The following is a 44423-nucleotide window of genomic DNA, read 5'->3' as shown; positions in this document are numbered from 1 at the left end:
GGCTCATCGTGGTGAGCCGTCGCCGCGCTTCGTCGTGCTTCGTCGTCCTTCGTCGTGGCGCTCTATGCGGTGACTACTGGTACCGGCGGAACGACACGAGGACCGCTCGCTCCTCGGCGGTCTGGCCGCCCCAGACGCCGTAGCGGGTGGACCGTCGCTCCGTCAGGAGCGCGTACTCGAGGCAGTCGGACGACACGGGACACCGGCCGCAGACGCTCTTGGCCTCCCGCTCGCGGTCCATGCGAGGTTCGCCGCGCTCGCCCTCCGGGGAGAAGAAGAGCTCCGGGTCGCCCTTGCGGCATTCCGCTTCCATGATCCAGTCGCGCGAGCCCACACGTACCTGCGGCGCGGTGGGGGCAGCGGTGCGGAGGCGGGCCGATCGTCGTCGGGGCGCCGAGGTGAGGTTCTGCAAGATCGTGACTTTCCTTCACTGAGTGCGGTGATGGCGCTCCGCGTGACGCGGGCGCTGACGACGACGGCCTCGGGGGCACGTCGTCCGGCGGGCTGACCTACTCGACGGCCGGGTCTCCGCCCAGGAGCGCGACAGAGGGCGCCAGGGCGGGAAAGACCCAGAGGAAGAGCACGGCGACGGCGGCCAGGAGCAGCACCAGGGACAGCACGATGCGGAGAAAGACACTCCCCGGCAGGTGACGGAAGATCCATGCGTACATCAGTTGTCCCTGCTCTCGAGCACCTGTGCGGGCGTTCCGTCCGAGCGGTCCATCCATCCGACGAACGTGGCGTAGGTGATCCACCGGTGATCGTTGCCGTACTCGCCCAGCGTGAGCGAGTGGCAGGTGGTCAACGTGAGCATCCGCTCGGTCGGCTTCTGGCCGGGATGGTGCGGGACGGGCGCGATGACGTCGGTCTGGTCGGGGGTGACGATCTCGTGGTCGGTGACCTCGTACACGTACCAGGTCTTCGGGGTCTCGACGATGATCTGGTCGCCCTTGTCGAGGCGGTCGACGTATCGGAACGAGTTGCCGTGCGTGCGCCGGTGCCCGGCGAGCGCGAAGTTGCCGACCTCCCCGACCTGCTGCGACGTCTCGTAATGTCCGGCCAGGGCGCGGTCGAGAATGTTCAGCGACGTGCCCTCGGCGATCGGCATCTCGTTGTTCGTGAGGCCGTACCACGCCGGCACGATGAGCGTCCCCGTCGTCTCTCCGACGTCAGCAGGAGAGGGGACCGGGGGATCGTCCGTGCGCAGCTCGGCGGTGTGTGACACCTCGGGCGCGAGCCCGTCGCGGAAGTCCGACATGATCGTGCTCGCCTCGGCGTTGGCGGTGACCGAGGTCCACCAGAGCTGCCAGACGACGAAGAGGCCCAGGACGACGCCGATCGTGAGGAGCAGCTCTCCGAGGATGCCGACGCACGTGCTGCCTGTGCGGCGCACGGCGCTTCGTTCTGGGTTCACCCCGTGACGATATGGCCGCATTTTTGCTACCCCTGGCGCCGACGCCAGGTTTGAGTGAGTACTCATCGTGCCCGCGTCGATGCCGAGGTCCGGCACCGCATTCCCTCGCGGTCGTCCGATGAGTAGCAGGTGGATCGTCCCGGCCGGACCAGACAGTGGTGCCGCTGATTGAGCCGGATGTGGGACGGGATGCGTGATGGAGGACGAGAGGTCGGACGCCGAGCTGATGGAGCAGGTGCGACGAGGCGACGAGACGGCGAGCCGCGAGCTGTGGCGACGCCACTGGCACGCCGCGCTCGCGACGGCGGACAGGTATCGCGATGTGGTGGACCCTGAGGACGCGGCGCAGGAGGGCGTGATGAAGGTCTTCCTCGCGGTGCAGCGCGGAGCCGGCCCGACCGGCGCGTTCCGCCCTTATCTGCGACGCGTGGTGCGGAACGTGGCCGTGTCCGCGGCACGGCGACGCCACGCCTGGGCCGTCGGTGGCCTGATCGAGCTGGACCGCCTCGTCCGGGACCTGCATGAGAACCCGATGGACGACGTCGTGGCGCGGCTCGAGGTCGCGGACGCCCTGCGCCGGCTGCCGCGCCGGTGGCGCGACGCGCTGTGGGACGGCGTCGCGCTGGGCATCCCGCCGCGTGAGCTGGGCGTGTCGTACGGGATGTCGGCCAACGCGGTCTCGGCGCTGGTCAAGCGAGCCAAGGCCGGGATGCGCGAACAGCTGTCGTCGTGAGGCGTCAGGAGACCAGCGTGGCCGTGAGGATGCCGGCGCCGAAGCCGGCGGCGATGCACGCGGGGACGACGAGCCGGGGATCGCCCGCCGCGGGGCTCGTCAGCCAGGTCCACGTGTGCGACAGGAAGGACCGAGGCTTGGGGCGCGCCCGGTGGGAAGGGCGTCGTGCTTCGGTGCGGGCGGTGCGGATGGCGCGGCGGGAGGCCGTCACCGGCGGTGGGGGTTCAGGAGTCACATCTGGAGCACGTCACCGCCTCCTCAATTCTGACGCGCAGGCGGGTGTGGGCCGCGTCATGACGGGCCTGAGTAGCGAGTGGGCCGATCTGCGGGTGTTAGACCTTTCCGGCGGTGCAGTGAGTACCGCGACAGCTCCAGCCAGGCGGAAGGTCAGTCAGATGATGAGGAACGAGCACACGGGTTCGCGCGGCCGGGTCGGTCGGCGACTGGCGGCCCTGACGGTCGCCGTGGTCACGGCGGCGAGCCTGGCCGCGTGTTCGTCGGGCGACGACGGCGAAGCGAAGGCGTCGCCGACGACGACCCAGCAGCAGGCGCAGGACGGCCCGAACGCCAAGGTGGAGTCCCAGATTCGCGACGCGATCGACGTCACGCGCTCTGCCGAGGGCGTGGTGGGCAAGAAGAAGCTGAAGTCCCTCCAGGTGGCTCTGGCCAACACGACCGTCGCGCTCGAGAAGCTCAAGCAGGCTGAGGGTGACGACGTCGAGGAGGCGCAGGCCAACCTCGACAAGGCGGTGAAGGAGCTCAAGCAGGCTGAGGCGGCCGCCAAGAAGGCGATCGACAAGAAGTCGGAGAAGTAGGCCTCGGGGGACTAGCTCCCGGCGGCGACGGCCCGCGGTGGGCGGCGTGGTGCTTCCACCACGGCGTGCCCACCGCGGGCTTCATGTCTGGGCGGTGTCGGCCTCGACGGACGTGGACGCTTCTGTTGCGGCTCAGGCCGCGGCGAGCTCGAGCACGTCGGGCGACGCGACGTCTGTCGCGGACGGGGCGTTCTTCGCGATCGAGGTGTCCATCGCCTCGCCGAAGGACGGCGAGCGTGTCAGCAGCCGTCCGGTGTTCACCGGGACGGCCGCTCCGGACACCACCAGAGTCACGACTGAGGGGCGAGGCCACACGGCCTCGCCCCGTGGCCGTTGCTGACGACGTCGTTGCTGACGACAGACCGCATCAACGTCACTCCCTCAACGTCCCGTGCGGTTAGTGCCGGCACGGGCTACTCAAGTCGCGGCGCAGCACTCCTCAAGTGGGCCGCAGGCCGTCATGAGGGGCTCCTCTTGGGCGATGCGAGGCAGAGATTTGAGCTCTAGACGCGAGGCGACCGGCCCGCGCCCTCCCACTCACTAGAGCTCGGATACACGGATGACAACGAACACCTCGGTCGAACCAGACCCGGCCGCTCCCGGGGTCGGACCTCACACGGCCAGCACCGGCACCAGCGTCCCGCGCAAGTGGTACGTGAAGGTGATCGCCGTCGGCGCGATCCTCTTGACGGCGTGGCACATCTTCGCCTCGTTCCTGTGGATCAGCCCGCCGACACCGTTGCGCGAGCTGGTTCCCGGGAACCTCCTGTCGAGCTACATGATCCCCTGGTACGGGCAGAGCTGGAGCGTCTTCGCGCCGGAGCCGATCAACGGGGACTACCGGTTCAAGGTCCGGGCCGAGATCGAGCAGGGCGGCGACACGACCACGGTGACCGACTGGTTCACGGCCACCGACGTCGAGATGGGCGCCGCGCGCCACAACCTCTTCCCGCCGCGAGGCACGTCGCTCGGGACGCAGCAGGCCTCCAAGCTCAAGGGCGCGTGGGAGAAGCTCACCCCGGAGCAGAAGGAGATCGCCGCGCTGGGCTTCTACGAGGGCGACGCCTGGCTCGGCCGCATGCACGCGGCGATGAAGGAGAAGGGCAACGAGGCTGCCGCCACCGACTACATCGTCCAGGAGCGGTACTCCGACGCCTACGCGACCCAGGTGGCGCGGGCCGTCTGGGGCGACGACGTCGTGCGGGTCCAGTACCAGGTGAGCCGGCAGAACATCGTGCCGTTCGCGCAGCGCAACGATCCTGACGCGAAGCGTCCGGACCCCACCATCGTCGCCACCGGATGGCGCGGACTCATCGACATGCCCCACCAGTCGGACGAGGCGTTCGCCAACACGTTCCAGGCGTGGATGGACGGCACCGGTATCAAGGGAGCGGACAAGTGAGCGACGGCGTGATCAAGAGAGGCGTCGGCACCGGCGTCGACCTGGGCAAGAGGGCGTGCGACCGCGCTCGTTCTGTCGTGACGATGACCGTCGACGTCTTCGAGAAGTGGCTCTTCGTGCAGAAGCGTGCGAGCTACGGCCTCGCCGTCGCGCGCATCCTGCTCGGCGTCATGTTTGCGGGCGCCCTGCTGACCAACTTCGGCTCCCGCCACTTCGCGTTCGGCGAGGGCGTGGCGTGGAGCGGGCAGGTGGAGTTCCCGTCCAGCGACTTCGCGGTCATGTGGCCGTTCAGCATCTTCCACGACGCCGGCACGAACCCGACGCTCCTGACCTTCCTGTTCCTCCTGACGATCGCGCTGGCGGTCCTGTTCTCCCTGGGCTACCGGACGCGGCTGGTCATGATCCCGCTGTTCGTGCTCTGGGTGGGCTACGTCGAGTCCAACTCCTACCTGTCGGACCAGAGCGACAACCTGACGCGGATGGCGATGATCGCGATCTTCTTCGCGGCTCCCGCCGACCGGTGGTCGCTCGACAGCCTGCGCCGCAAGAAGTTCGCCGACATGACGGAGCGCAACGTGCTGCTGCGGTGGTGGCGGTTCCAGCGGGTCCTGCCGCAGTGGGCCACCAACATGTCGCACAACCTCGCGATCGCCGTGCTCGTCGCACAGATCTGCTTCATCTACGCCTCGGGCGGGTTCTTCAAGGACCAGGGCAAGCCGTGGTACGGCGGCTGGGCCGTGTACGACCCGATCCACGTGGAGCGGTTCGGCACCTGGCCCGAGCTCAGCCACCTGGTCACCGTCTGGGGCCCCGGGGTCGCGATCGCGACGATCACGACCGTGCTGGTGCAGGCGCTCTTCCCGGTGATGCTGCTGCGCCGGGGGACGCGGATCTTCGCCCTCGCCGTCATCTTCGCCTTCCACCTGGGCATCGCCGTGCTGATGGGCCTGCCGTGGTTCTCGCTGGCGATGATCGCCCTCGACGCCGTGCTGATCCGTGACGTGACCTGGCAGCGGGTGCCGCACGCCTTCCGACGCTCCTGGCGGGTGGCCGGGGGGCACTCACCGGAGCCCGACGCCGCCGAGGGTGTCGTGGAGGAGCCCGCCGGCGCGACCGGCGCCACGAGCACCGACACGGACGCGGACGGCGCGGCCGAGGGCGCCGAGCACCCCGACCGCGAGGTGGAGATCCCGGACTACGTGACGGTCCCGGCAGGCTCGACCGATCCTGCCAAGGCGGTCTGATGTCCGCGCAGAGCCCGGACGTGACCGTGGTCGGGAGCGGGCCGAACGGTCTGGCGGCCGCCTACGTGGCGGCGACGCACGGGCTGTCCGTCCGGGTCGTCGAGCAGTCCGACCGTCTCGGCGGCGGGCTGCGCAGCGAAGAGGTCGTCGAGCCCGGGTTCAGCAGCGACGTCTGCGCCGCCGTGCACCCGCTCGCGGTCGCGTCGCCGTTCTTCGCCGCCACGGGGCTGCTCGACGACGTCGAGCTCGTCACGCCGGAGATCTCCTACGCGCAGACGCTGCATCGTGGGCGGGCCGCCGTCGCCTATCACGACGTCGGGCGGACGGCGGACGCCCTCGGCCGGGACGGCGCCACGTGGCGGCGGATCTTCGACCCGCTCGTCGCGGACGTCGAGGCGCTGACCCGGTTCACGCTCGGGGCGCCGCTGGGCATGGGGCTGCCGGGAAGACCGCACGTGCAGTTCGGGCTCCGGGCCCTCGCCACCGCGCGGCTCACCGGCCCCACCGTGTTCCGCGGGATCGACGCGCCGGGCCTCCTCAGCGGCCTGCACGGACACACGATGGGTGACGCCGGCACGCTCGCCGGGTCGTTCGTCGGGCTCACCCTCGGCGTGCACGCGCACGCCGGCGGGTGGCCGATCCCGGTGGGTGGTTCGGGGGCGATCGCGGCGGCGATGATCGCCCGGCTGCAGGACCTCGGTGTCGAGCTGGTCACCGGGCACCGGGTCCGGTCGCTCGCGGAGACGGCGGGTTCGCGCGCCGTCCTGCTCGACGTCGCCCCGCAGGCCCTGCCCGCCCTCGCCGGGGGGCGGCTCAGCCCCCGCGCCGCCCGGCCGTATCAGCGGTTCCTCAGCGGGAGCGGGGCCGCGAAGCTCGACCTCACGCTCGACGGTCCTGTGCCGTGGACCGACGAGCGGCTGGCGGGAGCAGGAACTGTGCACCTCGGCGGGCGTGCCGCCGAGCTGGTGAGCGCGGAGCGCGCCGCGGCCCGGGGTCTGCCGTCGCGCTCACCCTTCATGCTCGTCGCGCAGCCGTCGACCTTCGACCCGACGAGGGCGCCCGAGGGCAAGCACGTCCTGTGGTGCTACGCGCACGTCCCGCGCGGCGACACGCGCGACATCTCGGAGCGGATGATCGACGCGATCGAGCTGCACGCCCCCGGCTTTCGCGACCTCGTCCGCGGCGGCGTCTTCCGGCCTGCTGCCCAGCTGGAGGACCACAACCCGAACATGATCGGGGGAGACATCGGGACCGGGGGCACCGGGCTGCGGCAGCTCTTCGCCCGCCCGCGGTTCAGCCCCGCCCCGTGGGTGACTCCGCTCCAGGGCACGTACCTGTGCTCCGCGGGGACCTCGCCCGGACCGGGGGTGCACGGCATGGCGGGCTGGCACGCCGCACGCCACGCCCTGCGCCGGGAGTTCGGCATCACGGTGGGCGAGCTGCACTGACAGCCGTCCTCGCCTGACGGCGGCCCGGAGGCCGCCCGTACCCCGCACGTCCTGCAACACGTCGCGCCCGACGCCCGACCGGAGATTCCGGTCGGGCGTCGGGCGTCTCCGGGCTCGTGAGACGGCGCTGTGCAGCACGCGTGAACCGCGTCACAGCGACATGTTGGCTTATGCGTCAGGTTCTGGAAAAACTGCTCCTGACCCGGGCGAACGTGTCGGCCGCCCCGGGCTGCCGCTCCTCGTCAGGCTCCCGCAAGACTCGTGCAGGATCTGCACGACGGCAGATCTGGGGCGTCACGACACCCAGGATGTGAGTAGCCGGATCGCGTGCCCCAGGCCGTTCGCCTGAGCGTGACCGCAAGGGTCCGGGCCGGCTACTCAAGACGTCAAACAGCCAGTGACAGGAGGCGAGGGTGAGCGTGAGCGATCTCCCCGGGGCTCGCACAATCGGCCACTCCGTCCGCGACGGTGGCCGCGCCGAGCAGGCGGCGCCCGCGAGGTGGCGTGCCCCGGACGGCCGACCGCTCCCGTTGTCGCGCAACGACGGGCAGGACGGGTCGCGACGGGCCTCCCACGCCCGCGGGGACCGTCGTCGCCGTCCCGCCGTCCCCACCTTCCGGACCCGCGCCGCGGAGGCGGCGCGGGAATGGCTGGGGATGGGACGCCACGTCCTCGTGGTCGGCGACGACGGCTCGGGCAAGTCGACCGTCTGCGCGGAGATCATCAGGGACGAGATCGCCGCCGGCGCCCACGTGGTGCACCTTCGCGGGATCCGGACCGACGTCCCCGGCACCCCCTACCTGCCCTTCCTGACGCACGAGCTGGCGCGGACCGGGTGGGCCCCCGGGCGCTGGATCCACCCAGAAGCCGTGCAGGTCTTCTCGGACGAGCTCCGCGGTCACCGGAACGTCATCGTCGTGGACGACCTGGACAGGTTCGACGCCGACTCGATCGCCGTGCTCGAGAACATGCTGCAGGACACCTCGGCCCGGCTCGTCGCGACCTCGTCGATCAGCTTCACCGCCGTGGGGCTCAGCGAGGGGCTGCCGGCCCACGGGCTCCTCGGGCAGTGTGCGCCCGCCGAGGTCGCCCTGACGCCGCTCGGGTACCAGGGGACGGCCGAGCTCCTGGAGGCGCGGCTCGGGTCGGGGGCGGCGCCGGAGCTCGTCTCCCGCGTCCTGACCTTCTCCGGCGGGATCCCTCGGGTCGCGGGCGCCGTCGTCGACGCCGCCCGGTGGGCGGGCGCCCTCCGGCAGGAGGGGGGCGCGTGGACGGAGGCCGCCGCGCTGGAGGACGTCCCTCTCGACGGCGTGGCCCATGCGCTGACCGGCCGCCTCTCCACCGCCGACTGCGAGGCGCTCGGGCTCCTCGCGTGGGCGGGGCCGGTGCGCCCGGAGGAGGCCTCGGCGCTCGTCCCCCCGCACGTGCTCGAAGGCCTCCGCGCGCGCCACCGGATCGTGTGGCACGAAGCAGACGGCGACGGCGTGGTGGGGGTCTTCCCGCCTGCCCTCGGCATCGCGGTCCGTCGCCGGCTGTCGCCGGTGCAGGAGCAGTCCATCGAGCAGCGGGTGAGCGCCGTGGTCGACGACTACCGCGTCCTGCAGGACGCGCTGGTCGGGGAGACCGGCGCCGCCCAGTCCGCGAACGACGGGCAGACCGAGGACGTGCCGCTGTCGTGGTCCGCGGACGTGGTCTGCCTGGTCGACGCGAACGTGCGGCGCCAGCGCGCTGCAGCCCGTGCGCGCTGGGAAGGCTCGCCGACGGTGGCGCACGCTCTCGACTACCTCGACCTGCTGTCGCACGACGTCGACGTCGACATCGCCGAGGAGGTGCTCGCGACCACCCGCGTCTCCCGTGACGAGGGCGAAGTTCTCCTGACCCGGTACCGGGTCGCGCAGCTGCAGTGGAAGGCGTGGGCGGGGGCGGACGAGAGCACGGTGCGGGCCTTCGTGGAGGACTGCGCGGCGGAGCTCGGCGACCATGCGCCCCTCCTCGCCCTGCACCTGCGATTCCTCGAGGCGACGCGGGCCGGTGAGGCCTTCACCGTGACCGCCGAGGACCAACCCCTCGCGTCCGGACCCAGCGACCTGGCCGCATCGTGGTACACGCTGGCGGCGGCCGTGACGAAGGCGGAGAGCGGGCTGCCGGAGGTTGCCCTCGAGCTGATCGCCCGCCGAGCGGACGGGGCGCACGCCTCGGTGCGCCCGTACCTCGACTCCGTCCGTCTCACGTCGCTGCTGCTGGCAGGCAAGGTCGAGGAGTCCGAGGACCGGGCCCGCGCCGGGCTCGCGACCGCGTGCCGTGAGCTCGACCCCGTCGGGATCCACGTGCACGCGCTCGGACTCGCGCAGGTCCTGTTCGTCAAGGGCGCCCACGCCGAGGCGTGGAGCCTGCTCGACCTGTCGATGCGGCTCGGCACGGCGGGCCCCACCCAGCTCACCCACGGCCGCGCGCTCGCGCTCGCCTCCGTGCTGCAGAGCAAGCTCGGTCATGTCGAGCTCGCACGGTCCTTGAACGAGCGGCTGGCGAGGCGACCGGACGTCTACCGCAGCCTCCTCGGCGACATGAAGGAATGGAGCACGGCGCACCTGCTCTATGCCGAAGGACATATCGAGGCGGGCGACGACCTGCTGTGGAACGCGGGGCAGCGGCACGCGGCGCACGGGCTCCGAGCGAGCGCGGGCCTGCTGTGGGCGACGCGTGCGCGGCTCCTGTCGGCCGAACAGCTCGAGGTCGTCGGCCGGCTCCAGACCGAGACCGCCATGCCGCTGTTCGGGTGGGTCTTCGCGCTGCACCGCTCCGCTCAGTCCGACGACGAGCGCCGGATCCGCGCGGCGGCGCGGGCGAGCGTCAGCTGGAGCCTCCCCAGCCTGACGGAGGAGGTGCTCCTCAAGCTGGACATGGTGCGAGCGGCACGGGGCGGCGACCCGCTCTCGATGAGCCAGCGCGACCGGCTCCTCGGCGCGCAGGGCGACGGTGCGGGCGGGGGTGTACGGCGAGCGTCGGGGCTCAGCGAGCGCGAGCTCGAGATCGTCCTCCTGGCCCGGGACGGCATGTCCAACCGCGAGATCGCCGACGGGCTGGTCCTCAGCGTGCGGACCGTGGAAAACCATCTGTACCGGGCGATGCGCAAGCTCAAGCTCAAGTCGCGGAGCGACCTGGCGTCGGCCCGGATCAGCAGCGGGTGGCGATGACCTCGCCGCTCAACGCGTGCTCGGCGTGCGCCGCCCCGCCCGGCGGTACGTGGCGGCGAAGTTCTGCCGCGGTTCCTCGATGAGCCCGCGGACCAGGGACCGGATCGTGTCGGGGTCGTGCTCGCGCGCTGCGGCGCGGATCGCGTCGCAGCGAGGCAGGGTCGCCTGCAGGTCCGCGAGGGTCTCCGGTCGGGAAATGTACCGCAGGAGGCGCGGCACGAGCCGGTCGAGCTGTGTCACCAGGACGGCGTTCCCCGAGGCGTGGCCGAACGCCAGGAAGAACCGGCAGATCGCTCGTCCCGCGGACGGGCTGTCCCCGGCTCCCACGGCCGCGGCTGCCGTGTCGTAGTGCCCGTCGATCTCGTCGAGCCACTGCGGGGTGGCCCGCTCGAGGGCCGGGCGGACAGCCTCCAGGCAGAGCACCCCGGCGGCGTACAGCGACTGGTTCAGGAACGCGCGATCGAGCTCCGTCACCTTGGTGAAGCGCCCGGGAGACATCTCGACGAGCCCGATCGAGCTCAGCCGGTTGAGGGCCTGCCGAACCGGGGTGCGGGAGACGTTCAGCCAGTGCATGAGCTCGTCGTCCTTCAGCACCTCACCCGGCTCCAGGGTGCCGTCGATGATCGCATCGACGATCGCGCGGTAGACCTCGTCGCGGAGCAGCACGCGACCTGTGGTCGGCTGGGTGCCGAGCGGCACGTCAGCTCACCCCCGCCAGGTCCGGTCCGTGGAGCTGCCGTTGCAGGTCGACGTGGGCCTGGAGCCGGTCGAAGTACGCACCGACCAGGTCAGCGGCGTCGTCGGCGCGGCCGTCCTCCGTCGCGGCGAGGAGCGCCCTGAGGTTCTCCTCGCCCATGTAGTAGCCGGCGTCCATGCCCCGGAGGTTGATCACGCGGCGGACGTGCGGGGACAGGTAGTCCCGGATGTCCATGACCACGGTGTTCGCGTAGGCATCGATGAACAGGTCGAACAGGTCCGTGCCGATGATGGGGGTCCGGTTCCGCGGGTCCGGGACGAGCAGCTCGTGGCCGAGCGCGACGATCCCGGCGCGCTCGCTGTCAGACAGCAGCGGCACGGCGTCGCGGACGACCTCGGTGCACAGCCCGCCCAGGGTGCTCAGCATGTCGACGAACATCCCCAGGTCGAGGTCGGTGACCCGCGTCTCCTTCTGGGGGATCATCTCGATGAACCCGTGCGCGGCGAGCCGGTCGATCGCCTCGCGGACCGGGGTGCGGGACGCGCCCGTCCAGCTCTCGATCTCCTGCTCGTGCAGCACCTCACCCGGAGCAAGGTCCCCGGCCACGATCGCTGCGAGCAGCTGATCGTGGACGACGTCGCGCAGCAACCGCCGAAGTGCTGGTCTCTGCGTGGTGGGAACGGGCATGTCACGATCCTAGCGACTGATATGTCAGATGTGTTGATTCCGAAGCCCGCAGATCCCCGCGCTCAGGACGGCTGGCTGCGCGGGGGCGCAGCGGGCGTCGCGAGGCGCTGACGTGCGGTGATGCAGGCAGGCGGCGTCGGGCGCGGGACGGCCGGTCGGCGCTCGTCCGACGGGCCACGCCCGGTCACGCAGGCGGGCGGGCCGTCTGGGCGGCCCGGTCGGCGTTCGCCTGGGCGGCGAACCGGTCGATCGCCTGGTGCGCCGCGGCGCCGTCGCCGTCGTGCGTCGCGAGCTCCAGGCGACGCGCGAGCTCGAGCAGGGTCTCGGGCCGGGAGCGGGCCGGCATGGCCCGCGCCAGGAAGATCAGGCGCGCGTTGAGCTCCGTGGACGCCCGCCGCAGCACCTCGTTCTGATGGCGTTCGGTGAAGAAGCTCATCAGCTCCTTGAGCGCCTCGATGTGGTCCTCGCCCCGTTCGACGTGGTCGCGGAGCCGGTGGATCGCCTCCATGAACTCTGCGCGCGTGGCGTCGTCGGCCTCGGGAAGGAGGGCGCTGACGGCCCGGGCGTGCAGCGCGAACGCGACCCGCCACGCGTACGCGAGCGCGGCCGGGTCCGCGGGCGCCACGCGCACCCGCCGGGGCCCGTCGACGTGCACGAAGCCGCGCTCCGCGAGGTGTTCGAGGGCGGTGCGGAGCGTCGTGCGGGTCACGCCGAGCCAGGCCATCAGGTCGTCCTCGTGCAGCACCTCGTCCGGGGCGAAGTGCCCCTTGAGCAGTGCGGTGACGATCTCGTCGAAGACGGCGTCGGCCAGTGGCCGGCGCCCGGTCCGCAACGTCCCGCGCGGTGCACGCATCGGTTACCGCGCCTCCTCTGCGGCTCGACGGAGCACCGGGACGGCGACGTCGTGCAGGAACGACTCCAGCGCGTCCTCCAGGCCGGCGACGTCCCGCCGGGCTGCGCTGTCGCGGCATCGCTCGACGGCGGCGGCGATCGCGGCCATGTCGACGTGGCGCCGGACGAGGCTCACCTGGTAGGCGAGCTCGATCTCGGCGCGACCGATGACGTCGTCGAGGATCGGGTTGGCGGCGTACTTCACGAGAGTCCCGAACGCGCGGTGGACGGACGTGGCCACGGCGTGGATGCGCGGGCGAGGCTCCTCGCAGGCGGCGATCGCCTGATCGTGCCGGTCGAGCACCGTCGCGAGGTCGTCCGCCCCGAGGTCCGCCAGGGTGAGGCGCGCGGCGAGCTGCCACATGCACACCGAGACCTCCAGCGCGTTGAGCGCGCGGCGGGGCCGCATCGGCGCCACCCGCACGTGGCGAGCGGGGGTGGTCTCGACCAGGCCGAGGTCGATCAACCGCTGCACGGCATGGCGGACCGGCGTACGGGTCGCGCCGAGCCAGCCCACCAGCTCAGCCTCGTGGAGGCGTTCCTCCGGCCGCAGCGTGCCGTCGAGGATGGCGCCCAGCAGCTGGTGGAAGACGGACTCCTTGACCAGCAGCCGGGTCGTGAGGTGGGGGTGGTCGGGGATCGGCATGGGTCTCTCTCGACGTCGGCGCGGGCCTTGTCGGGTGTCCTTCGAAGGGCTGGCGACGTCAGCTCGCGAAGGCTGTCGCGCCGTACGGCTGGCGGAACGGTTCGACGTACGGGTAGCCGCACACCTCGGCGGGGGAGCGCCCGTCGGCGAGCCCGCGGACGATGTGACAGATGCGCTCCGCCGCGTGCCCGTCCCCGTACGGCGACGGGGCCGCGCCCAGGCGTGCGTCGTCGATCCCGCTGGCGAAAAGGTCGTTGGCCACCAGCGCGAGGTCCTCGTGCGGCGGCACGAGACGCGCGAAGCCCGCGGCGATCGACTCCGGCCGGTCGGTGCTGCGGCGGACGACGAGCAGCGGTCGGCCGATCAGGGTGCACTCCTCCTGGATGCCGCCCGAGTCCGAGACGAGCAGCGTGGCGTGCGCCGCGAGCTGCAGGAACTCCTCGTGGCCGACGGGCGGCACGGCCGTGACCGCGTCGAGCAGGTGCAGCAGGCCGAACTGTTCCAGCGCCTCGCGGGTGCGGGGGTGCAGCACCAGGACGACGGGCGCGTCGATGCCGGCGAGGCCCTCCATGACGCGCCGGAGCGCGTGGGGGCTGTCGGTGTTCTCGGGGCGGTGGATCGTCGCCAGCGCGTAGCGGGCCAGAAGGTCGTCGTCGAGGCCGAGGTCGGCCGCGACCTGCTCCACCGTGCAGCTGGTGTGGTCGAGCGACCGATGGACCGCCTCGACCACGGTGTTGCCGGTGACCACGACTGACGTGGGGTTGACGCCCTCGCCGCGAAGCGTCGTCGCGTTGTGCTCGGTCGCCGCGCAGTGCACGTCGGCGAGGACGTCAGTGACACGACGGTTGAGCTCTTCCGGCATGTCGCGGTCGTACGAGCGCAGGCCGGCCTCGACATGGACGACCGGGATGCCGGCGCAGCTGGCGGCCTGCGCGCCCGACACCGCGGCGTCGGCGTCTCCCTGCACGACCACCACCGAGGGTCGCTGGTCCGCGAAGAGCCTCGTGAGCTCCGCGATCCCCGTGGCGATCCGTGCGCCGCGGTCCTCCGCAGCGCCCCCCGCGAGGACGTCGTCGGGCGCGCCGATCGCGAGCTGGTCGAGCAGCGTCCCCGTCAGTGCCCCGTCCTCCTGCTGTCCCGTGTGGATGACCCGGGCGCGATCACCGAGCCCGTGGATCACCGGGGCGAGCTTGACGATCTCCGGCCTCGTGCCCAGAACGACGGCCACGTCTCTCGCTGCCACGCATGCTCCCGCAAAATATCAGATGGTCTTGCCCCGAGATGGTAAGTCTGCCACAGGATGCCGGCCTCCCGGTGTCGGCGCCCGGCCGCGCCTCCGTCGGCGCGAGGTGTCCTGCTCCGGCCCGCCGGAGCGGCGGCCTGAGGGGATGGGCGCGGGGCCAGAGCAGGACACCGCCATCTTGTCGGCCTGTCGGCCGGTGAACGGGGTCCGTGCAAGTTCTGCACGCGGCCCCTCAGATCCGACTTGACCTGCCCATACTGCGGCTGCCGGCCAGGCAGGTCGGCAGACACGGGAGGGTGGTCATGCGGACGATGCGACGAGGGAGGTCGGCGGCGGTCGCGGTGCTGGCGACGACGTCGGTGGCGGTGAGCGGTCTGGTGGTGGCGCCGCAGACGGCGCTGGCCGCGCCGAGCTCTGCGGTGGCGAGCGTGCTCGCGGCCGAGGCGGGCTCGGAGTGGAGCAGCGCGGACGTCACGGTCCGGGTCGACGAGGACGGGGTCGCCCGGTTCTCGATGCCCGAAGAGCTCTACCGCTCCGAGCAGCGCGTGGTGCTCTACGTCGACGGGAAGTACCAGGGAGAGACGTACGACGGTCACCAGTACTACCTGGGCGCCTCGACGTCGAACGGCGTGACCACGCTGTCCCGTGGCGGCATGCAGCCCGGCCAGGTGGTCGAGGTCGGGCTGATCGCGGGCTCGCCGGGCTACAGCACGTCACACGACTCCGCGAACATCCTGGCGTCGACGGTCGCGTGGGGGCAGGTGACGAACCTGCGCGTGGTGAACGGGACCACGGTGGAGTTCACGATCCCGGAGGAGCTCTTCCGCGCCAGCAAGCGGGTGATGCTGCGGGTCGACGACGAGTACGCGGCGGAGTCGTACGCCGGCCGCACACCGTACGCGTCGTCCAGCGTGCACGACGGCCTCGTGACGGTGCGCCGGGGCATGCCCTCGGCGCCGGTCGACACGCTCGAGGTCGGCCTGGTGCCGGGGGGCCCGGGCAGCCGCTACGACCGGGCGGACGTCGTCGCGCTCGGGGTCCTGGCGCTGCCGGGTCGCGGCACCGACCTGACGGTCCAGGAGCAGTACTCGCAGGTCGACCTGGTCTCGCGCGGCAACGCCGAGGCCGACCGCCTGCGGGAGAACCGGGCGATGCGGCACAGCGTGCTGGAGCCCACGGGCCGGTTCGTGCGCGCCGGCGACGAGATCACCGTCACCCGGCCGGAAGGCGCGCCCGCGATGGAGGTGAAGATCGGTCAGTACGGGGGGCACCAGGGGGTCAACGACGGCAAGTCGCTGTCATTCTCCACGACGAGCCTCAAGGGCACGATGCAGACGGTCAAGGCGCCGATCGACGGCCTGGTCTTCCTCGTCAACCAGGGAGACACGACGGTTCGGGCCGGTGTGACGGGTGGGGTCGCCGTGCCGGTCTACACCCTGGGCCAGTCGACCGAGGCGGGCTTCCAGCAGGACGTGGCGACGTTCGACAAGTCTCCGTTCGCGATCGTCCAGGGCGAGCGGGTCCTGGTGCCGTTCCAGCGTCGGCTCCTGGAGCCGAACGTCACGAGCGTCACTGCGGAACGCGTGCGCTACTGGGACGACGTCGTGAACCGCACCGACGCCGTGTACGGCCTGTCCACGAAGGCCACGGGTGTGCACCACAAGTCGGCCGCCCGCATCTTCATCTCCAACCAGGACTCCGGCGGTGGCTACGCCTTCGCGACGCACGACCGCATCGGCTTCCAGGTCAACTCGGGTGCGGGGAAGAAGCTCCTCACCGGCGCGTACTCCGACCAGTGGGGCCTGTGGCACGAGGTCGGGCACACCTACCAGTTTCCGCAGAGGTTCGGCGGGCTGGGCGAGGTCACCTGCAACATCTCGGCCCTGGCGATCCAGGCCGGCAACGGATGGACCAGCAGGCTCGAGTCGTCCTCGAACAAGAACGCCGTCGCCACCTTCCTCGCACTGCCGGACAACGAGCGCAATTACCACTCGGCCAACGCCTGGGTCAAGCTCGCCATGTTCGACGGGCTGACCCAGCAGTACGGCGAGGACTTCTATCCGCAGCTGCACCGCACCATCCGAGAGGCGGCCGCCGCCGGCACGATCAGCATCCCGGACGACGAGGCACGCGAGCAGTACTTCATGGTCACGGCCGGTCAGGTCGCGCAGCGCAACCTGACCAGCTACTTCCAGAAGTGGGGGCTCCAGCCCGACGCCGCGACCAAGGCGGTCCTGGCGACGTACCCGAACTGACGACCAGCATCACCCGAGGCCCACGCACGGCCTGACGGTGGGTCACAGGGCAGGACGGGGTCTCGGCCTGGTGGTCGGGGCCCCGTCGTTCGTGACGGGCCGGACGCGCCGTGCAGATTTTGCACGTCACGTCGAATCTGGGTTTTTGCCCTCCATCCTGGGTGCCGACAGGGCCGCCCGGCCCTGGCTGGGGGCGTGATGGGCGGTCCCGGCGTCGAGGCAGAGGGAGAAGTCATGCGTGTAGCACAGCGGGGACGGTCGGCAGCGGTGGCGCTGCTGGCAGCGGGGTCGGTGGCGGTGAGCGGTCTGGTGGTCGCGCCCGGTGCGGCGGCGGCGCCGACCTCGGGCACCGCCGCGGTCACGTCGGTGGCGGCGGCCGTGGCCAACGAGGACGTCACGGTCAAGGTCGCGGCGAACGGCTCGGTGCAGTTCATGCTGCCGGAGGACGTGTTCCGCTCCACGCAGCGCGTGATGCTGTTCATCGACGGCAACTACAACGGCGAGACGTACAACGGCCGCGCCTACGGTCTGACCCCGAAGGTGGCGAACGGGATCGCGACGCTGACGCGCGCGGCGGCGAAGGGCGCGAAGCCGGGACAGCTGGTCGAGGTTGCCTACGTGACGGGCCGTCCGGGCTTCACCCCCCGGTACGACGGGGCGAACGTCGTCGCCTCCCAGCTCGCGCCGGGAAGCAACGACCTCGCGGTGTGGAAGGGGCAGTCGCGGCTCACGGTGGTGCCTCGGGGTGACGCGAACAGCGACCGGATCCGCGAGAACCGGTGGTTGCAGCACAACACGCTCAACCCGGTGGGCCGGTACGTCACCCAGGGTGAGACCTTCACCGTGCAGGTGCCGGCCGGGGTGTCGATGAGGATCGGTATCGGGCAGTACGGCAACTACCCGGGGATCAACGGCGGCGAGACCACGAAGTTCGACTGGCACACGATCACGGGAACGACGACGGTCACCGCCGGTGCCGACGGCATGATCAACCTCGTCAACGAGGGCACCAAGCCGGTGTTCTCCATCGTGTATGGCGGAACGCCGGTGCCAACCTTCACGCTCGGCAAGACCACCGAGGCGGCGTTCCAGTACGACCTCGACCGGTGGAAGACCGCGCCGCTCGTGCTGGTGCAGGGCGAGCGCACCGTCGGCGTGTTCCAGCGGGCCACGATCGACAGGTTCGGCCTCACCACCCAGAACGTGTGGAACTGGGACGACGTCGTCAACCGCACGGACGCGTTCGCTGGTCTGTCCACCACGGAGGCCGGCCTGCACCACCGCTCTGCCGCGCGCATCTACATCGCCAACCCCCTCACGGGCGCTGGCGGGGCGTCCGCGACGCACGGGCGGGTCACGTTCCAGTCGAGCCAGCCTGCTGCCAAGAAGCTGTTCGGCCCGGAGACCGGGATGTGGGGGTTCTTCCACGAGGTCGGGCACACCTACCAGGTGCCGCAGTACATGTGGAAGGGCACCAGCGAGATCACGGTCAACATCTCCGCGGACATCATCCAGATGGACCTGGGCGGCCCCAGCACCATCGAGAACCCGAAGCACCAGGCCGCGATCGCGGACTACCTGGCGATGCCCGAGTCCGAGCGCGACTTCAACACCTCCCCGTCCGGCGCCCGGTACGCCATGTTCTTCGGCCTCACTGACGCCTACGGCTCGGAGTTCTACACGAAGCTCAACCGCGTCTACCGGGAGCAGGCCGCCGCGGGCACGACTGGCGCGACGGACACCGCCTCGCGCCAGCAGCACTTCATGGTCACCGCTGGCCAGGTCGCGCAGCGCAACCTGACCGGCTACTTCCAGAAGTGGGGGCTGAAGCCCGACGTCGCGACCAAGGCGGCCCTGGCGAAGTACCCGAGCTGACGACGCGCCGGGAGCAGCGTTCTCCGTCGGTGCTGAGCCCGATCGGATCCGTCGATCCGATCGGGCTCACGTCGTTCGGGACGGCCCCGCGGGCGGACTCAACGCGGGCCCGGCCCATCCGCCAGCAGCGCTTGAGTGGGCCTGAGTGGGCGTGAGGGGACCCGTCACTTGCAGAGACTGCGAGGAAGAACCCGGCCACCGGGGCCGGCTCGACGGGCAGGAGAACCATGCGCACGGTGCGAAGGAACAGGTCGGTCGTCATGGCGACGCTCGCGACGGCGTCTGTAGCGGTCGGTGGACTAGTGGTGGCGCCGCACGCGGCGTCGGCCTCCGGGGCGACGTCAGCCACCTCGGTGTCGGCAGCGTTGGTGTCGGCAGAGTCCGGGTCGGCGTGGAGCAGCGCGGACGTGACGGTCTGGGTGGACGAGGCCGGGCTGGCCCAGTTCACGCTCCCGGAGGCCCTGTTCCGCTCCACGCAACGCGTCATGCTGTACGTGGATGGTGAGTACGCCGGGGAGACCTACGAGGGCGGCCAGTACTACCTGGGAACGTCGACGTCCGGAGGGGTGACGACGCTGCGACGCGGCGGCATCGCGCCCGGCCAGGTCGTGCAGGTGGCGCTGGTGGACGGCGCACCCGGCCAGCGCGTGGCGTACGGCGACGCGGAGATCCTGGCGTCCACGGTGGCCTGGGGGAAGAGCACGAACCTGCGTGTCGTCGACGGTCTCGCGACGTTCCAGATGCCGGAGGCGCTGTACCGGTCCACGCAACGGGTGATGCTCTTCGTGGACGGCACGTACGCCGGGGAGATCTACGACGGCGGCCAGTACTACGTCGGGACCAAGGTCTCGGACGGGTACGTGACCGTGTCCCGAGGAGGTATCAAGGCCGGGCAGCTCGTGGAGGTCGCCCTGGTGGACGGCCGGGCCGGCGACACGCCGCGGTACGAGGGCGCGCACGTCGTCGCGTCGCAGCTCGCGCCGGGGAGCAACGACCTCACCGTCGGCGAGACGGAGTCACGGCTCACCGTCCAGGCGCGAGGGGACGCGTATGCGGACCGCATCCGGGAGAACCGGAACATGCGTCACAACACGTCCGAGCCGGTGGGGCGCTACGTCCTCAAGGGGGACAAGCTCACCGTGACGCTGCCCGCCGGCGTGTCCATGCAGGTCGTGATCGGGCAGTACAGCCCGTACCCCGGCCTCAACGACGGAAAGAGCACCGGCCTCAAGACGCAGGACATCACGGGCACCACGACCATCACCGCGCCCATCGACGGCATGGTCGCTCTGGCGTACAAGACCGGCAAGCCGGTCCCCGCGACCGTCGACGGCGGCAGGCCCATGCCGACCTTCACCCTCGGCAACACCACCGAGGCGCAGTTCGAGCAGGACCTCGCGCGGTGGAAGGACTCGCCCATCGTGCTGGTGCAGGGCGAGCGCGTGCTGGGCACCTTCCAGCGGTCCACGATCGACCGGTTCGGCCTGACCTCGAAGAACGTGCGGAACTGGGACGACGTCGTCGACCGCACGGACGTCGTCTACGGCCTGTCCCGCACGGAGTCCGGCCTGCACCACCGGTCGGCGGGCCGCGTCTACATCGCCAACCCCAGCACGGGCGCCGGAGGCGCGTCCGCGACGGACGAGCGTGTCACGTTCCAGACGGGCGGCGCGTTGGGCGAGCTCTTCGGGCCGATGGTGGACATGTGGGGCTTCTTCCACGAGGTGGGGCACACCTACCAGGTGCGTGCCTACAAGTGGCCGGGCATGGGCGAGATCACGGTGAACATCGCCGCGGAGATCATCAAGACGGACCTGGGCGGGAAGAGCACCCTCTACAACGGGCACCAGGAAGACATCAAGGCGTTCCTGGCCCTGCCGGAGTCCGAGCGCGACTTCACCACCGCCGCGAACGGCGTCAGGTACGCGATGTTCTTCGGCCTGGACACCACGTACGGCCGGGACTTCTACCCGAGGCTGAACCGCCTCTACCGCAAGCAGGCCGCCGCAGGTGTTCCCGACAACGGGACGATCCCGGAGCTGCAGCAGCGCTTCATGGTCACCTCGGGTGAGGCTGCGCAGCGCAACCTGACCAGCTACTTCCAGAAGTGGGGGCTCAAGCCCGACGTCGCGACCAAGGCGGCGCTGGCGAAGTACCCGAGCTGACGCGCGGCGAAGAGGCGCACGAGGTGCCCGCCCGCCGGGTCGGGGGGAGGGCTACCTCGTGCGCGCCGTGGCGGGCGAACCCGAGCCCGCGCGACGGCGCGGCCGGGCGCTGATACTGGGGGAGCGACCGCACGGCACGGCGTCCAGAAGGGGCCCGCGATGGCCGACCTGATGATCGACTACATCACCTCGCTCGACGGGTACGGCTCCGCCGAGGGCTGGCCCGGGCTGTGGGGCATGGGCGGGCCGGACTACTTCGCGTTCCTCGAGGCGGACGGCGCGGCCGACTTCGTCACGCTGATGGGCGCGACCACCTACCGGCTGTTCGCCGGCTTCGCCGAGACGGGCGAGGAGGAGATGGCCGAGCTCACCGCGCGCCGGAAGGTCGTCTTCTCCCGCACGCTGAGCGAGCCGCTCCCGTGGGCGAACACGACGCTGGTCGCGGGCGACGCCGTCGAGGCGGTGCGTGCGATGAAGGAGGACGACGTCCCGCTCCGCACGGTGGGGAGCCCCAGCCTGTGCCGGGCGCTGCTCGCGGCAGGCCTGGTCGACCGGTACCGCGTGGTCGTCTTCCCCGTGGTCAACGGCGCCACGGGCGGCGACCGCATGTACGACGGGTGGCCCGACGTCGCGCTGGAGCTCCTCGACAGCCGGACCCTCGACGGGCGCCTCCAGCTGCTCGAGTACGCCCCGACCGTGCTCGACGGGCCGCCCGGCGACCGCTGAGCGGTTACCGCGTGCGGTTCACCCGCAGGATCTCCTCCTGGTACGGCGCGACGACGGTGGGGGAGACGCGGCAGTCGAGCATGAGGAAGCGGCGCTCCTCCACCGGCTCCGCGGTCCACGACGCGAGCCGGTCGAGGTCGGCGAGCGAGCGGACCACGACGCCCTCGGCGCCGACGGCGGCGGCGAGCGCGGCGAAGTCGGTCTCGGGGATGCGCATGGGCTCCTCGGCGAGGCCCTGCCGACCGTAGACGTGCACCTCGGCGCCGTACACGGCGTCGTTCCACACGACCCCGATGCCTCGCCCGCCCGCCGTGCGCACCGCGGTCTCGAGGTCGGCCAGGGCCATGAGCCCGCCGCCGTCTCCGGTGGTGAGCACCACGGCGGCGTCGGGCAGGGCTGCCGCGGCGCCGGCGACCCCGGGGAAGCCGAGGCCGATGGACTGGTAGGCGGTGCCGACCATCATCATCCGGTCAGGGGAGGCGACGGGCCAGTACATGTTGGCCCAGCCGATGAAGTGGCCGCCGTCGGAGACGACCACCCGGTCCGTGGGGAGGAGGGCACCGAGGCGGTGCGCGACGGCACGCGGGTCGAGGCGGCCGTCCGCGGCGAGGCCGTCGGCGGCGCCCGGGTCGTACGCCCGGGCCGCGGCGACGTCCACGGTCTCGCGCCAGCCGGAGGGCACGGCGCCGAGCGTCCGCAGCTCGTCGACGAGGGCGCGGGCCACCAGGGCGGCGTCGCCCCGCACGAAGCCGCCGACGTGCCGGTGGGTCGCCGCGGGCGCGACGTCGACCTGGACGATCCGCGTCCCCGGCGAGAAGAGGTCCCCGAACCGCATCGTGAACTGGTTGAGCGAGGCGCCGAGCACGACGGCGACGTCCGCCTCGCGCACCAGCGCCATGGCACCCTCGGCGCCGAAGCCGCCGGCGACGCCCAGGTCGTAGCGTCCGTCCGGGAAGACGCCGCGGCCCAGCGACGTCGTCGCGGTCAGGGCCCCGGTCGCCGCGGCGAGCTCGCCGAGCACCTCGCCCGCGCCGGCCAGCCAGGCGCCGCGGCCCGCGAGCAGCAGGGGCCGCTCCGCGCCGGCTAGGGAGCGCGCGAGGTCGGTGATCGCGGCCGCGTCGAACGGTCCGGCCGGCGCGAGCGGACCCGGCAGCACGGGCTGCGGCGCGTCGGGGACCGGTCCCGCCTCGAGGGCGGCGACGTCGTAGGGGATGGCGAGCACGACGGGCACCCGGTAGGTGAGCGAGTGCTCGATCGCGATGACGGTGGTCGCGGCGGCGTCGGCTCGACCGACGGTATAGGTGCGGGCGCCGACCGCCGCCGCGAGCGCGATCTGGTCCACGTCCCACGGCCGGGGGCCGGACGTGGGCTCGTCCCCCGCGAGCAGCACCAGCGGCACGCGCGCCTGCGCGGCCTCCGCCAGCGCGGTCAGCGTGTTGGTGAACCCGGCGCCGTAGGTGACGGTGGCGGCCGCGATGCGTCCCGAGGCGCGGAAGTAGGCGTCGGCCGCGACCACACCGCCGGCCTCGTGCCGCACGGCGGTGAAGCGCGCCGACGTCGTGCGCTCGACGTCGTCGAGGAACCACGCGTTGCCGTTGCCCATGACCCCGAAGACGTGGTCGACGTGCTGGGCGAGGGTGCGGGCGACATGGGCGGACACGGTGGGCACGGGGCCTCCAGGGGAACAGTGACGGATGAGTGGTGCGGTCCGTATGTGTCCCGTGCGAGCCCGGCGCCGGTCACCGGTGACCGGGCTGCCGCGCGCCCCTTTTTCGAGCGCAGGCGGCGCGAGCCGCCTCGACGGTCGCGAGCATAGCCCAGGCCCTGCCGCCGGGGTGCCGGCGTCAGGCCGCGGGGTCGAGGAACAGCTCGATCACGGGGACGGCGACGTCGGGCCGGACGGTCGGCAGGTGCAGGGTGAGGGTGCCGGCCGGCTGGCCTCCCGGGTTCGTGTTCCACGCCTTCTGGTCCGGGTCGGTGCGGGACGTCCGCAGCTCGGACCCGTCGTTCAGCAGCTGGACGTACCGGACACGGTCGGCGAGGCCGCGCAGGTGCACGTGCCCGAACGGCCACGCGAAGAGGTGCAGGTAGAGCCGGTCGCCCCGCTGTGTCAGCACGACGCCGGGCGGCAGGCCGGGTGTGACGGCGGCCGCCAGGTCGGCGTCGGCGGGGCCCGCGCCGGTGATCGACCGCCCGTGCAGGCGGGTCCACTCCCCGAGGGCCGCGAGGGCGGCGGTGTCGCGTGCCGGGATCGCTCCGCGCCCGTCGGGGCCGACGTTGAGCAGCAGGTTCCCGCCCTTGGAGACGGTGTCGACGAGCATCCGCACCAGCAGGTCCGGGTCCTTGAGCCTCGTGTTGTCGCGGTCGTACCCCCAGCTCCCGTTGAGCGTCTGGCAGGCCTCCCAGACGACGAGCTCGCCCGCGTCGTCCCGCATGGGCTCGTCCGGCTGGTACTGCTCGGGGGTCACGAGGTCGCCCGGGAGGCCGAGGCGGTCGTTCACGACGGCTTGCGGCTGCAGCTCGCGGACCATCGCGAGCAGGCGCTCGGCGTCCCAGTCCTCGGCGTGCTTGCCCGGCCAGCCACCCCGGTCGTCGGGGTCGGTGAAGTCGAAGAAGACGTAGTCCACGGGCCCGTAGCCGGTGAGCAGCTCGCGCACCTGCGCGTGCAGGAACTCGCGGTACCGGGCCATGTCGCGGCCCTCGTTCTGCGCGTGCGCGTCGGCGTCGTCCCGGCGGGGGTGGTTGGCGTCGATCGTGTAGTCCGGGTGGTGCCAGTCGAGCAGCGAGTGGTACAGCCCGAGGTGCAGGCCCTCGGCACGGACGGCCGCGGCCAGCTCGGCCACGAGGTCGCGGCCGCGGGTCCGGGCGATCGACCAGTCGCTGACGGCGGTGTCCCACAGGGCGAAGCCGTCGTGGTGCTTGGTGGTCAGCACCACGTACTTCATCCCGGCGTCCTTCGCGGCGCGCACGAGGGCGCGCGCGTCGAACAGGTCCGGGTCGAACACCTCGGCGTAGCGTGCGTACTGCTCGGCAGTCTGCTTCTCGAAGCTCATCACCCACTCGTGCCGTGCGGCGGCGGAGTAGAGGCCGAAGTGCACGAAGAGGCCGAAGCGGGCCTCCGTGAACCAGGCCTGCTCGGGGCGCAGGGGCGGGGCGGCCGGGATCATGGGATCACTCCTCGTCGAGCGGGCGAGCCGATAGAGATATGACGTATCGGGCGTGCTGATGCAGCCTATCGGCCGCGGTCGGGGGTAGCGCAAGGCGACGAGCGGCCTATAGGTTAGATGAATCGCCTGGAGGTCGAGGGAGCCCGCATGTCCGACGTCGTCGTCGACGCGCACCACCACCTGTGGGTCCGCGCGCGGACCCCGCAGGACTGGATCGACCCCCGGACCATGGCGGCGATCGACGCCGACTTCACGCCCGCGGACCTGCCCGCTGCCGCGCACGGCGTCGACGCCACCGTCGTCGTGCAGACCGCCAGCAGCTGGAGCGACACCGACGACCTGCTGGAGGTCGCGTCGTCGGCCGAGGGGCGCGAGGCGCGCGTCGCCGGCGTCGTCGGCTGGGCGGACCTGTTCGCCCCGGACCTCGAGGACCGGCTCGCCGCCCTCAGGGAACGTCCCGGCGGCGACCGGCTCGTCGGGATCCGCACGATGGTGCAGGCCGAGCCCGACGACTACCTCGACCGCCCCGACGTGCACGCCGGCATCGCCGCCGTCGGCGCCGCGGGCCTGCCCTTCGACCTCGTGGTGCGGGCCGACCAGCTCCCCGCGTGCGCCCGGCTGGCGGCCGCGCTGCCCGACGTGCGGTTCGTGCTCGACCACCTCGCCAAGCCGCCGGTCGCCGCGACCATGCCCGACGCCGAGGGACGCCCCGGAGACCCGGCCGCCCTCGACGTCTGGCGCCGCGACCTGGCTGCGCTCGCGGCGCGGCCCAACGTCGTCGCGAAGCTGTCCGGCCTGGTCACCGAGGCCCGCTGGGACACCTGGACCCCCGCGGACCTGCGGCCCGTCGCCGACCACGCGCTGCACGTCTTCGGTCCCGACCGGCTGCTGCTCGGCAGCGACTGGCCCGTGTGCCTGCTCGCCTCCGGCTACGGGCGCTGGCTCGCGGCCGCCGACGAGCTGCTGTCCGGCCTCGCCCCCGCCGAGCGCGCCGCCGTGCGCGGCCGGACCGCCGTGACCACCTACGGCCTCACGGTCGATCTGGTCGATCACCCCACCACCCGCACGAAGGAGCACCCGTGACCACCCCCACCGAGACCCTGCCGGAGTTCGCCGGCATCCGCGCCGTCGTCACCGGGGGAGCATCCGGTATCGGCGCCGCCGTCGTGCGAGCCCTCCTGGCGCGCGGCGCGCACGTGGTCGCGATCGACCGCACCCGTGACGGCGTGCCCGAGGGTGCGGGCGCGGAGGTCGCGGACGTCACCGACGACGCCGGCGTGCGCGCGGCCGTGGACGCCGCGGCCGCCACGCTCGGCGGGATCGACGTCGTCGTGAACAACGCCGGCATCGGCGCCCAGGGCACCGTCGCGGACAACGACGACGCCGAGTGGCTGCGCGTGCTCGACGTCAACGTGCTCGGCATCGTGCGCGTGACGCGCGCCGCGCTGCCGCACCTGCGGGACTCGGAGCACGCGGCCGTCGTGAACATGGCGTCGATCGCGTCGTGGTCGGGCCTGCCCCAGCGGGCGCTGTACTCCGCGAGCAAGGGCGCCGTGCAGGCCCTGACCCTGGCGATGGCGGCCGACCACGTGCGCGACGGGATCCGCGTGACCTGCGTGAACCCCGGCACCGTCGACACCCCGTGGGTGGGTCGCCTGCTCGACGCCGCGCCCGACCCGGCCGCCGAGCGCGCCGCGCTGGAGGCCCGCCAGCCCACCGGGCGGCTCGTCAGCCCCGAGGCCGTGGCGCACGCCGTCTGCTACCTGGCGAGCCCGCTGGCCACCTCCACCACGGGCACCGCGCTCGCGGTGGACGGCGGCATGCACGACCTGCGCGTGCGCCCGCCGGAGCAGGCATGAGCGCGGCGGACGGCTCCCCGGTGCTGCCGACCCGCGAGATCCGCTCCACGGGGGTGCGGCTCACCAGCCTCGGGTACGGGGCGGCGCAGGCCGGCAACCTGTACCGGGCGACCACCGACGAGGAGACCGCCGACGCGCTCGCCGTCGCCTGGGCGGCCGGGGTGCGGTACGTCGACACGGCGCCGCACTACGGCCTCGGGCTGTCGGAGCGCCGCGTGGGCGCGGTGCTGCGCGGGCTGCCGCGGGACGAGCTCGTGGTCTCGACGAAGGCCGGACGCCTGCTGGTGCCGTCGCCCGAGACAGCGGACCGGCGCGACGACGACATCTTCGACGTGCCGGCCGCCACCCGGCGCGCGTGGGACTTCTCCCGCGACGGCGTGCTGCGCTCGTTGGAGGCGAGCCTGGAGCGCACCGGCCTGGACCGCGTCGACGTCGTGTACCTGCACGACCCGGACGACCACGAGGAGCAGGCGTTCGCCGAGGCCGTGCCCGCTCTGCTGGAGCTGCGCGACCAGGGCGTGGTCGGCGCCGTCGGGGCCGGGATGAACCAGTCGGCGATGCTGGCGCGGTTCGTGCGCGAGACCGACGTCGACGTGGTGATGTGCGCCGGCCGGTTCACACTGCTGGAGCAGCCGGCGCTGGCCGACCTGCTCCCGGCGGCGGTGGAGCGCGGCGCGGCCGTCGTCGTCGCGGGCGTCTACAACTCCGGGCTGCTCGCCCGCGAGACGGTGCCCGACGACGCGACCTACGACTACGGCCAGGCGCCCGCCGCGGTGCTGGACCGCACCCGACGGGTCGCGGCGGTGTGCGGCGAGCACGGCGTCACCCTGCCGCAGGCGGCGCTGGCCTACGTGCGCACCCACCCCGCGGTCGCGAGCACCGTCGTCGGGCTGCGCACCGCCGACCAGGTGCGCCAGGCCGTCGACCGGCACACCGCCGCCGTGCCGACCGACCTGTGGGACGACCTCGTCGCCCAGGGGCTCCTGACCCCCGACGCCCACCCCGCCGCCTTCGCCTGACACGACTGCCCGGGCGCCCGCATGGCGGGACGGAAGTGACCGGACCGCGACACGGGCGCATGATCGACGCGCCCCCCAGAGAGAACTAGAGGACACCGATGCAGCTGCTCCGCCTGGGCCCGGTGGGCCAGGAGATCCCCGCCGTCGAGGCCGACGACGTCACCTACGACCTGCGACCGCTGACCGCCGCCCTCGCCCGCAGCGGGGACATCGACGGCGAGTTCCTCGCCGCCGACGGCATCGCGCGCACCCGGTCCGCGCTGGCCGCGGGCGAGCTCCCCGTGCTCGACGGCGCGGCCGCCCTGCGGCGCGGCGCCCCGATCGCGCGGCCCACCGCCGTCGTGTGCGTGGGGCAGAACTACGCCGCGCACGCGCGGGAGTCCGGCGCCGAGCCCCCGCGCCTGCCGATCATCTTCTTCAAGCACCCCAACACCGTCGTCGGACCCGACGACACCGTGCCCGTCCCGCCCGGGTCCGAGAAGGTCGACTGGGAGGTCGAGCTGGCGATCGTCGTGGGACGGCAGGCGAGCTACCTGCCGTCGGTGGAGGCCGCCCGCGAGCACGTCGCCGGCTACACCGTCGTCGACGACGTGAGCGAGCGGGCCTGGCAGCTCGACGACTCGCTCGGGCAGTGGTCGAAGGGCAAGTGCGGCCCCGCGTTCCTGCCCACCGGGCCGGGGCTGGTGCCCGCCGACGAGGTCGACCCCGGGGACCTGCGGCTGCGGTCGTCGGTCAACGGCGAGCCCCGGCAGGACTCGTCCACGGCCGACATGATCTTCGACGTCGCGGCGATCGTGCACCACCTGTCGCAGTACATGACGCTCGAGGCGGGCGACCTGATCTGCACCGGCACGCCCGAGGGCGTAGCGCTCTCCGGCCGCTTCCCCTACCTGGCCGACGGCGACGTCGTCGAGGTGGAGATCGAGGGCCTCGGCCGCCAGCGCCACCGCTTCGAGGCCTCGATCGGCACTCCGGCGCACGGTCGGCCCCCGCAGGTGCCGACCACGGCCGCCCCTGCCGAACGACACCTGCCGGTGGGCTGACCGTGCTGCGCTACGAGCTGCTGCACCCTGGCCTCGTCGCGGCGCTCGCCGCGGCGGGGCACGGGTCGCGAGTCCTGCTGGCCGACGCCAACTACCCGCACTCCACGGGCGCCCGGCCCGGCGCCGCGCGCGTGCACCTCAACCTGCGCCCCGGCCTGCTCACCGTGGACCAGGTGCTGGAGGTGCTGCTGGACGCCGTCCCGATCGAGTCGGCGGCCGTCATGGTGCCCGGCGGCGTGGCGGGCGACGTCGTCGCCGCGGGCGAGGAGATCCCCGCCCACACGGGGTACCGGGCGATGCTCGGGCCCGACCTCGGGTGGGACGAGCTGGACCGCTTCGCGTTCTACGACGCCGCCAGGTCCGACGACGTCGCCCTGCTGGTGGCCACGGGCGACCAGCGTGTCTACGCCAACCTGCTCCTCACGATCGGCGTCCGCAGCCCGACCGGGTAGCGCTCGACAGCCCGAGCCTCGCGGTGCCCCGATTCGTCAGAGGAATCGGGGCACTGCTGTGTCCGGCCCGACCTCGCCGTGACCTGCGAAGACGCCACCTCAGCGCTTCGGCCGGGCGGCTGCCGACGCCGGTCATCGGATCTTTGAAGCTCTCGGGGGTTCACGGGCGGTTATCTATCAGGTAGGCTGGCTAAAAGTATCCATAGCGGCCACCCGGCCGCCCGGACGAGATGGTCGCGAAGATGCGGAAATCCCTGTCGGTGAACGAGCGGATGGTCGTCGACCTCCTGCTCGAGCACCAGTCGGCCTCCCGGGCCACGATCAGCAAGGTCACGGGCCTGTCGAAGCCGTCGACGGGCGAGCTCGTCGTCCGGCTCGTCGAGGCCGGGCTCGTCACGCCCGTCGGCGAGGTCTCGTCAGCCCAGCGGGGGCCGAACGCGGTGCACTTCCGCGCGGTGACCGACCTCTGCCATGTCGCAGGCGTGGAGATGCAGCCGGGCCGGTTCGTGCACGCCGTCGTGTCCGACCTGTCCGGCGCCGCGCTGTCCGACGTTCGCGTCCCGCAGCACGGCGACGACCCGGCCGAGACCGTGGCCGAGGCGGTCGCCGCCGCGTGCGCGGAGGCCGGGATCGAGCCGTCCGCCCTGTGGCAGGTGCTCGCCGGCACGCCCGGTGTCGTGGACCCCCAGGGAGACATGGACTTCGTCTCCGGGCACCCGGCGTGGCGCGCCGGGCAGCGGGGACGGCTCGCCGCACGGCTCGGCTGCCCCGTCGCGCTCGAGAACGACGTCAACCTCGCCGCGCTCGCCGAGGCCGAGAGCGGCAACGCGGCAGGCGTCGAGAGCTTCACCCTCCTGCGCCTGGACGAGGGCATCGGCGCCGCGACCGTCGTCAGCCGCACGCTGCTGCGCGGCGCGCACGGGTACGCGGGCGAGATCGGGCTCGCGCCGACGACGGGCGGCGGTCGGCTCGGCTCGTCGTCCGCGGGGTTCCAGAGCCTCGTCGGCTCGGCAGCCCTCCAGGACGTGCTCGACGGGCTGGGGCTCGAGGGGACCTCGCCGGAGCAGGCGCTCGGCGACCAGGACCCGTCGGAGGCGGTCCGTGCGTTCCGGCGCGAGGCGGCGCGACGCGTCGCCGTCGTCGTCACGACGATCGCCACCGTGGTCGACCCGCACCGCGTCGTCCTCGCAGGGACCGTCGGCACGGCAGGGGCCGAGCCGTTCGCCGCGGAGGTCGAGGAGCTGCTGCGCGCGGAGTCCCCGCTGCGGACCGAGGTGGTCCCGTCGACCCTCGGGCCGGGTGGGGTGGTCCGCGGCGCGCTGACCCTCCTGCGCGAGGCCGCGCGGGAGTCCGTCTACGGGATCGGGGCGGTCGCTGCTCCCGTCCGGACCTGGCCGGAGCTGCGCGAACCCTGACACGACCACCCCACGACCGCAGACCACCACGCACGACGCACGAGAACGACCTCGGGCGACGGCCAGCGGGACCGAGAGCCTGAACCGACCGGGCGGCCCGCGACCACCACACCTGAGGAACACCACGGACCACTTCCAGGTCGGCCCACCGTCGGGCAGAAACCTCACGAGGAACGGCAGGACACCACCATGCGCACCCACACCCTCACGTCTCGACCTCGCCGCCGCGGCCGCACGCTCACGAGCGGCGCCGCCGGCCTCGTCGTCGCCTCCCTCGCCCTGTCGGCGTGCGGTATCGGCGGCGGCTCCGACGCGGTCGGAGCCGACGGCAGGCCGACGACGGCCGGCAGGTGCGAGCTCTCGGACGAGGTGACCTCCGACCAGCGGCTGTCGGGTGAGCCGTCCGGCGAGATCACCTTCCAGACCACGGCGCTCAAGCAGGACTTCAGCCCGTACTTCGAGAAGCTCATCGCCGCCTTCGAGAAGAAGTACCCGGACGTCACGGTGAAGTGGCAGGACGACCCGGGCGACGCCGAGTTCACGCAGCGCCTCGTGACCAACGCGCAGTCGTGCGACCTGCCCGACGTCGTCAACCTCAACCAGACGACCGCGTACGCGCTCTACCGCGAGAACTTCCTGCTCGACCTCACCACCAAGGGCCCTGAGGACATCGGCGCGCCCTTCATCCAGTCGGTGTGGGAGTCGCAGAAGTTCCCCGGCGACGACGACCACTACGTCCTCCCGTGGTACTGGGGCCTGAACGGCCTGCAGACGTTCAACAAGGACCTCATGAAGGACTCTGGCCTCGACCCGGAGGCCCCGCCGTCGACGGTCATGGAGCAGCTCGACATGGCGAGCCAGATCGCCGAGAAGTCGGGCGGCGAGTACTACGCGTTCCCCGCGAACCCGTACACCCACGTGCCGAACGACTGGCAGCTCATGAACGCGCAGATCACGAACGCGGACGAGACCGAGTTCACGTTCGCGGACGACCCGAAGATCCAGGAGTGGCTGACGAAGTACGCGAAGCTGTACGCCGAGGGCGCGCTCCCGCGCGACACCCTCTCGAGCGACGTGGACGTCACGCAGCTCTACTCCGCCGGTGACGTGGTGTGGGGCTCCACCAACGCCTCCTTCCTGCGCTACGTGAAGGACACGAACGAGGCGACCTACGACACCACGGGCGTCGCCACGCTGTTCGACGCACGCGGCCACGCGTTCCAGGACGGCCAGCTCATCGGTGTCCCGTCGACGTCGAAGAACCCCGTCGCGGCCGTCGCCTTCGCGCAGTTCATGCTGAGCCCCGAGTGGCAGACGGAGTTCGTGTCCAGCCCGCTGATCTCCAACTTCCCCTCGACGGAGGAGTCGCTGGACATCCCCAAGTTCACGGACATCACCGGCGACTCGCCGCTCGACGAGGCCAACCGCCTGTCGGTCGAGGCCGCGACGGACGCCGAGAACGCCTTCATCTTCGCGTGGTCGGACGCCGTGCAGACCGCGGTCGTCTCCGAGCTGCAGCTCGCGATCTCCGGCAAGAAGCCGGTCGACGAGGCGCTCCAGGCCGCCGAGGACGCCGCGAACCAGATCCTCGAGCAGCAGGGCTGACCGATGGCGACCGACGTCTACGCGGGGACCCTGGCCGCCGGTGAGCCGGCGGCCAGGGCCGCCCGGCCCAGCCGGGCACGCACCCGCCGTCCGCGTCCGACCTCGGGCGCCGCGATCTACCGGCCCTGGTGGACCCCCTGGCTGTGGGTCGCGCCGGCGATCATCGTCATCGGGGTGTTCGGGGTCTTCCCGTTCCTCAACACCATCGTGCTGTCCTTCACCGACGCCCGGCCGCTCGGCGGCGGTGGCGACTGGGTCGGCCTGGAGAACTACTCCCGCATGGTGGGCGACCCGGCCTTCTGGCTCGCGGTGCGCAACTCGGTGCTCTACGCGGTCGTCGCGGTCCCGCTGCTCGTCGTCCTGCCGCTGATGCTCGCGCAGCTCGTGTACAAGAAGGTCCCCGCCATCGGGTTCTTCCGGACGGCGTTCTACGCCCCGGTGGTCGCGTCGATGGTCGCGGTCGCGCTGGTGTGGCAGAACCTCGTGTCCGAGAACGGGCCGATCAACACCGCGCTCAAGCAGGTCGGGATCATCGACTCCCCGATCCCCTTCCTCTCGGACACGACGCTGCTGCTCCTCACGGCGATCGCGCTGACGGTCTGGAAGGGCCTCGGCTGGTACATGATCTTCTACCTGTCGGCGCTGGCCAGCGTGCCCAAGGACCTCTACGAGGCCGCGTCCCTCGACGGCGCCGGCACCTTCCGCCAGTTCGTGCACGTCACGGTCCCCGGCGTCCGCCTCACGATGCTGCTCGTCGGCATCATGTCGGGCATCGGCTCCTTGCGCGTGTTCACCGAGATCTACATCCTCGGCGGCGCGACGGGCGGCGTCGGCGGCCAGGCGCGGACCCTGCCGTTCTACATCCGGGACGTCGCGCTCGACCCGATCTCGGGGAACGTCGGCTACGGCGCGGCGATCTCCGTCGCCCTGTTCGTCCTGACGATCGGTCTCGCGGTCGCGTCGCACAAGCTCGGCTCCAAGGAGGAGGACTGATGACCTGGTGGCGCACGCGCGGGCGCACCCGCGCGCTCGTGACGCGGTACGTGCTCTTGCTGGTGGTGCTCGCGATCTCCGTGGGCCCGCTGCTGTGGCAGCTCTTCTCGTCCCTCAAGGGGCCGCAGGACGCGCTGTACGGGAGCGACGCGACCTTCTTCCCGGCGCACCCGACGTTCGCGGCCTACCAGACCGTGTTCGCGCAGGTGCCGATGGGCACGTACATCCGCAACAGCCTGATCATGTGCCTGCTCACGGTGTTCTCGCAGGTCGTCTTCCCGACGCTCGCGGGATACATGCTCTCGCGCCAGGGCTGGCGGGGCCGCGGCGTCTTCTACTGGGTGCTGATCATCTCGATGATGTTCCCGTTCGAGTCGATCATGGTGTCGCTGTACACCCAGATCACCGACCTCGGCCTCGACGACTCGTTCATCGGCGTCTGGCTGCCCGGCGCGATCTCGGCCGTCAACGTCCTCATCACGCGGGCCGCGTTCAGCGCCGTGCCGAACGAGGTCGAGGACGCCGCGATGCTCGACGGCGCCGGCGAGGTCCGCCGGTTCTGGAAGATCTACCTGCCTGCGGCGCGTGGCGCGATGGTCGTCGTCGTCATCAACTCGTTCATCGCCGCCTGGGACGACTTCCTGTGGCCGTTCATCGTGCTGCGCTCGGAAGAGCTGTACACGCTCTCTCTCGGTCTGTCGCGCCTCGCGGCCTCGTCCCTCTCGTACGACCCGCGCGTCACCATGGCCGGGTCCGTCATCGCCATCGTGCCGATCCTCGTGCTCTTCGTCGCACTGCAGCGGTACTTCTTCAAGGGTGTGGAATCAGGAGCAGTGAAGTGACCTCGAACCAGGACGTCGTCCAGGACGTCGCGCCCCAGGCCGCCACGGACGTCATCGTGCCGACGGCGGAGCAGCTGCGCTGGCAGCAGCTCGAGGTGGGCATGTTCTTCCACTTCGGCATCAACACGTTCCACGCCAAGGAGTGGAGCGACGGCACCCTCCCGGCGTCGTCGTTCGACCCGACCGACCTCGACGCCGACGAGTGGGTGGCGCTGGCCGTCGCCGCCGGCGCCAGGTACGTGGTGCTCACCGCGAAGCACCACGACGGCTTCTGCCTGTGGCCGACCGCGACCACCGACTACTCCGTCGCCTCCTCGCCGTGGCGGGACGGGAAGGGCGACGTGGTGGCAGAGGTCGCCGCGGCCTGCCGCGCCGCAGGGATCGGCCTCGGCCTGTACCTGTCCCCATGGGACCGGAACCACCCGGCCTACCAGGACCCGGAGGCGTACGCCGACGTCTACGTCACCCAGCTCACGGAGCTCTGCACGCGGTACGGGCCGCTCGTCGAGCTGTGGTTCGACGGTGCGGGCTCGGAGGGGTACTCCTACGACTGGGCGCGCATCATGGAGGTCGCGCGCACGCACCAGCCGCAGGCGATGGTGTTCAACATGGGCGCCCCGACGATCCGGTGGGTCGGCAACGAGGACGGGCTCGCGAGCGACCCCGTCGAGTACGTCGTGCACCACACGCAGATGAGCAACTACACGATCGTCACGACCGAGTTCGCGCAGGCGCTGTACCTGCCCCCGGAGTGCGACGTGTCCGTGCGCCGCGGCTGGTTCTGGGCGGAGGACGACGAGCCCAAGTCGCTGGAGCACCTCCTGGCGATCTACTACCGGTCCGTCGGCCTGGGCACGAACCTGCTCCTCAACGTCCCGCCGGACCGGCGGGGGCGCATCGACCCGGCGGACGCCGCGGTCGTCACGGCGTTCGGCGACGAGCTCCGGGCGCGGTTCGGGCACCCCGTCGCGACGGTCCTCACCCGCACCGGGGACGCCACGTGGCACGTCGACCTGGGAGCGGAACCCGTCGAGCTCGACCACGTGCTGGTCCGGGAGGACCTCACGGACGGCCAGCGCGTCACGCGCCACGAGGTCCGCCTCGACGGGACCGTGGTGGCGGGCGGCGGGACCGTCGGGGCGGGGCGGGTGCACGTCGTGGACGCACCGGCCACGAACGAGCTCGAGATCGAGCTGGAGGGCCCGGGCGCCGGCCTCGCGGAGGTGGTGGTCTTCCGGACCGGTCACCGAGCCGCCCCGGCGGTGCCCGAGGGCTACAGCGCGCCGACCGACTACCCGGAGGACTGACGGTGCGCGACCGGAGCCTGCACGCCACGACTGCCGGAGGGACGGTCCACCGCACGGACCTGACGGGCCCGGGCTGGACCGTGCGGCTGGCGGGACCCGTCCCCGCCGGTGCGGACGGTCCGGCCGACGACGTCCTCGCGCGGCTGCGTGCCGGGATCCCCGCGTCGGTCCCGGGCTGCGTGCACGACGACCTGCTCGCCGCCGGGGTCGTCGCGGACCCGTACGTCGACGACCACGCCGCGGCCGTGCGGTGGGTGGGCGAGAGCGACTGGGTGTACGAGGCCGACGTCGAGCTCGCGGACGCCCGCACGGAGGGCCGCGTCGAGCTCGTCCTCGACGGCCTCGCGACCGTCGCCACGGTCCGCGTCAACGACCAGGTCGTCGCGGTCACCGCCAACATGCACCGCTCGTACGCCCTCGACGTGTCCGGCCTCGTCCGCCCCGGCGTGAACCGGGTCGCCGTCGAGCTCTCCTCGGCCGCGCGGGCGATGCTCGCCGCCGACGACGGTGCGCTCCCGTACGACTGGGCCTACCCGTACAACCGGCTGCGCGTCATGGCGTCCAGCGTGGGCTGGGACTGGGCGCCCCCGCTGGTCTCGGCCGGCCTGTGGCGCCCTGCCCGGGTCGAGTCGTGGACCGGCGTGCGGCTGCGGTCGCAGGCACGCGGCGAGGTCTCGGCGGACCTCGCCGGGCGCCGGGTGGTCGTCGTCGTCGAGCTCGACGGGCAGGACGGCGACCTCGCCACGGGCGAGGTCGAGGTCGCGGTCGGCGCGCACCGGTCGCGGCACGTGGTGACCGGCCGCGACGAGATCGTCCTCGACGTGCCGGACGCGGAACTGTGGTGGCCGCGCGGGTACGGCGCCCCGACGCTCCACGAGGTCACCGTCGCGCTCGCCGGGACGGACCAGGAGCAGGTCCACCGGGTGGGGCTGCGGCACGTCCACCTCGACACGACGCCCGACGCGACCGGGCGACGCTTCGTCGTCGTGGTCAACGGTCGCGAGGTCTTCGCGCTCGGCGCGAACTGGATCCCCGACGAGCTGCTGATCTCGCGCATGACGGCCGACCGCTATGCGGAGCGCGTCGGCCAGGCGGTCGCCGCGCACATGAACATGCTGCGCGTGTGGGGCGGCGGCGTCTACGAGGCGGACGCGTTCTACGCGGCCTGCGACGCCGCGGGGATGCTGGTCTGGCAGGACTTCGCGTTCGCGTGCGCCGCCTACCCCGAGGAGGAGCCGCTGCGCTCCGAGGTCGAGGCGGAGGCGCGCGAGCAGGTGCGCCGCCTCTCGGCGCACCCGAGCGTCGTCGTGTGGAACGGCTCCAACGAGAACCTCCAGGGCTGGAGCGACTGGGGCTGGCCCGACCGCGTCGGGACCCGCACGTGGGGCGAGGGGTACTACCGCGAGCTCCTGCCGCGCGTCGTCGCCGAGGAGGCCCCCGGCACCCCGTACGTGCCGTCGAGCCCGTTCTCCTCGACCACGGGCGTCGGGCCGAACGTCGACGGGGAGGGCACGACCCACCTCTGGGACCAGTGGAACCTGTACGACCACACGACGTACCGCGACCACGTCCCGCGCTTCGCCGCCGAGCTCGGCTTCCAGGCCCCGCCCACGTGGGCGACGCTCTCGTCCGCGCTCACCGAGCGCCCGGTCGACGTCCGCGGCGACGCGCTCGCGACCCGCCAGCGGCAGGTCGGCGGCATGCGCCACCTCGTGCGCCGCCTCGACGGCCACGTCCCCGACCCCGACCGTCTGCTCGACGACGTCGACGACTGGTCCTGGGCCACCCAGCTCAACCAGGCCGACGCCCTGCGCACCGCCGCCGACCACCTGCGCGGCTCGTGGCCGCGCACCGCCGGCATGCTCGTCTGGCAGCTCAACGACGCGTGGCCGGGGATCTCGTGGTCGGTGGTCGACCACGGCGGGCGGCCCAAGCCCGGCTGGCACGCGCTGCGCCGGGCGTTCGCACCGCGCACGCTCTCGATCCAGCCGCGGGACGGCGTACCCCAGGTCGTCCTCGTCAACGACACCGACGCGACGTGGCAGGCGCGGGTCGTCGTGCGGCGCGTGCACGTCGCGACCGGCCCGCTGGGCGCCGCGGCGGAGACGGTGCAGACCGTCGACGTCGGCCCCCGCTCCGTCGCGCGCCGGGACCTGCCGCCGCAGGTCGCGCTCGCCGGGTCGCGCCGCGACGAGGTGCTCGTGGCCGACTGCGAGGGCCTGCGCGCGTGGTCCGCGCTGTGCCGGGAGGACGGCGTGCGCTGGGCCCGCCCCGCCCCGGCGGTCGAGGCCGAGAGGACCCCCCAGGGCTGGCGCGTGCGGGTCACGGCGGACGTGGTCACGTGCGACGTCGCCCTGCTCGTCGACCGGCTCGACCCGGCGGCGCGGGTCGACGACCTGCTGACGCTCCTGCTCCCTGGCGAGACCGTCGAGCTCGACGTGACCGGCGCCCAGGCCGCCGACCCGGCGGCGTTCGGCGCACGACCCGTACTGAGGACGAGGAACGACCTGTGGCACCGATGACGCACGACACCTCCGCACCCCCTGTGCACGGCACCGGGACCGACCCCGCCCGGCGGCGCGCCGTCGAGGTGATGGCGGGCATGTCCCTGCGCGAGCGGGTCGGCCAGCTCAACCAGCGGCTGCTCGGGTGGCAGGCCGTCGAGCGCGACCCCCAGGGGGCGTGGCGCACCACCGACCTGCTGCGCGAGGAGGTCGACCGGTGGGGTGGGCTCGGCGCGCTGTACGGCCTCTTCCGCGCCGACGCGTGGTCCGGCCGGGGCTGGGAGGACGGGATCCGGCCCGAGGAGCGGGCCGAGGTCGCCGCGCTCGTCGTCGACGAGGTGCGCGCCGCGTCGGGGCAGGACGTGGGCCCGCTGCTCGTCGAGGAGGCCCCGCACGGGCACCAGGCGCTCGGTGCCGAGCTGCTGCCCGTGAACCTGGCCGTGGGCGCCACGTGGGACGCCGAGCTCTACCAGCAGGCGTGCGCGGCGGTCGCCACGTCGTTGCGCGCCGACGGCGTGCACCTCGCCCTGCTGTCCACCCTCGACCTGCTCCAGGACCCCCGGTGGGGCCGCTCGGAGGAGTGCTACGGCGAGGTGCCCGCGCTGGCGGCGCGGATGACCCGGGCCGCCGTCGTGGGCATGCAGGGGCACGACCGGGCGCGGCTGGCCGACGGCACCGGTGTCGGTGTCGTCCTCAAGCACCTCGCCGCCCAGGGGGCGGGCACGGGGGGCCGCAACGGGCACTCCGCGGCGCTAGGCCCGCGGGACCTCGCCGAGCTGCACCTGCCGGCCGCGCGCGCGGGCGTCGCCGCGGGGGCGCTCGGCCTCATGGCCGCGTACAACGACATCGACGGCGTCCCGTGCGTCGCGAACCGTGCCCTCCTGACCGACCTCCTCCGGGGGCGGTGGGGCTTCGACGGCCTCGTCATGGCCGACGGGCTCGCCGTCGACCGGATCGTCGAGCAGGTCGGGGACCCCGTGGCCGCGGCCGCCACGGCGCTCCACGCGGGTGTCGACCTGTCGCTGTGGGACACGTCGTTCACGATGCTCCAGGAGGCGGTGGCGCAGGCGCCCGACCTCCTGACCCACGCCGTGGACGAGGCGTGCCTGCGCGTGCTCACGGTCAAGGCGCGGTCGGGCCTCCTCGGGCCGGTCGACGAAACGCGACCTGCCCCGGCGGGACGTCCGGGGGTGCAGCCGGCCGACGGGCCCGCCACCGGTGACCTCTCCCTCGCGATCGCGGCGCGCTCCGTCGTCCTGCTGCGCAACGAGCCCGCGGCGGGCACGGCCCGCCCCGCGCTCCCCGTCGCCCCCGGTGGGCGATGGGTCGTCACCGGGCCGCGCGCCGACGACGTCGAGGCCATGCTCGGCGACTACGTCGCCCCGCTCGCGGCGGACCGCCGGCTGTCGGTCGCGGACGCGCTGACCGCGTCGGCCGGAGAGCACGGCGTCGTGGTCGAGCGCGCGGACGCCGGCGACATGGCCGCGGTCGCCGCGGCGGACGGGGTCGTCGTCGTGCTCGGCGGGTCGAGCCATCGTGCCTACACGGACGAGTTCGCCGACAACGGTGCGAACGCCGGGCAGACCGCCGCGGACTGCGGCGAAGGCGTCGACATCGCCTCCCCGGTCCTGCCCGCCGGGCAGCTCGAGACGCTCGCCGCGGTGCGCGCGGCCGCGCGCGGCCCGGTCGTCGCCGTCGTCCTCGCCGGACGCCCGTACGTCCTCACGGACGTCGTCGCGCACTCCGACGCCGCTCTCCTCGCCTTCTACCCGGGGCCAGGCGGTGGCCGCGCGATCGCCGACCTGCTGCTGGGGGAGAGCCAGCCCGTGGGCCGCCTGCCGGTGACGCTGCCTGCGCACCCGGGTGCGATCCCGGTGCGCGACGACGAGCGGATGCCCGCCGAGGGCGTCTACCGCGACGTCCCGGAACCGGTGCTGGCGCGCGTCGGGGACGGCCTCGGCTACGGCGGTCTCGACGTCCACGGGGTGCGGCTCGCGGTGGACGGCGCGGACGTGGTCGTCGAGGCGGACGTGCGCGCCGCGCTGGGGGACGACGGAGCGGGGGACTGGCACGGCGAGGACCTGCTGGTCGTCCGGTCGCGGAGGGTCGGCGGCCTGGACTGGGCGCGCACCGTCGTCGTCGGGTGGCAGCGCGTGAGCGTCGCGCCGGGGGACGAGGCACGCGCCGTCGTGCGCGTCCCCTGCGACGACGTCCTGCGCCCGGACCTGCCCCTCGCGGTCCTCGGTACGCGACGTGCGCGCCTGGAGGTGGCCCTCGCCGGGCGGCGGTGGTCGTTCGACGTCACGCAGGACGGCGCCGGGGAGGTGACCGTCGATGGGGCTCGAGCCTGACGACGTGACCCTCGGCCGCGTCCGGCGCTTCGTCGACGAGCGGCTCGCCCCGGCGCTGGACGCCGCGAGCACACCGGTCACCGTGACGGCCTGGTCGCAGCCGGGGGAGCCAGTGCGGCCCGACGTGGTCCTGGCCCTGCCGGACGACGCCTTCCACCCGGTGGCTCCGGGCGAGCCCTGGGGCGAGCCCTGGTCCACCACGTGGCTGCGGCTGCGCGGCGCGGTACCGGCGGCGTGGGCGGGCGAGGAGTCGCGCGTCGACCTGGAGGTCGACCTCGGGTTCACGCGCGACACCCCCGGCTTCCAGGCCGAGGGCACGGCGCGCGCCCACGACGGCAGGGTGCTCAAGGGCATCTCGCCGTACAACCGGCGCGTCCCCCTGCCGCTCCTCCTGGACGCGGACCGCACCGGGTGGGACGCGTGGTCGGCAGGGTCCGCGGACCTGCCCGTGGACGTCTGGGTGGAGGCCGCCGCGAACCCGGTCATGGACCCGGAATTCACGTTCGCGCCGACGCCCCTCGGTGACCCTGCGACCCTGCCCGCCGTGCCCCAGTACGCCTGGGGCGAGATGGGCCTGCGGCTGCGGGACGACGCCACGTGGGGACTGTGGCGCGACGTGCGCGTCCTGCGCGAGCAGCTCGAGGTGCTGCCCGGCCCCGGGCTGCGTCGCGGCCGGGTCCTCCGCGCGCTGGCGCGCATGCTCGACGTCGTGCAGGTCGCCACCCCCGAGCTGCTCCGTGCCTCCGCCCCCGCGGCGCGCGCGGAGCTCGCCGGGGTGCTGGCGGAAGGCAACGGGGACGGCGGGCACGAGGTCGTGGCCGTGGGCCACGCGCACATCGACTCCGCCTGGCTGTGGCCGTTCCGGGAGACGCGCCGCAAGGTGGTGCGCACGTACGCCAACGCCCTCGCGCTGCTCGACGAGTACCCCGAGACGACGTTCGTGACCTCGTCCGCCCAGCACCTCGCGTGGGTGCAGGAGAGCGAGCCGGAGCTGTTCGAGCGAATCCGGTCGGCCGTCGACGCGGGCCGCTTCGTCCCGGTCGGCGGGATGTGGGTCGAGTCCGACACCATGCTGCTGTCGGGAGAGTCCATGGCGCGCCAGCTCCTCGAGGGGACCACCTGGTTCTCCGAGGAGCTCGGGGTGCGCTGCCGCGAGGTGTGGCTGCCCGACTCGTTCGGCTACTCCGCGGCCCTGCCGCAGATCTTCCGGGCCGCGGGCATGCGGCGCTTCCTGTCCCAGAAGATGTCGTGGAACGACACCAACCGGATGCCGCACCACACGTTCACCTGGGAAGGGATCGACGGGTCGCGGGTGCTCGCGCACTTCCCGCCGGTCGACAACTACAACTGCGACCTCACCCCGCGTCAGCTCGCGCACGCGGAGCGGAACGTCGCGGACTCCGACACGGTGTCCGCCGAGCTCTCCCTCGCGCCGAGCGGCTGGGGCGACGGCGGGGGAGGCCCGACGCGCGAGCACGCCGAGACGGCGCGGCGCGTGCGCGACCTGGCCGGGTCGGCCCGGGTGGCCTGGGGCACCCCCGAGGACTTCTTCGCCCGGTCGGAGGCGCTCGCCGCCGCGGCGCGGGAGCGGGGCGAGACCTCGCCCGTGTGGGTCGGGGAGATGCCGCTCGAGCTGCACCGCGGCGTGTCGACGTCGCAGCAGCGGCTCAAGGCGGACAACCGCCGGAGCGAGTCGGCGCTGCGCGAGGCCGAGCTGTGGTGCGCGACGGCGACACGGCGCACCGGGGCCGCCTACCCGCTCGACGAGCTGCGCGGCCTGTGGCGCACCGTGCTGGTGCACCAGTTCCACGACGTCCTGCCCGGCTCGTCCATCGCCTGGGTGTACCAGGACGCGGCGCGTGACCAGGACCGCGTTCAGCGGCGTTGCGCCGAGCTGGTCGCGGGCGCGCTGGACGTGCTCGCCGGCACCAGGTCGCCGGACGCCCCGGCCGTCGGGCCGGGGGAGCTGTGGGCGAACCCGAGCCCCGTCGTCCTCGACGGCGTCGGGCCGTTGTCCGTGGGGCCGCGCCGCCGCGCGGCCGGCTCCCCGCCCGTGCAGGCGGACGGCACGGTGTGGACCCTCCAGGACGACGCGCTGCGCGTGGTCGTCGACGGCGGTGGCCACGTGGTCGCGCTCGTCGACCTGGCCACGGGGCGCGACGCCGTCGCCGCGGCGGGACCCGCGAACGTCGCGCGGCTGTTCCGCGACCTGCCGAACCGGTGGGACGCGTGGGACATCGACGCGCACGCGCACCGCGTGCCCCGGGACGTCCCGGAGGCCCGCGTCGGGGTCGAGGACGGCGCGATCGTGGTCGAGCGCCTCCTCGGGCCCGGGGGGAGCACGCTGTCGCAGCGGCTCGAGCTCGTGGACGGTGCGCTCGAGGTCACGACGGTCGTGGACTGGCACGAGCGGGAGGAGCTCCTCGTGCTGTCGTGGCCGCTCGACCTGCGCACGCACGAGGTCGCGGCCGAGACGCAGTTCGGCCACGTCCGCCGCCCCACGCACCGCAACACGAGCTGGCAGTCGGCCCGGTTCGTCGACGTCGCCCACCGCTGGGTCCACGTCGGGGACGCCGGCTTCGGGGTCGGCATCGCCAACCGCACCACCCAGGGGTACGACGCCGCGAGCGAGGTCCGCCCCGACGGCGGCACCACGACGACCGTGAACCTGCACCTGCTGCGGGGACCGCGATACCCCGACCCCGGGGCCGACCTCGGCCGGCACACGTTCGTCCATCGCGTGCGTCCGGGGGCCGCCGTCGCCGACGCCGTCCGGGACGGCTACGCCCTGTCGCTGCCGCCGCGCGCGGTGCCCTCCGGTGGTGCGGCCGTCGAACCCCTGGTGCGGGTCGACGGGCCTGGTCTGCTCGTGGAGGCGGTCAAGCTGGCGCACGACGGGAGCGGGGACCTGGTCGTCCGGTTGTACGAGCCGCACGGTGCGCAGGCGAGCGTCGGGGTCCGGCTCGACGTGCCCGGGACGGTCGCGCGCGTCGACCTGCTCGAGGAGCCGCTCGGGGACGAGGCCGACGGCTGCCGTCGCTTCGAGGAGTGGTCACAGGACGACGCGTGCGGGGCGACACTGGTCGTGCGGCCTTTCGGGATCGTCACGCTGCGGGTGACGGCGCCCGTGGCCTGACGCCCCGGCACCGGCACCGGCCCCGGCGGCGGTAGCGGCCCGGGAGGTCCGGTCACTCCGCGGTGTCGGTGTCGGTGCCGGCGTCGGTGTCGGCGTCGGCGGGGACGTGCGGCAGCGTCTCCTCGACGTCCAGCAGGTGCGCGGCCATGCGCACGCGCGCGGCCTCGGCGTCGCCGCCGGCCAGGGCTCGCCAGATCGCCTCGTGGTCGCGCAGCGTGCGCTCCTCGACCCCCGCCTCGTGGCGGCCGCGCCAGCGGCGCTCGCCCACCGTGCGGCCCTCCAGCGCCTCGACGAGCGCCTCCAGCACCGGGTTGCCCGCGTGCGCGGCGACGATCCGGTGGAACGCGACGTCGGCGGCCATGAACGCCTCGTGGTCCACCGGGTCCGCCGCGACGACCTCGGCCACGCCGTCGAGGACGCCGCGCAGCTCCGCCACGGCCTCGGGGGTGATGTGGTGGGCGGCGAGGCCGGCCGCCTCGGTCTCCAGCACGCGCCGCACGGCATGGAACGGCCGGGCACTGGTGTCGCCGTGCAGGTCGACGACGAACTGCAGCGAGGACATCAGCCGCGCCGGGTCGAGGCTGGTCACGTACGTGCCGTCGCCCTGGCGGGTGTCCAGCACGCCCAGCACGGTCAGCGCGCGCACCCCCTCGCGCAGCGAGCCGCGGGAGACGCCGAGCCGGTCGGCGAGATCCTTCTCCACCGGCAGCCGGTCGCCCGGGCCGAGCTCGCCGCTCACGATCATGCGGCGGACTCCGTCGACGACCTCTTCCGTGCGGGACATGCCGTGCAGTATGACCCAGTTCGCGGACCGGTGCACCGATTCCTCCGATGAATCCGGCGGCGGTGCGGGTGCGGCTCCGGCGGAGGCTCCTAGCCTGGGACGATGTCGGAACTCTCGCTCGACCGCCTGCTGTCCCTCGAGCACGACGGGTGGCGCTCGCTGTGCGGCCGCCGCGGCGGCGCGTTCTACGGCGACCTCATGACGCCGGAGGCGCTCATGGTGCTCGTCGACGGCTCGGTGCTCGACCGGGACGCCGTCGTCGCCTCCCTGAGCGACGCGCCGTCGTGGGACTCGTACGAGCTCCACGACGCCCGGCGCGTCCCGCTCGGTACCGAGGCGGCCGCCCTCGTCTACCGGGCGCGGGCGGTGCGGGGCGACGACGCGCCGTTCGTCGCCCTCATGGCGAGCACCTACGTCGTCGTCGACGGCGCTCCTCGCCTGGCCCTGTACCAGCAGACATCGCTGTGAGCGGGCGTTTGGCCCTGTTTCATGGCTGAAACAGGGCCAGACG

37 protein-coding genes are annotated in these 44423 nt (G+C 72.8%); 24 read left to right on the top strand and 13 right to left on the bottom strand.

Annotation, left to right across the window (positions count from 1 at the left end):
• Positions 1 to 73: 73 nt before the first annotated feature.
• From ACWGKI_RS12665 to ACWGKI_RS12655, 3 genes are all read right to left on the bottom strand, one after another.
• Positions 74 to 313 carry a WhiB family transcriptional regulator gene (locus ACWGKI_RS12665; RefSeq protein ID WP_452187405.1) on the bottom strand — a complete coding sequence of 80 codons (240 nt, stop codon included), beginning with the start codon at positions 311 to 313 and terminating at the stop codon, positions 74 to 76.
• A 196-nt stretch (positions 314 to 509) separates the two neighbouring features.
• Positions 510 to 671 (bottom strand): hypothetical protein, encoded by a 162-nt coding sequence (locus tag ACWGKI_RS12660; protein ID WP_452187403.1) that lies wholly within the window; start codon positions 669 to 671, stop codon positions 510 to 512.
• Positions 671 to 1414, bottom strand: a complete 744-nt coding sequence (locus tag ACWGKI_RS12655; RefSeq protein ID WP_452187401.1) for a class E sortase — start codon at positions 1412 to 1414, stop codon at positions 671 to 673. The genes ACWGKI_RS12660 and ACWGKI_RS12655 overlap by 1 nt, the downstream gene beginning before the upstream one ends.
• A gap of 196 nt (positions 1415 to 1610) precedes the next feature.
• Here ACWGKI_RS12655 and ACWGKI_RS12650 point away from each other — a divergent pair, with 196 nt between their 5' ends.
• Positions 1611 to 2147: an RNA polymerase sigma factor gene (locus ACWGKI_RS12650; RefSeq protein ID WP_452187399.1), complete on the top strand. Its 537-nt coding sequence runs from the start codon at positions 1611 to 1613 to the stop codon at positions 2145 to 2147.
• A gap of 4 nt (positions 2148 to 2151) precedes the next feature.
• Here the strand turns inward: ACWGKI_RS12650 and ACWGKI_RS12645 are convergent, their stop codons facing one another.
• Entirely contained in the window at positions 2152 to 2358 is a 207-nt protein-coding gene (locus ACWGKI_RS12645) for a hypothetical protein (RefSeq protein ID WP_452187397.1), read from the bottom strand.
• 184 nt (positions 2359 to 2542) lie between these two features.
• Between ACWGKI_RS12645 and ACWGKI_RS12640 the strand changes: the two genes are divergently transcribed.
• Positions 2543 to 2962, top strand: coding sequence for a hypothetical protein (locus ACWGKI_RS12640; protein WP_452187395.1), 420 nt, complete (start codon positions 2543 to 2545; stop codon positions 2960 to 2962).
• 132 nt (positions 2963 to 3094) lie between these two features.
• On the opposite strand, the gene ACWGKI_RS12635 is transcribed toward ACWGKI_RS12640, so the two are convergent.
• Positions 3095 to 3256: a hypothetical protein gene (locus tag ACWGKI_RS12635; protein WP_452187393.1), complete on the bottom strand. Its 162-nt coding sequence runs from the start codon at positions 3254 to 3256 to the stop codon at positions 3095 to 3097.
• 265 nt (positions 3257 to 3521) lie between these two features.
• Between ACWGKI_RS12635 and ACWGKI_RS12630 the strand changes: the two genes are divergently transcribed.
• The 4 genes from ACWGKI_RS12630 to ACWGKI_RS12615 all read left to right on the top strand — a co-directional run bounded on the left by ACWGKI_RS12630 (position 3522) and on the right by ACWGKI_RS12615 (position 10250).
• Complete coding sequence (locus tag ACWGKI_RS12630; protein WP_380243062.1) at positions 3522 to 4364, top strand: DUF5819 family protein; 843 nt, start codon at positions 3522 to 3524, stop codon at positions 4362 to 4364.
• Positions 4361 to 5608 carry an HTTM domain-containing protein gene (locus ACWGKI_RS12625; RefSeq protein ID WP_452187391.1) on the top strand — a complete coding sequence of 416 codons (1248 nt, stop codon included), beginning with the start codon at positions 4361 to 4363 and terminating at the stop codon, positions 5606 to 5608. The genes ACWGKI_RS12630 and ACWGKI_RS12625 overlap by 4 nt, the downstream gene beginning before the upstream one ends.
• On the top strand, positions 5608 to 7056 hold the full coding sequence (locus ACWGKI_RS12620) for a phytoene desaturase family protein (RefSeq protein WP_452187390.1): 1449 nt from the start codon (positions 5608 to 5610) through the stop codon (positions 7054 to 7056). Before ACWGKI_RS12625 ends, ACWGKI_RS12620 begins: the two co-directional genes overlap by 1 nt.
• Before the next feature lie 656 nt (positions 7057 to 7712).
• On the top strand, positions 7713 to 10250 hold the full coding sequence (locus ACWGKI_RS12615; RefSeq protein ID WP_452187388.1) for a helix-turn-helix transcriptional regulator: 2538 nt from the start codon (positions 7713 to 7715) through the stop codon (positions 10248 to 10250).
• A 9-nt stretch (positions 10251 to 10259) separates the two neighbouring features.
• On the opposite strand, the gene ACWGKI_RS12610 is transcribed toward ACWGKI_RS12615, so the two are convergent.
• The 5 genes from ACWGKI_RS12610 to wecB form a co-directional block, all read right to left on the bottom strand.
• A complete protein-coding gene (locus ACWGKI_RS12610; RefSeq protein WP_452187387.1) occupies positions 10260 to 10949 on the bottom strand; it encodes a GntR family transcriptional regulator in 690 nt (229 codons plus the stop codon).
• Position 10950: 1 nt separating this feature from the next.
• Positions 10951 to 11634 carry a GntR family transcriptional regulator gene (locus ACWGKI_RS12605; RefSeq protein ID WP_452187385.1) on the bottom strand — a complete coding sequence of 228 codons (684 nt, stop codon included), beginning with the start codon at positions 11632 to 11634 and terminating at the stop codon, positions 10951 to 10953.
• 184 nt (positions 11635 to 11818) lie between these two features.
• Positions 11819 to 12487, bottom strand: coding sequence for a GntR family transcriptional regulator (locus ACWGKI_RS12600; protein ID WP_380244378.1), 669 nt, complete (start codon positions 12485 to 12487; stop codon positions 11819 to 11821).
• Positions 12488 to 12490: 3 nt separating this feature from the next.
• On the bottom strand, positions 12491 to 13171 hold the full coding sequence (locus ACWGKI_RS12595) for a GntR family transcriptional regulator (RefSeq protein WP_380244377.1): 681 nt from the start codon (positions 13169 to 13171) through the stop codon (positions 12491 to 12493).
• Between the two features lie 58 nt (positions 13172 to 13229).
• Positions 13230 to 14399 carry a non-hydrolyzing UDP-N-acetylglucosamine 2-epimerase gene (gene wecB, locus ACWGKI_RS12590; protein WP_452187382.1) on the bottom strand — a complete coding sequence of 390 codons (1170 nt, stop codon included), beginning with the start codon at positions 14397 to 14399 and terminating at the stop codon, positions 13230 to 13232.
• A 317-nt stretch (positions 14400 to 14716) separates the two neighbouring features.
• On the opposite strand from wecB, the gene ACWGKI_RS12585 reads away from it, so the two are divergent.
• The 4 genes from ACWGKI_RS12585 (at position 14717) to ACWGKI_RS12570 (ending at position 21435) form a co-directional block, all read left to right on the top strand.
• Positions 14717 to 16669, top strand: a complete 1953-nt coding sequence (locus tag ACWGKI_RS12585) for a M60 family metallopeptidase (protein ID WP_452187380.1) — start codon at positions 14717 to 14719, stop codon at positions 16667 to 16669.
• 234 nt (positions 16670 to 16903) lie between these two features.
• Positions 16904 to 18544, top strand: coding sequence for a M60 family metallopeptidase (locus tag ACWGKI_RS12580; RefSeq protein WP_452187378.1), 1641 nt, complete (start codon positions 16904 to 16906; stop codon positions 18542 to 18544).
• 407 nt (positions 18545 to 18951) lie between these two features.
• A complete protein-coding gene (locus ACWGKI_RS12575) occupies positions 18952 to 20709 on the top strand; it encodes a M60 family metallopeptidase (RefSeq protein WP_452187376.1) in 1758 nt (585 codons plus the stop codon).
• Between the two features lie 159 nt (positions 20710 to 20868).
• Positions 20869 to 21435 carry a dihydrofolate reductase family protein gene (locus ACWGKI_RS12570; RefSeq protein WP_380245370.1) on the top strand — a complete coding sequence of 189 codons (567 nt, stop codon included), beginning with the start codon at positions 20869 to 20871 and terminating at the stop codon, positions 21433 to 21435.
• Positions 21436 to 21439: 4 nt separating this feature from the next.
• On the opposite strand, the gene ACWGKI_RS12565 is transcribed toward ACWGKI_RS12570, so the two are convergent.
• Both ACWGKI_RS12565 and ACWGKI_RS12560 read right to left on the bottom strand, forming a co-directional pair.
• On the bottom strand, positions 21440 to 23104 hold the full coding sequence (locus tag ACWGKI_RS12565) for a thiamine pyrophosphate-binding protein (protein ID WP_452187374.1): 1665 nt from the start codon (positions 23102 to 23104) through the stop codon (positions 21440 to 21442).
• Between the two features lie 175 nt (positions 23105 to 23279).
• Complete coding sequence (locus tag ACWGKI_RS12560; RefSeq protein ID WP_452187372.1) at positions 23280 to 24602, bottom strand: alpha-L-fucosidase; 1323 nt, start codon at positions 24600 to 24602, stop codon at positions 23280 to 23282.
• A gap of 117 nt (positions 24603 to 24719) precedes the next feature.
• On the opposite strand from ACWGKI_RS12560, the gene ACWGKI_RS12555 reads away from it, so the two are divergent.
• The 13 genes from ACWGKI_RS12555 (at position 24720) to ACWGKI_RS12495 (ending at position 43128) form a co-directional block, all read left to right on the top strand.
• Positions 24720 to 25685, top strand: a complete 966-nt coding sequence (locus tag ACWGKI_RS12555; RefSeq protein WP_452187370.1) for an amidohydrolase family protein — start codon at positions 24720 to 24722, stop codon at positions 25683 to 25685.
• Positions 25682 to 26461, top strand: a complete 780-nt coding sequence (locus ACWGKI_RS12550) for an SDR family NAD(P)-dependent oxidoreductase (RefSeq protein WP_452187369.1) — start codon at positions 25682 to 25684, stop codon at positions 26459 to 26461. Before ACWGKI_RS12555 ends, ACWGKI_RS12550 begins: the two co-directional genes overlap by 4 nt.
• On the top strand, positions 26458 to 27480 hold the full coding sequence (locus ACWGKI_RS12545) for an aldo/keto reductase (RefSeq protein ID WP_452187367.1): 1023 nt from the start codon (positions 26458 to 26460) through the stop codon (positions 27478 to 27480). The genes ACWGKI_RS12550 and ACWGKI_RS12545 overlap by 4 nt, the downstream gene beginning before the upstream one ends.
• 98 nt (positions 27481 to 27578) lie before the next feature.
• Positions 27579 to 28523: a fumarylacetoacetate hydrolase family protein gene (locus ACWGKI_RS12540; RefSeq protein WP_452187365.1), complete on the top strand. Its 945-nt coding sequence runs from the start codon at positions 27579 to 27581 to the stop codon at positions 28521 to 28523.
• Positions 28524 to 28525: 2 nt separating this feature from the next.
• Positions 28526 to 28975, top strand: coding sequence for an RbsD/FucU domain-containing protein (locus tag ACWGKI_RS12535; protein WP_452187363.1), 450 nt, complete (start codon positions 28526 to 28528; stop codon positions 28973 to 28975).
• 242 nt (positions 28976 to 29217) lie between these two features.
• Complete coding sequence (locus ACWGKI_RS12530; protein WP_452187361.1) at positions 29218 to 30390, top strand: ROK family protein; 1173 nt, start codon at positions 29218 to 29220, stop codon at positions 30388 to 30390.
• Positions 30391 to 30579: 189 nt separating this feature from the next.
• Positions 30580 to 31995 (top strand): extracellular solute-binding protein, encoded by a 1416-nt coding sequence (locus ACWGKI_RS12525; RefSeq protein ID WP_452187359.1) that lies wholly within the window; start codon positions 30580 to 30582, stop codon positions 31993 to 31995.
• A 3-nt stretch (positions 31996 to 31998) separates the two neighbouring features.
• Complete coding sequence (locus ACWGKI_RS12520; protein ID WP_452187357.1) at positions 31999 to 32988, top strand: carbohydrate ABC transporter permease; 990 nt, start codon at positions 31999 to 32001, stop codon at positions 32986 to 32988.
• Positions 32988 to 33830, top strand: coding sequence for a carbohydrate ABC transporter permease (locus ACWGKI_RS12515; RefSeq protein ID WP_380244522.1), 843 nt, complete (start codon positions 32988 to 32990; stop codon positions 33828 to 33830). The genes ACWGKI_RS12520 and ACWGKI_RS12515 overlap by 1 nt, the downstream gene beginning before the upstream one ends.
• On the top strand, positions 33827 to 35137 hold the full coding sequence (locus ACWGKI_RS12510) for an alpha-L-fucosidase (RefSeq protein ID WP_380244521.1): 1311 nt from the start codon (positions 33827 to 33829) through the stop codon (positions 35135 to 35137). The genes ACWGKI_RS12515 and ACWGKI_RS12510 overlap by 4 nt, the downstream gene beginning before the upstream one ends.
• A gap of 2 nt (positions 35138 to 35139) precedes the next feature.
• A complete protein-coding gene (locus ACWGKI_RS12505) occupies positions 35140 to 37659 on the top strand; it encodes a glycoside hydrolase family 2 protein (RefSeq protein WP_452187354.1) in 2520 nt (839 codons plus the stop codon).
• On the top strand, positions 37656 to 39992 hold the full coding sequence (locus tag ACWGKI_RS12500; RefSeq protein ID WP_452187407.1) for a glycoside hydrolase family 3 protein: 2337 nt from the start codon (positions 37656 to 37658) through the stop codon (positions 39990 to 39992). The genes ACWGKI_RS12505 and ACWGKI_RS12500 overlap by 4 nt, the downstream gene beginning before the upstream one ends.
• On the top strand, positions 39976 to 43128 hold the full coding sequence (locus ACWGKI_RS12495; protein WP_452187352.1) for an alpha-mannosidase: 3153 nt from the start codon (positions 39976 to 39978) through the stop codon (positions 43126 to 43128). Before ACWGKI_RS12500 ends, ACWGKI_RS12495 begins: the two co-directional genes overlap by 17 nt.
• Before the next feature lie 52 nt (positions 43129 to 43180).
• Here the strand turns inward: ACWGKI_RS12495 and ACWGKI_RS12490 are convergent, their stop codons facing one another.
• Positions 43181 to 43912, bottom strand: coding sequence for a FadR/GntR family transcriptional regulator (locus ACWGKI_RS12490; protein WP_452187350.1), 732 nt, complete (start codon positions 43910 to 43912; stop codon positions 43181 to 43183).
• A gap of 102 nt (positions 43913 to 44014) precedes the next feature.
• Here ACWGKI_RS12490 and ACWGKI_RS12485 point away from each other — a divergent pair, with 102 nt between their 5' ends.
• Positions 44015 to 44380, top strand: coding sequence for a nuclear transport factor 2 family protein (locus tag ACWGKI_RS12485; RefSeq protein ID WP_452187348.1), 366 nt, complete (start codon positions 44015 to 44017; stop codon positions 44378 to 44380).
• Positions 44381 to 44423: the final 43 nt, after the last annotated feature.

It is taken from the genome of Isoptericola sp. NPDC055881, from assembly GCF_053615895.1.
This window is presented reverse-complemented; position numbering and strand designations above follow the sequence as displayed.

Bases quoted from the DNA above. Each gene is read 5' to 3' on its own strand.
- ACWGKI_RS12620 (WP_452187390.1), top strand. From the start codon at position 5,608: ATGTCCGCGCAGAGCCCGGACGTGACCGTGGTCGGGAGCGGGCCGAAC.
- ACWGKI_RS12495 (WP_452187352.1), top strand. From the start codon at position 39,976: ATGGGGCTCGAGCCTGACGACGTGACCCTCGGCCGCGTCCGGCGCTTC.
- ACWGKI_RS12560 (WP_452187372.1), bottom strand. From the start codon at position 24,602: ATGATCCCGGCCGCCCCGCCCCTGCGCCCCGAGCAGGCCTGGTTCACG.
- ACWGKI_RS12595 (WP_380244377.1), bottom strand. From the start codon at position 13,171: ATGCCGATCCCCGACCACCCCCACCTCACGACCCGGCTGCTGGTCAAG.
- ACWGKI_RS12555 (WP_452187370.1), top strand. From the start codon at position 24,720: ATGAATCGCCTGGAGGTCGAGGGAGCCCGCATGTCCGACGTCGTCGTC.
- ACWGKI_RS12485 (WP_452187348.1), top strand. From the start codon at position 44,015: ATGTCGGAACTCTCGCTCGACCGCCTGCTGTCCCTCGAGCACGACGGG.
- ACWGKI_RS12600 (WP_380244378.1), bottom strand. From the start codon at position 12,487: ATGCGTGCACCGCGCGGGACGTTGCGGACCGGGCGCCGGCCACTGGCC.
- ACWGKI_RS12660 (WP_452187403.1), bottom strand. From the start codon at position 671: ATGTACGCATGGATCTTCCGTCACCTGCCGGGGAGTGTCTTTCTCCGC.
- ACWGKI_RS12520 (WP_452187357.1), top strand. From the start codon at position 31,999: ATGGCGACCGACGTCTACGCGGGGACCCTGGCCGCCGGTGAGCCGGCG.
- ACWGKI_RS12605 (WP_452187385.1), bottom strand. From the start codon at position 11,634: ATGCCCGTTCCCACCACGCAGAGACCAGCACTTCGGCGGTTGCTGCGC.
- ACWGKI_RS12570 (WP_380245370.1), top strand. From the start codon at position 20,869: ATGGCCGACCTGATGATCGACTACATCACCTCGCTCGACGGGTACGGC.
- ACWGKI_RS12615 (WP_452187388.1), top strand. From the start codon at position 7,713: ATGGGACGCCACGTCCTCGTGGTCGGCGACGACGGCTCGGGCAAGTCG.
- ACWGKI_RS12585 (WP_452187380.1), top strand. From the start codon at position 14,717: ATGCGGACGATGCGACGAGGGAGGTCGGCGGCGGTCGCGGTGCTGGCG.
- ACWGKI_RS12640 (WP_452187395.1), top strand. From the start codon at position 2,543: ATGATGAGGAACGAGCACACGGGTTCGCGCGGCCGGGTCGGTCGGCGA.
- ACWGKI_RS12665 (WP_452187405.1), bottom strand. From the start codon at position 313: ATGGAAGCGGAATGCCGCAAGGGCGACCCGGAGCTCTTCTTCTCCCCG.
- ACWGKI_RS12500 (WP_452187407.1), top strand. From the start codon at position 37,656: ATGACGCACGACACCTCCGCACCCCCTGTGCACGGCACCGGGACCGAC.
- ACWGKI_RS12580 (WP_452187378.1), top strand. From the start codon at position 16,904: ATGCGTGTAGCACAGCGGGGACGGTCGGCAGCGGTGGCGCTGCTGGCA.
- ACWGKI_RS12545 (WP_452187367.1), top strand. From the start codon at position 26,458: ATGAGCGCGGCGGACGGCTCCCCGGTGCTGCCGACCCGCGAGATCCGC.
- ACWGKI_RS12490 (WP_452187350.1), bottom strand. From the start codon at position 43,912: ATGTCCCGCACGGAAGAGGTCGTCGACGGAGTCCGCCGCATGATCGTG.
- ACWGKI_RS12650 (WP_452187399.1), top strand. From the start codon at position 1,611: ATGGAGGACGAGAGGTCGGACGCCGAGCTGATGGAGCAGGTGCGACGA.
- ACWGKI_RS12525 (WP_452187359.1), top strand. From the start codon at position 30,580: ATGCGCACCCACACCCTCACGTCTCGACCTCGCCGCCGCGGCCGCACG.
- ACWGKI_RS12630 (WP_380243062.1), top strand. From the start codon at position 3,522: ATGACAACGAACACCTCGGTCGAACCAGACCCGGCCGCTCCCGGGGTC.
- ACWGKI_RS12515 (WP_380244522.1), top strand. From the start codon at position 32,988: ATGACCTGGTGGCGCACGCGCGGGCGCACCCGCGCGCTCGTGACGCGG.
- ACWGKI_RS12530 (WP_452187361.1), top strand. From the start codon at position 29,218: ATGCGGAAATCCCTGTCGGTGAACGAGCGGATGGTCGTCGACCTCCTG.
- ACWGKI_RS12540 (WP_452187365.1), top strand. From the start codon at position 27,579: ATGCAGCTGCTCCGCCTGGGCCCGGTGGGCCAGGAGATCCCCGCCGTC.